Genomic DNA, 57,671 nt, shown 5'->3' with positions numbered 1-57,671 from the left:
AGCAGAAACTTTAAAAGCATAGTGTATATCAGCAAAAAACTGCAAAAAGATCGTTAGAGACCCATAATCCTTACCCCCTGGCTGGGCTACAATACGCCGGGCCACTTCATCTTGGACCATAACCGTCACTGTTTTCCAGAAATCTGGGGCTTCCAGAAACAACTTGGTAAGCAATGGAGTGGTAATATGGTAGGGAAGATTTGCTACTACTCGACCTTTTCCCAAAGTCGTATATTCCTGAAGCTGATCTAACGGGTATTTACAGGCATCGATAATTTCTAAGCGGATAGGGAGCTCTTCTAAAGATGGCGCAAACATCGGGTCTTTTTCAATAGCAATGACCTGAGCTCCTGCAGCTATGAGTTCTTCTGTAAGGGCTCCAAATCCTGGGCCGATCTCCAACACCCAATCTTGAGGAATCACCTCAGAGGTTGCCACAATTTTTTTGACAATATTCTGATCCACTAAGAAATTTTGAGAGAGGCTTTTCTTCGGCTTATTTTGAATTTCAGAAAGAAACCGGGAGAGTTGTGCAGGAGAACTTCTTGTCACTCAATCCCCTATAATAAGGAAAATAGAGGTGGAGCTTCTTCAGAAAGAAGTTTCGCAATCATAGAAGCATCATAGCCGTAGCGCTTGCGTAATCTGTCTTTATATTGTTTCTCTACACTCTCAGCTTCTAAAGCAAAAAGATGCTGTTTGATCTTGGACTCCATAACATCTAAAGGCTCTATAGAACCTGAGGTTTTGTCTAACAACATATAGAGTTTATATCCTGACTTATGTGCCTTAGGCAACCCACAGAGCTCTTTAGGATAGCCAATCAAGTCCAGCTCTTGCTTATGGCTTTGGGAGAGCTCACTATTCTCTCGAGAAAACTCTTCGGAGCAGACGAGTTGCCCTCCCTGAGAGATCACAAGAGCAGTTAAACGATCTTTATCCCAGGTTTTCGCTTCATTTAGACGAGCACGCACTTTATCAGCAATCTGGCTAGCCAAGGATTCTGTGTTGGCTTTAATCGTCAACACACGATACTTCCAGATGACTTTCCTAGAGGCTTCTTCTTCTAGCTTTCGGTAATATTCTCGAATTTTCCCTGGAGTCACCTTCAACATTACCTTAGAGCGCACCATCATACCCATCACCCTTTGTGCTGTCAAAGTGCGATCGATCACATTAAAAATATCGTTGGGACTCATTTCAAAATGCGCATACAAAGGAGAGAGATCTCTTCCGAACATCTCTTCGATTTCTTGATTCACTGCGGTGGGATCTGTAGCGATTCTCTTTGCCTTGGCATCTGCCACCATCAAAAACTCATCAATCACAGATTCAAGAACCACAGGCCACATCGCAGTATAGTACTGGGATCGTGCAGGGAAAGAATCTATAAGATGAGGATACGAATTATAAAATAGTAAGTTTAATTTATGGATCACATCTAAGGCAGTCACTACATTCTCTTCATCTACCTTAAACAAAATGCGATCGTGGATCGCTAGACCTGAAGGATCCTGTTCCTTAGATTCTAAAAGATTCTCATACCCAGATGAAGTCACTGGAACCTCAGCGGCATATCCTCCGTGCATTCCTAAGAATATGCATCCCGTACTTACTAAAACAATACCTCGCAAGGTCTGATATAATTTCATGACTTCCTACCCTATAGATTTTGACCTGCCCAGGGACTTACTATAAGGAATTGTGGTAATTTTGACCACTGAGAGAAGGTGTTTTCTTTCCTAAAAAGAATAAATTTTAATTAGTAAAAAACACTTTATCAATAACTAGTATAGCGTTCTATAGAGAGATTAGATAACGACGAAACAATTCTAAGTCTTTAAATCTTTTGCATTGATCGACTTCTAAAACATAAATTGTCGTAGCTGTGCAATCCCCTTTAGGGATAAGACAGTGCTCATATTCTGGAAGCACAGTCTCTAAATGTTCTTGGTTCTCCTGAGTCATCCAAATTAGAGATAGATAAGGAAGGAATAAACCTGAGAGACATTTCAAAACAGGACTGCGATCTTCTTGATCCCCTAAAGCAATTAAAACTTTTACATGTTTTCTAGAAAAATAGTTCTGTGATGCAATCAGCAATCCTAAGGAAGAGAACTTATGGGTATGAGCATATGCTTGAGCTATCTGCAAGATGTCTTCAGCATAAGTCAGGTAGTGTTTTTTTTCTGTGATTAGGTGCAGTGAGAGCAAGCATTGACAGATTAGAGCGTTTCCTGAGATCGTCTCTCCATCAGAAAGGGGAGATTGCTTGATCAGCAAGGTGCTATCCCGACCATCAACACTATAAAAACCTCCTTCTTCTGAACGGAAGGAAAGGACGACTTCTTGCATCAGCTCTTCAGCAAAGCTTAACCAGAAAGATCCACATCCTGATTCATAAAGAGCTAGCACCCCTAAAATAAGAGCACCATAATCTTCTAAACTCGCTCGATATTTTGCCTCTCCCTCTCTCCATCTCCGGTAAAGTTCATGGTGTTTATAGAGGGAATTTCGGACAAATTCCCCACACTTTTTCCCAATCTCAATATACTCAACCTCTCCAAGAAGTCGGCCTGCGTAGGCAAAAGTATAAATCATCCAGCCATTGTTAAAAGTTAAAGATAGATCATCTTTAGAACGATGGGAACGTTGGGCTCTAATCCCCTTTAAAATATCTCGAGATCTATCTACGATATCTTCAATAGCCTCTATAGAACGATGATATTTTTCTGACAGCTCTTCTATTTCTCTATGTACAGGAATATGGAGTATATTCCTGCCATTGAAGAAGCCCTCCCTAGAAATCCCGTAGTAATCACAGAAAATCTCAGCATCTTCTCCCAAAGCATTGGAGATTTCTTCGACAGACCATGTATAAAAATTTTGTCCTCCCGCTCCCCAATTTTCTGCTTGCTCAGAGCTATAAAAGGCACCCACCTCTGGAGAGTATAATTCACTCAAGATATAGGAAAGTATCTGTTTTCCTATACCACGGTATTCTTCTTTGCCCAGACATGCCCAAGCTTCTAAATAATTTAAAGCCATTAAGGCATTATCAATCAGCCGTTTTTCAAAAGCGGGGATCAACCACTTATCGTCGATAGTGTATGAATAAACTCCCCCGCCAATGTGATCTCGAACTCCTCCCAAAGCCACCATACTCAAAGAGCGATCTACAAAAAATAAGCCTCGGCTCTCCTGATATTCGAGGCTGTATCGGAGGAAAAATTGTAAGAGCAAACCTGGCAATCGTTTAGGAAATGCTTTCACTCCTCCATAATGGGGATCGATATCTTGGTATAACGCGGCTACGGTTCGCTTTAGAGAGCTCTCGTCTAAGATCTCTTTTCTTACACACCCCTCTAAAAACGACGCGATTTCCAGAACTTTCATTGCCTGTTCGACGAGAGCTTCTCTTTCCTCAGCATCCTCCCACATAAAATGAAGCTTATCAATAATTTGTGGGAATGAGGGAAGACCGAGTTTTCCCTCGTTCCCCAAATAGTTTACAGAGAAAAAAGGAACGAGATCGGGAGTAAGAAAGACGTTTAAAGGCCAGGAGACAGTTTCTTGGTGATCTCCGGAAACGGCAAGCATCTGAGCAAGATCACCATACAGCTTGGCTACATAGGGAAGTTCTTCCTTATCTACTTTTACATTCACGAAGTATTCATTGAGCATAGCAGCAATTTCAGGATTCGTGTAGCTCTCCTGCAACATCACCTGACACCATCGAGAATGCTTGCATCCTATAGACAAGAAGACGGGCTTATTCTCGATAGCTGCAATATGAAATGCCTCAGCTCCCCAAGGATACCAATTAACAGGGGTATGAGCATAAAGAAGCAAATATGGAGATTTCTCTGTGATTAGCTTATTCGTATATAGAGGCTCAGGCATAGCAAAATTAAAAAAGTAAAAGTGTATAATTTATTTTAAATAAAATTCTCGTCTTTTAATACACATTTTACAATTCTTATGATGAACAGAAGAGCTAACCATGTTATAAATAAAATAGTTAGTAATAATTAAAACACTTCTATAACGAATACTATGCAAAACAAAAAATTCTAGGATGCAAAAAATACAAAAGTCTTTCTTCCTCTTCGTACTTAGATCACTAGAACTCTGAGAAAAAATCTATAGAATGCAGGGTTGCCTCGAATCACGATTTTAATCGAATGAAAAACGAATATTCTTTCTTCCGTTTCTGTTTCCCTGTCTCTTTAATAGGAGGAGGTTCTAAATCTTTTACCCGCTGCTGAGCTGCCTCTATCTTGTTGAGAATCAAACGCTTCTCCTTACTCTTTCTCTCCTCGCAAAGTAACCAATACTCTTCTTCTCTGGGAGCCTTAGCTTTTTCTAAGGTCTCCTTCAACATCTCTGGGAATGCTTTTCTAACTTTGCTATAAATCTCGGCATTCGCCATCCATTGGGCCCGCAACCTCAATCTATGCAACTCAAAATACTCATAATAAAACTCCATAAAGGGAACATGCACTGTCGACACTAGACAACTGACCATTTTTCGGAATAACACATCACTAACAAAAATAAGCTCTTCTTTGATCAAGTCTAGTCCTTGAGTTTCAAATTGTTTTACCTGCTCTCTAAGATGCTCTCTACATCCACTTACTTCCGATTCCAAACGTGAAGGCTCCTGGAATCTCTTCTGGTACTCTTTGTACGCACGTTCTAAAGTCTGATCCAAACTCTGGAGTCGCTCTTCGCTAGTTATATAGGCAGGGCTCTCTCTAAAGCAAGGTTCTACCTTGGTTAACTTCGCTTTGTAGCTATTATATTGTACAAAAGCCTTCTCCAACGCTTGCTTTATAGGAAGTAGTGGAAGCTCTATGACACGAAGCATCATCTCTATCTCCTCAACTCGAGATAACATATCCTTAATATCTTCTCCTCATCCCTAAGGATCTTCGTCTTCTTATACTCACAAAAGGCCTCTCTATAACTCTCTGTCATACTCTTATATACACACGTTTCCAGAGCTCCAAAAGCCTTTTCAAAGGCCGTCTTCGCCACTCCATAGGCATTCCTATCAAAAGTCATGGCCACCTTCCGCGTATCGCAAATCCTTCTCATAAAGCGATCCACAACCTCACGAGCAGATTTCTTTAACCGCTCCCCTCGAACATCCCCAGAAGGTAAATACCCAAGCCATTCCCATAATTTAAATAAACTAACCTGACTCATAAAAAGTGTGCTTCCTATATCCCGCATCTCCTGAATCAGGCACTTTAGATACCACCCCTCTTGATCCATGATCTGTTGTAGCTCTACAAACTCGGTCATCATGTCTTTCCAGACAAAGTCAAAAACTTGAAGTTTCTCCTTAGCATCTTTTAAAAGACCTTGATCTTCACACCTAAGATCTTTTAGCTTTCCTAAACATGAGACCACTTCCTGAATATACCTATCTAACTGATCCAATTCCTTAGGCAGCTGAGCTAAAGTCTTCTGAGTTGCCTGTAGAGCTGGCTCTTCAGAAGGAGCCACAGAAACCCCTTCAGGAATTTCTTCTGGTCGTACTGTCGGAACCTCTCGTTTTGCTAAAAGACATAGAAGTCCTGAGACAACAAGCACTCCTCCTAACGCAGAGAGACCTATGCCTAATCCAAAAGAAATTGCTGCACTCAATCCTGAAATCCCCAACGTCAGAAAGAGAGCTCCTGAAATCAAGAAAAGCACACCAAGAACTAAAAAAGTGATTGCTAAAACACGAAATTTAGACAGACAAAAAAAAGCCCCTACAGAGTGGTCTGGGGGGGGGGGGGGGTAGCTGTGGTGATAGAGGTACTTGCATTATGAATCTGTGGCGCCATCATGCTCAAACACATAAGTTAAACCCACTAAGCTACTAACATATAGTATTTTATTCAAAGAATTTTTAAAGAAACACAACTCTTGGAGTTATGCTAGGTATGGTCCTCGCGAGTAAATAAAGAACGCGCTTTATCCAGCAAACTCGGTTTCTCCTCTGGGGCCTCAGGAATCTCAGGAACTTCTATGGATTCAAATGCTGCAACTCGCTGCTGCGTTGCTACTATCTTAGTACCAACCAAACGTTTCTCTTTATTCTTTCTCTCCTCTCGATACAACCAATACTCTTCTTCTTTAAGAACCTTATCTTCTTCGCTTAGGCCTGCCTTCAACATCTTGTTGCATGCTTGAACTCCCTCTCTCAATCTCTCAGACATCGTCATCCATCGGGATTGAACTCTAACTCGATAAATCTCATCATAATACTGGGCATAAAACTTCTTACCAGGAGGTGCTTCTTTCTTAACACCAGATACACAATCGCACTCTGTATTTCTTAATCTACTACTCACACAAAGCAACTCTTTTTCCACCAAGTCCAGCCCTTGAGTTTCAAACTCTTGGATCCGCTCTCGCAGTTGCTCTCGACAGGCTCTTACTTCCGACTCCAAACCCGAATCCCCCTGGAATCTCTTCTGACACTCTGTGTAGGCTCGTCGTAAATCTTCATCCAAGCTCACTAAACGCTCTTTGCTAGTCACATAGGCGAGGCTCTCCTTGCAGTAAGGCTTCACCTTCTCCAACATCTCTGCGCAGCTATTATATTGTGAGCAGGCCTTCTCAAACGCCTTCTTCGTAGGAAGTAGGGGCAGCTCCGCCATACGCAGCGTCTTCTCTATCTCCTCAATTCGACAGGGCATCTCCTTGACATCTTCAAATACAATCTCAAGGCGGCTCTCTGCATCTGAAAGTATTTTATTCTCCACCTCTGCTGTGGCTTCTTTCTGAAGTTTTAAGATATGCCCTTCCAATTCCATTAATTTCTCAGAAAAATTTTTCAAACCATGGTCGAATTGCTCCAAAGAACTTTCCAGCTCCTCAGGAGAAAGAATCTTGTTTCCCCTCTCCCTAAACTCCGCTTCCCTTTTCTCTTCTTCTTTCCAGTAGTCCTCTTGCTCTCGGACACAGCAACGATAGTTCTCTTCGATAGCCTCATAGGCTTTCTCTAAATTAGAGCGCGTCTCTTGTATTTTGTTCTCTCTTATAGAGACTGAAACCTCAGGATACAAAGCATGCAGTTTCTCTAATCTCTCCCCTGCTTTCTGAAACTCCTGATCATACCAATCCCTTACATATTTCAACCTACGTGCATTCGCCTCCTCGACTGCCTGCAAATTCTTTTTAGATCTCTTCTTTTCAAAGGTTGTTTTCGCTAACGCACACTTTCTGTGCAGTCTTTTCAAAAACGTAGTTTTTTCATACAACTCATGGAACGTTATCTCGTCCATTCTCTCTTGTCTATAAGGATCAAGCACTGTCCCCCAGTCTCCAAGGAGATTATTGATGTCAAAGCCCCCGTCTTCTTCTACCCAAAAGACTGCTTTCCTAAATTTCTTCCAACGTTCCTCGGCATCCCGAAGCTTCTTTTCAGCACACCCACTCTTCGCATCATCTCTTAACCAGGTTATATGCCCATTCCATGGGATCTTCGCCCTCTCACTCTCCAAAAATTTATCTCTATAACTCTGCGTCAGACTCCGATACACACTCTCTTCTAAAGCTCCCAACGCTTTCGCAAACGCCTTTTCTGCCATCGCATAGGAATTCCTATCAAACGCTACCGCCACCTTGTGAATCTCGCAATGCAAGCTCATCAAACGAGCGACTATCTCCTTCGCAGATTTCTTTAACCCCTCCCCTCGAACATCCCCAGAAGGTAAATACCCTAGCCGCTTCGATACATGAAACAAATCAAGCGATTCAGATTCTGCAGTCATCATGAGGCTTCGTCCCCCATTGATCAAAAAGTTTAAATCCCATCCCTCTTGAGCCACAATCTGCCGCAACTCGAAAATCTCCGAGAGGGTATCCTCAACCACAAAGTCAAAAACTCGAAGCTCCTTCTTAGCATCGTTTAAAAAACTTCGACTTTCATACTTAGAATCTTTCAGCTTTCTTAAACATGCGAACACTTCCTGAATATCTGTATCTAACTGATCCAATTCCTTAGGCAGCTGAGCTAAAGTCTTCTGAGCTGCCTGTAGAGCTGGCTCCTCAGAAGGAGCCAGCGAAACCCCTTCAGGAATTTCTTCTGGTCGTACTGTCGGAATCTCTCGTTTTACTAAAAGACATAGTAGTCCCGAAATCATCAGCACTCCTCCTAATGCGGAGAGACCGATGCCTAATCCAAAAGAAATTGCTGCACTCAATCCTGGAATCCCTAACGTCAGAAAGAGAGCTCCTGAAATCAGTAAGAGCATACCAAAAACTAAAAAAGTAATCGCTAAAACGCGAAGTTTAGATGGAGAAGAAATCGACCCTACAGAGTGTTGGGGGGGGGGGGGGTAGCTGCGGAGATAGAAGTACTTGCATTATGAATCTGTGGTGCCATCGCGATCAAACACATAAATTAAACCCACTAAGCTACTAATATATAGTATTTTATTCAAAGAGATTCATCTTCCTTCTAAAGAAGAATTTTCTTATAAAAACCGAAAAAGATCTTCAAGAAAACTTCCTTTGTCAAGGTTGTGCGAGTATATTGGTGAGTATTTTTATCTTTGTATTTAGAAAACGATATCACTTTTTAAGTAATTTTAATGAAACAAGTTCCTCTTTGGTTCGACCTATTATAAAAAAAGCCATTCCCATTTTTTCAAATAGGAATGGCTTTTTCAAGTCCAAGAGAACAAGAACTATTTTTAGAATGCAGACTTGACGCTTAACTCAAACCCTGTATTGTGGGATAAGTGCCTATACTGTTCTTTTAAATTAGTTTTCGTTACTTTAGTACATTGTGAATAACAATTCTGAATAACTTCGCTAACTTGGAAAGTCATCGCAAGCTTTTCAGAAATCATTAAACTTTCTCTAGCAGTCAAGCTAAAAAATGCATAGTCTTTTGAAGATCCTGGGATCTCTTTAGCCTCTCGTGTTCCATGAGAGAGTACTGCACCTATCTTTGGAGCTACATGCATATCAATATTGAAATCATGACGTCCTGATGGTGAAGTCACTTCGTAACGGAGTCCTATAGGTAAACTTACTATAGAATAATATGTGTCATTTCCTGAAGTTGCAAGTCGAGATGGCTCTCCAGAAATGCATCTAAATTTACTATAAACAAGAACCTCATGAGATGCTTTCTCGCTATAATTAGGTAGACAATCTGTAGAAAGTATAGGACAAGCTACACCAAGATCTCCCAAACATGTAAGGTAGAGATGATTGTGATCAATCTTTGCAAAATTCAAGTCTGAACTTTTTTTTCAAATCTCTTCTTACATCCGATGTTAATCTGAAGAAGAAAAGTAAAGGACGCGCTTTTCCTACGATATACTTCGTACAACTCAACGGTCTTGTAACCATACTACCATGCACGGACAATATTGAAGATGTCGCACGAGTTCTATGGCTATCTGAAACATCTTTAAGGCGTCCCTGTAGCAATCCTGCAGTTACACCTAATTCATAAGAACCTGCTAGTTTAGATCTAAGACCAGCTAGGTATCCACATGCAGTATAACGGAAAGGCTCAGATCCTTCGGCATCACATGTAGATTTAGATCGTGTGAAGATTGTAGATCCCCAGATCTCTTTTGAGAAATTTCTAGATAACATTTGAGAATCTAAGAAATTACTAATTGCACAAAGATTGCCGATGGAACTTTGAGAACTTAAAGACTCAAGAGCTGCTCTTCTTTTAGGGAATGACTCCGCAACTTTTACAGGATCATTTCCTTCCAATGAAGGACGAATCTCATCTTTGATTTTCACTTCTTTAGTTTCTACTTCAGTTTTTTTTCCTCTGAAGAAACAAAAACTTCGGCAGCGCCCAATACTGTTTGGGCCATTGAAAACATAACAAGACAACGAATAGAAAATTTTATCATAACAACTTAAACTGAAATTATTTCGAAAGACAGTGATACAATATGAAGAGCAAATCCGTAAAGCGCTTTTTATTTTTTCTCTTGAATTATATTTCATTTTTTGAATGAAAAATTATTCAAAATAAACTCCTCAGTATAGCTGAAGCACGATTTTGAAAATCTTGAATATGGCGACAAAAATGGAAAAAAAATCAGAAACTATGAAGACAAAATGACCTGATTCTTGGTGATGAAACAAGATTATTTATTTTTTCTTATAATCCGAGGGTCTTCCTTACAGATCCAAGGAAGAGTAATGAAATGCAAGATGCATATCATAGATAAGAACAAGGTAGTCAGAAAAAGAATAAGACCTCGACAGATAAAGGTGGCGATATGAACACAATGGAATCTAATAGAGCGTATACAGTAAAGAAACATCCAAAATAGTTCTAAAAATCTAAGAAGAGACTGTCTAAAGAACGAAGATTTTTTTGTTGTTACAGGAGAAATTTTTCTTACTGGATCAATAGTCTTTATTAAGTGCAATTGTTGAATCGATTTCGGAGTCATAAAAAATCATAAGCGATGTAAAAAGAAGAAAAAAATGCGACGCATCTTGTTAAAAATCCAGAACAAAAGCACTATTCTCTAGAAAAAACCTCTGCAAAAATTTTATTTGTAAAGTAATAAGTTAGAACAAGATAGATGCAGAAGATAAGGTTTTGCTGCATTAAGAATAGGAGAACACAGAGGTACGTAACTTCGGCCAGGCAAGCATACTTTCTACAGCAGGAGATACATTCTCCAAATCAAAATCTTCTATAGACAAGGGCAAGCGCAGCTGAGCGTGAGTAATAGCTTTTTTGTAGGCAAGGATCGCTTTAATTCCAATAGGATTTGTTGTGGTATATACCCACCGACACGTCTCCATCCATAAAGAACGATAGTCTTGTTCTTGAGGGTTCAGCACATACTCTCGGGCTTCTTCAGGCCAAGCATTCGATAAGACAGAGATTAAACCATGGGCTCCACATGCCGCCATCTCGCTCCAAAAAACATCGTCTCCACAATAAAGTTGGATATGAGGAGCGATGCTCTTATAACTCTGGAACTCTTCTACAGAGCCTCCAGAATCTTTGATTCCCAAAAATTGTGGATGATGAGCCAAGGCTTTTACAGTATCTAAATATAAGGGCGTGGCTGCACGAGATGGAATGTTATAAAGAATCGCGGGATGTTTTGCAGCATTGAGTACTGCTTCGAACCATAAGATTTGACCGCATAGTTTAGGCTTCGTATAGATGGGAGTTGTCATTAAGAATCCCGAGATAGGCAAGTCATTGCAAAAATGAATCCAATCTAAGACTTCCTCTAGAAGGGTTCCCGAAGTCCCAACAAAAAGAGGAACTTTAAGCTGTAGATCACAAGCAAAGCAAATCAGTGCTTGTTTTTCCTTTTTTGTTAGCGAAAGGCCTTCTCCAGTGCTCCCTAAAAGAACCACTCCATTCCCAACTGCATCTTGAAAAGATAAAAGACGTTCTAAGCTAGCAAAATCTATAGTGCCATTAGGGAAAAAAGGTGTAACAGTTGCTGTAAGTAAATGCATGATTCTCCCTACGTGGCGACTATAGCTTTTTGTTTTACATAATCATTATGTAATTCTTCTATAATACCCTCTGCCAACTCTGAGGCAACAACAAAGCTTAATGCCATTGAACTTTGGCAAAAACAAAATACAGGTCCTTGAAAACCTCTGAGTTTCTCCGTAATTGTTGAGACAACTTTTGGAGAAGAAAGATTATCTCCGATCATGGTAATCAATGCAACACTATGATGCAAGCGTGTGACACTAGATAGCGATAAAACATCTACAAGGTGCTCTTGAGCTTCTTGAGAAATGATATCATCATCCATTACAAATCCAACGACGTTGTTTTGTGCTATCATCAATTCAGGATCTATCCCATGGGATTCTAAAATGCCTAAAATCTCTTCTAATCCCCCACATCCTAGGACAGTATAGTCTACAGAACAGAAGCTTTGGTATTGACTTAAGGATAAAGCTTTTATTCTTGGTTCATAACTCACAGACTTATCGACAGCATAGACCCATGTTCCTCCTTTTTCAGGGTCAAATGTTGATGTCACAAAAATAGGAATTCCCGCACGCATACAAGGAAAGAGCATAGGAGGATAAAGGACTTTAGCACCAAAACTTGCTAAATTCTGCATCTCTTCGAAACTGAGCTCAGGAATGCGCTGTGCATCGGAAATCACTTTAGGATCCATGGTATAGATCCCATTAACATCGGTATAAATACGCACTTCTGTTGCTCTTGCAAGCTCTGCGATCAAAGTTGCTGAATAATCACTGCCTCCGCGCCCAAGAAGAACTGTTTCTCCCAAACCATTAGATCCGATGAACCCCTGGATAATATACGAAGGCTGATTTAGTTCGAGCTGATGCCAATGTGCTTTCATAAGATCTAGGTTTGGAGAGGCACGTCGGTAGCTATCGTCTGTTAAGATGACACTACGTGCCTCGAGAAATCCTAAATCCCAACCACGGGTGCTACAAACAGCACGAACTAGGGAAGCTGAAATATCTTCTCCTAAAGACAAAATACGAGCAAAATCGAGATCTGAGATCTCCAGATGTTGTAGATAGGGAAGGAGTCGAGACGTCCATGTAGAGACAGGAAAAGGAATCGCTAGGTTTTTTACAATCTCCTCATGTTTTCCCTCTATTTTTCTTAAGACCTCCTCTCGTTCTCTTAAAGAAGACGAGCAGAAGTCTACAAGGAGGTCCGTCACACCGGCGATTGCGCTTACAACAACAAAAGAAGGCTTATCTTTGCAAATGATATCACAAACCAAACAGATATTCTCAGCAGTTGCTAAGCTAGTGCCACCAAATTTATAAACTATCTTAGACACATTTCCCTCTTAAGATAGTCGAAAAAATAATTCTCCATACTTGCGAGTAAAGTCCCTGCAGCACCTCGCACCAAATTATGTATTAAAACATTCATCTTTATGGTGCGAAAATCTCCTCCGTAGGTAATGGGTCCTAGGTGTACGCGCATATCGTCGTGAGAAAGATGCTTTCGAGCCTGAGGAGACCAAGGGTTATCATAGAGTTGGTAGGTATTGGGGAATTCTTTATTTTTTTCTTGGTAAGAGTACAGAATCTCGTCAAGATCTACATCTTTAGAAAAGGTAACATGCAGAGAGAGCGTATGACCGTAGGCTACGGGAACTCGATGGACTGTCACAGAGAGCTTACAAGGTAAAGGTTGCTTAGAACTTCCTAAAATCTTCACAGTCTCTCTAAGAATTTTTTCTTCTTCTCCAACGATATGAGGAACTGTATTGGCAAGAAGATCTAGCGACGGGACTCCTGGATAGCCTGCACCACTTGCTGATTGTAAGGTGACAATGTGTACGTGATCTAAGGAGAACTTTCTTAAGGGTGCTAGAGCCAAAGTAATTCCAGAGACACAACAATTGGGACTTGTGATTATTTTCCCAGGATAAGGTTGCTCTTCTAAAAGTTGAAAATGATCTGAGTTGACTTCAGGGATGATAATAGGAACTGAAGAATGCATGCGATATGTTGAGGCATTAGAAAAGACAACTTTTCCTTGAGAGAGGCAATACGCCTCCATGGACTCAGCACTAGAAGGCAAAAAAGAAACAACGATGTCGGACTGCACTTCCTCGATCTTACGTATAGGCAAATCACGTACCATCTCAGGCATAGGGCCGATTGGCTCTTGCCAAATACAGGCATCTCCATACGATTGCCCATATTTACTATTTGAAGCTACGACTTCAGCAATGACCCAATCACGATACCACTTATGAAGCAAAGCTACGAATTTCTGGCCAACAAGTCCAGTAACGCCTAAAACAGCGATTCGCATTCCTTTCCTTTCTCCATCTCAATTATTTACTTCAGATTGGAATGCACGATAACCCTATCTCTAGTGTTTACAGACATGCAATGATTCCTTTTGAATTGCCTGTCAACACTTCCTAATTTAACCGATGGTCCTATCGATGCTAAAAATCAAAACAGTCCTCGCTTAAAATTTTGTACACGAAGTTGTGTAATTGCGGCACCCTACATTCCTAATTTGAAGATCAGGATTTTACGACGCAAAAGATCTTTATATCTGCATATTAATGATCCGTTGTCTTTTTAAGCAAGCAATGTTCATTTCGTAAGACTAGCTCCAAAGTATCCCCAAGACTATACAAACCAGGTTGGGGATTCAATGTTTTTAGCCAATCTAAAATAGAAAGGATTCCCCGACCAAAAACATTGCGAGAAAATACTGTGTGGCGAACCAAAATTTGCTCTCCAGAACTGATAAAAGCGACCTCATGTTCTCCAGGGATATCTCCAACTCGTGAAGATTGCACTTCTATCGTCTTCTTAGAAGAATCTCGCTGGCCTACCTCATACTCCTCTCCCCAATCCTCTTGTTTTACTTGCTGTATAGTATCAAGTAAATCTTGAGCTGTTCCTGAGAGAGAGTCCTTCTTATATCTATGATGAGTCTCGCGAATGCGAATATCAAACTGTGGGTTACATAATTGCGATAGCAACATTACAAGCCGCTTGTGTATATAAGCTCCTAGACTTGCATTTGGACAAACCACTACAGGAACGATGTGAGTCAGCTCTTCGAGACTGTCATGAGCTTCTTTACACTTCCCAGGGAACCCTGTAGTTCCGATAATGAGGGGTTTAGGAGAGATTAAGAGATGGGCAACGACTTCTTTAGTTAGTAAGGGGTGGGAAAAATCAACAAGAACATCGTTATGTGCAATCACTTGAAAAAGAGTGAGTGCACTACTGCGAGAGAACCCTGGACCCAAAGTATATTCTGAAGATTGCTCTAAAGCTGAGACAATCACTTTCCCTGTTCTTCCAGAACAGCCAATCACTCCAACGTGCATACTCGACCCCATATTCCTACTACCGAATCATTCTACAAAAGGAAAATAAAGAGAAGCAAGCTTTAGCTCGACACAAATGCATTTCTATTTTAGAATTTTTCAAAAACTTACTCTTTGTTCATCTTCTGTCATTATCAAAGAATCAAAGGGAAGGTTGCTCCACTGATATGGCTGTTGTAAGCACTCCCTTTTTTAATCGGAATTTATGGTATCGACTCCTTTCCTCACGGTTTTCTCTATGGAAAAGCTATTGTCCAAGATTTTTTCTTGATTACTTAGACGCTTTCGGTCTCCTTTCTGATTTCTTAGACCATCAAGCAGTCATTAAATTCTTCGAATTAGAAACACATTTTTCCTATTATCCCGTTTCAGGATTTGTAGCTCCCCATCAATACTTGTCTCTGTTGCAGGACCGTTACTTTCCCATTGCCTCTGTAATGCGAACTCTCGATAAAGATAATTTCTCCTTAACTCCTGATCTCATCCATGACCTTTTAGGGCACGTGCCTTGGCTTCTACATCCCTCATTTTCTGAATTTTTCATAAACATGGGAAGACTCTTCACTAAAGTCATAGAAAAAGTACAAGCTCTTCCTAGTAAAAAACAACGCATACAAACCCTACAAAGCAATCTGATCGCTATTGTACGCTGCTTTTGGTTTACTGTTGAAAGCGGACTTATTGAAAACCATGAAGGAAGAAAAGCATATGGAGCCGTTCTTATCAGTTCTCCTCAGGAACTTGGACACGCTTTCATTGATAACGTACGTGTTCTCCCTTTAGAATTGGATCAGATTATTCGTCTTCCCTTCAATACATCAACTCCACAAGAGACTTTATTTTCAATAAGACATTTTGATGAACTGGTAGAACTCACTTCAAAATTAGAATGGATGCTCGACCAAGGTCTGTTAGAATCAATTCCCCTTTACAATCAAGAGAAATATCTTTCTGGTTTTGAGGTACTTTGCCAATGAATACATCCCACAGAAAAACATTAGTATTTTCCTACTTGTCTTCAACCTTTACTTTGCTTCTTGTTCTCTCCAATCTTGTCCTCTCTTCGAAGCTCATTCCAACGACTTTTTTTAACTTCATTATTCCTGGGGGACTCATTCTTTATCCCCTGACGTTTCTCATCTCAGACGTTGTTAACGAAATCTTTGGCCCTAAAAAAGCTCGTGTCATGATATTTTCAGCTTTTATCGCCAACCTCTTAGCTTCTTCAATTGTACAAATTTTTATGTTCTTCCCAGTAGCCTCTCCTGAGATGCAAACTGCCTGGCACTGCTTGTTTGATTTAAGTCCTCTCCGTTTTCTAGCTTCACTACTTGCTTTCATTGTCTCTCAGCAATTAGACATCGTCCTTTACACTTTTTTTAAAAATCGAACTCCCAATTCATCTCTATGGCTACGTAGCAATGGGTCTACATGGATCTCACAAATTCCAGATACTTTCATTGTCGACACCTGTATTTTATATTTCGGCATGGGGCTTTCTTTCCCCCAAACCCTAAATATTATGTTCTACTCTTACATTTATAAAATTACTTTTTGTGTTCTCACGACACCGCTCTTTTATCTCGCTGTGAATACAATCCGCAAGTTTTTAGGGATGCCTTCTACTAAAATTGCAAATACAGTTCCTCTGATAAATCAACCTTAGACAACAAGAAATAATTCATGATTATTTCTAATTTTTTAAAAATAGAGCTGCTTTATTAAAAAACGTAATTTCTCTTATTTTATTAGAATAATTCTCAAATCATACCATAAAAAATAGGAACCAAAAATTGGTTCCTATTGACTTTCTCTAAATTCCATGTAAATATCTTAGGCTCGGTCGTTGAATTTACCCCCTAGGCAAAACACATGCGTGAAGAAACTGTATCCTGGTCATTAGAAGACATCCGCGAAATTTATCACACTCCCGTATTTGAGCTGATTCACAAAGCCAATGCCATATTGCGTAGTAATTTCCTCCATTCAGAACTGCAGACTTGCTATCTGATTTCGATTAAAACTGGTGGATGCGTTGAAGATTGCGCCTACTGTGCCCAATCTTCCCGCTATCATACCCACGTCACACCAGAACCTATGATGAAAATTGTAGACGTTGTGGAAAGGGCAAAACGTGCTGTAGAGCTAGGCGCCACTCGTGTGTGTCTTGGGGCTGCCTGGCGCAATGCTAAGGACGATCGATACTTTGATAGAGTCCTCGCTATGGTGAAAAGTATCACAGATCTCGGAGCCGAGGTTTGTTGTGCTTTAGGCATGCTCTCCGAAGAGCAAGCTAAAAAACTGTATGATGCAGGACTTTATGCCTACAATCATAATTTAGACTCTTCTCCGGAATTCTATGAAACTATAATCACAACACGTTCTTATGAAGATCGCCTCAACACTCTTGATGTAGTAAATAAATCTGGCATTAGTACATGCTGCGGTGGTATTGTAGGTATGGGAGAATCTGAAGAAGACCGTATAAAGCTTCTTCATGTTCTTGCAACAAGAGATCATATCCCAGAATCCGTACCTGTAAATTTACTTTGGCCGATTGACGGCACGCCTTTGCAAGACCAGCCTCCGATTTCTTTCTGGGAAGTCTTGCGAACCATAGCAACGGCACGGGTTGTTTTCCCCAGATCCATGGTACGACTTGCTGCAGGACGCGCTTTCCTCACAGTAGAACAACAAACCTTATGTTTTCTAGCCGGTGCCAACTCCATATTCTATGGAGATAAACTGTTGACTGTAGAAAACAATGATATAGATGAAGATGCTGAAATGATCAAACTTTTAGGCTTAATCCCTCGCCCTTCATTTGGAATAGAAAGAGGTAACCCATGTTATGCCAACAATTCCTAATTGAGGCTTTGGCAAGACGTAAGTCCAAACATACCTACCGCTCGCTAAGCTTAAACTCTCATCTCATTGATTTTACCTCTAATGATTATCTTGGATTTGCCTCTTCTCCAGAATTAAGGAAAGAATACATTACCAAGCTCCATGCGATAGAATCGCTTGGAGCTACAGGGTCTCGGCTTCTCACAGGGCACTCGCAACTCTGTCAGCGTATAGAAGAACAACTAGCCGCTTATCATAATTTTGAAAGCTGTTTGATCTTCAATACAGGTTACACAGCAAACTTAGGCTTGCTCTATGCTCTTGCCACCGACCAGGATCGTATTCTTCACGACCTTTATATCCATGCTTCTATTTATGATGGCATCCGATTAAGCAAAGCTCAAAGCTTTCCCTTTAATCACAATGATCTGAATCACTTAGAAAAACGTTTAGCAAGCTCCCATCTAGGAAGAACCTTTGTTTGCGTGGAATCCGTATACTCGCTTCATGGCTCCGTGGCTCCTTTACAAGCTATCAGTGAACTCTGTGAAAGATATTCCGCTTACCTGATCGTTGACGAAGCCCATGCAGTCGGAGTTTTTGGAGATCAGGGCGAAGGCCTTGTCTCTGCATTAGGTCTTCAAGATAAAGTCCTAGCCACCGTCTATACTTTTGGAAAAGCTCTAGGCACTCATGGCGCTGCTATTGCAGGAAGTTCTATACTCAAAGACTACCTAATTAATTTTTGTAGACCTTTCATATACACCACAGCCCAACCTCCCCATGCGCTCACAGCTATAGAGCTCGCTTATGAGCATAACCAACGTGCTTTTAATCAACGTGAACATCTTTCTGCTCTCATTCATCATTTTCGCGAAAAAGCTCAAAACTTGGGACTTCAGCTAATGAAAGACAATACTACTACACCTATACAATCTATTTGTGTTTCAGGGAGCCATCGTGCTCGGCAAGCCGCATTGCAAATACAAAACTCAGGGTACGATGTTCGCCCTATCGTGAGCCCAACAGTAAAACAAAGAGAAGAACTGTTACGTATTTGCCTTCATGCCTTCAATACAAAAAATGAAATAGATCACCTTTTACATACTTTAGAGCAAATTTTTTTATGCAACGTATCATCATTGTAGGAATCGACACTGGCGTAGGAAAAACCATTGTCAGTGCTATCCTTGCTAGAGCACTTAACGCAGAATACTGGAAACCTATACAAGCAGGGAATCTAGAAAATTCAGATAGCAATATTGTTCATGAGCTATCGGGAGCCTACTGTCATCCCGAAGCTTATCGATTGCATAAGCCCTTGTCTCCACACAAGGCAGCGCAAATCGATAATGTAAGTATCGAAGAGAGTCATATTTGTGCGCCAAAAACAACTTCGAATCTGATTATTGAGACTTCAGGAGGATTTTTATCCCCCTGCACATCAAAAAGACTTCAGGGAGATGTGTTTTCTTCTTGGTCATGTTCTTGGATTTTAGTGAGCCAAGCATATCTCGGAAGTATCAATCACACCTGTTTAACGGTAGAAGCAATGCGCTCACGAAACCTCAATATCTTAGGTATGGTGGTAAATGGGTATCCAGAGGACGAAGAGCACTGGCTAACTCAAGAAATCAAGCTTCCTATAATCGGGACTCTTGCCAAGGAAAAAGAAATCACAAAGACAATCATAAGCTGTTATGCCGAACAATGGAAGGAAGTATGGACAAGCAATCATCAGGGAATTCAGGGTGTATCTGGCACCCCTTCACTCAATCTGCATTAGATTCTACACCCATAAAGATTGTAAGGGGAGAAGGTGCTTACCTCTATGCGGAATCAGGAACAAGATATCTTGATGCGATATCTTCATGGTGGTGCAACCTCCACGGTCATGGGCATCCCTACATTACAAAAAAATTATGTGAGCAAGCACAGAAGTTAGAACATGTGATCTTCGCAAATTTCACCCATGAACCGGCTCTAGAGCTCGTATCGAAACTCGCTCCCCTCCTTCCTGAAGGTCTAGAACGTTTCTTTTTCTCTGACAACGGATCAACGTCTATCGAAATAGCAATGAAAATTGCTGTGCAATATTACTACAATCAAAACAAGGCTAAGAGCCATTTTGTTGGACTCAGCAATGCCTATCACGGAGATACATTTGGAGCTATGTCGATAGCTGGCACGAGCCCTACTACAGTTCCCTTTCATGATCTTTTTCTTCCTTCCAGTACAATTGCTGCTCCCTATTATGGCAAGGAAGAGCTTGCCATTGCCCAAGCAAAAACAGTCTTTTCTGAAAGCAATATCGCAGCGTTTATCTATGAGCCGCTATTGCAAGGTGCTGGAGGGATGTTAATGTATAATCCCGAAGGCCTAAAGGAGATTCTCAAGCTTGCCAAGCATTACGGGGTTCTCTGTATTGCTGATGAAATTCTTACTGGCTTTGGCCGTACGGGTCCACTGTTTGCTTCTGAATTTACAGACATTCCTCCTGACATTATCTGTCTTTCTAAAGGTCTTACAGGAGGCTATCTCCCTCTAGCCTTGACAGTAACCACTAAAGAAATTCATGATGCCTTTGTCTCCCAAGATCGGATGAAGGCACTGCTTCATGGCCATACCTTCACAGGAAATCCTTTAGGCTGTAGTGCTGCCCTCGCTTCTTTGGATCTCACCCTATCTCCAGAATGCCTACAACAAAGGCAAATGATAGAACGGTGTCATCAAGAGTTTCAAGAAGCTCATGGTTCCCTATGGCAACGGTGTGAGGTTCTGGGCACGGTACTCGCTCTAGATTACCCTGCAGAAGCTACAGGATATTTTTCACAATATAGAGACCATCTCAATCGCTTTTTCTTAGAACGTGGAGTCCTTCTTCGTCCTTTAGGGAACACACTGTATGTGCTGCCCCCCTACTGTATCCAAGAAGAAGATCTCCGGATTATTTATTCTCACCTACAGGATGCCCTATGTCTACAACCACAGTAAAACACTTTATCCACACAGCCTCTCGTTGGGAGCCCGTTCTCAAAGAGATCGTAGCTTCCAACTATTGGCATGCACAATGGATAAATACCCTGTCCTTTTTAGAAAATAGTGGAGCAAAAAAAATCTCCGCAAGTGAACATCCTACGGAGGTAAAGGAAGAAGTTTTAAAACATGCTGCTGAAGAATTTCGTCATGGTCACTATCTAAAAACTCAGATTTCTAGAATCTCAGAGACTTCTCTCCCTGACTATACATCTAAAAATCTTCTGGGAGGCTTACTTACAAAATATTACCTCCATCTTCTAGATTTAAGGACGTGCCGAGTACTGGAAAATGAATACTCCCTATCGGGACAAACGTTAAAAACTGCAGCGTATATTTTAGTTACCTACGCAATCGAACTTCGTGCTTCTGAACTTTATCCTCTGTATCACGATATTCTGAAAGAAGCTCAAAGTAAAATAACGGTAAAATCCATTATCTTAGAAGAGCAAGGCCATCTGCAAGAGATGGAACGTGAACTTAAAGATCTCCCCCACGGGGAGGAACTCTTAGGCTATGCTTGCCAATTCGAAGGGGAGCTTTGCTTGCAGTTTGTAGAGAGATTAGAACAAATGATCTTCGATCCTTCCTCGACTTTTACAAAGTTCTAGAATTTTTCTTAGACGACAAATCAGAAGTCAGGCAAATTACCTAAAAAAAAAGAGATAAGTTTGCTTTACAATGCTTACTTATAAAGTTTCACCTTCTTCTGTGTATGGGAACGCCTTCATTCCTTCCTCAAAGTCCCATACTCTAAGAGCCATTCTATGGGCTTCTGTTGCCGAGGGAAAATCTATAATTTATAATTATTTAGATTCTCCTGATACTGAGGCTATGATTTGTGCTTGCAAGCAGATGGGAGCTTCTATAAAGAAATTCCCTCAAATTTTGGAAATTGTGGGCAATCCCTTGGCTATATTTCCAAAATATACTCTCATAGACGCTGGAAATTCTGGTATCGTGTTGCGTTTTATGACTGCCCTTGCCTGTGTCTTCTCTAAAGAAATCACCGTCACAGGATCGTCACAGTTGCAACGGCGTCCTATGGCCCCTCTACTTCAAGCCTTGAGAAACTTTGGAGCTTCGTTTCATTTCTCTTCAGATAAAAGCGTTCTACCTTTCACAATGTCAGGACCGTTACGCTCTGCTTATAGCGATGTTGAAGGTAGTGATTCTCAATTTGCCTCAGCACTAGCCGTAGCATGTTCGTTAGCCGAAGGTCCCTGTTCCTTTACTATCATAGAACCGAAAGAGCGTCCATGGTTTGATCTTAGTCTCTGGTGGTTAGAGAAACTCCATCTTCCCTATTCTTGTTCTGATACTACCTATTCTTTCCCGGGAAGTTCACATCCTCAAGGTTTCTCTTACCACGTAACTGGTGATTTCAGCAGCGCAGCTTTCATTGCTGCAGCTGCTCTACTTTCAAAATCACTCCAACCGATACGTCTTCGTAACTTGGACATCTTAGATATCCAAGGAGACAAAATCTTTTTTTCTCTCATGCAAAACTTAGGAGCCTCTATACAGTACGACAACGAAGAGATCTTAGTATTCCCTTCGTCGTTCTCTGGTGGCTCTATAGATATGGATGGTTGTATCGATGCTCTTCCCATTCTCACAGTCCTTTGTTGTTTTGCAGATTCCCCTTCGCACCTCTACAATGCACGCAGTGCTAAAGACAAGGAAAGCGATCGCATTCTTGCAATCACCGAAGAACTACAGAAAATGGGAGCATGCATACAGCCAACTCATGATGGCTTACTGGTGAATCCCAGTCCCCTCTACGGTGCTGTTTTGGACTCTCACGATGATCATAGAATTGCCATGGCCTTGACCATAGCAGCTCTATATGCTTCTGGCGATAGTCGTATTCACAACACTGCGTGCGTTAGGAAAACCTTTCCTAACTTCGTTCAGACTCTAAATATAATGGAAGCTCGAATTGAGGAATGTCATGACAATTATTCTATGTGGTCTACCCACAAGCGGAAAGTCTTCGCTCGGGAAAGCTTTGGCTAAATTTCTAAACCTTCCTTTTTATGATCTTGATGATTTAATTGTAAGCAACTACAGCAGTGCACTATACTCCTCATCTGCAGAGATCTATAAAGCTTATGGGGATCAGAAATTCAGTGAATGTGAAGCTCGTATTCTTGAAACTTTACCTCCAGAAGATGCCTTGATCTCCCTTGGTGGAGGGACCTTGATGTATGAAGCCTCTTACCGAGCGATTCAAACTAGGGGAGCTCTTGTATTTCTCTCTGTAGAACTACCTTTAATTTATGAAAGACTCGAGAAACGAGGGTTACCAGAACGGCTGAAAGAAGCCATGAAAACAAAACCTCTAAGCGAGATTTTAACTGAGCGCATCGACAGAATGAAAGAAATTGCTGATTACATTTTTCCCGTGGATCACGTAGATCATTCCTCGAAGAGCTCCTTAGAACAAGCGTCTCAAGATCTCATTACCTTGTTAAAGTCATGAAAAATAGCTTTGGCTCTTTGTTTTCTTTTACAACATGGGGAGAATCCCACGGTCCCTCAATCGGAGTTGTAATCGATGGTTGTCCCGCAGGACTCGAGCTCCATGAATCAGATTTTGTTCCTGCCATGAAGCGCCGTCGTCCAGGAAATCCAGGAACCTCATCGCGCAAAGAAAACGATATCGTGCAAATCCTCTCTGGAGTTTATAAAGGAAAGACCACAGGCACTCCCCTATCCCTGCAAATCCTCAATACTGACGTAGATAGCTCCCCTTATGAAAACAGTGAAAGGCTCTACCGTCCTGGCCACTCCCAATATACCTATGAAAAGAAATTCGGAATTGTAGATCCTAACGGAGGAGGTCGCTCCTCAGCTCGAGAGACGGCATGTCGCGTCGCTGCTGGCGTAGTTGCAGAGAAATTCCTCGCGAATCAAAACATTTTTACTTTAGCCTACCTCTCCTCGTTAGGATCTCTAACCCTCCCTCACTACCTGAAGATCTCCCCCGAGCTCATCCACAAGATTCACACCTCGCCATTCTATTCACCGTTACCTAATGAGAAAATCCAAGAGATCCTTACTTCTCTACACGACGACTCTGATTCTCTAGGTGGGGTGATTTCTTTCATAACGTCTCCAATCCACGACTTTCTAGGGGAACCCCTCTTTGGGAAAGTGCACGCCCTCTTAGCAAGTGCTTTAATGAGCATCCCCGCCGCTAAAGGATTCGAAATAGGAAAAGGGTTTGCCTCTGCTCAAATGAGAGGTTCACAATATACTGATCCCTTCGTCATGGAAGGAGAAAACATTACCTTGAAGTCTAACAACTGTGGAGGCACACTAGGAGGCATAACTATAGGAGTTCCTATAGAAGGGCGCATAGCATTTAAACCTACCTCTTCGATAAAGCGACCCTGTGCTACAGTGACAAAGACAAAAAAAGAAACTACCTATAGGACACCTCAAACAGGACGTCATGATCCTTGTGTCGCCATACGCGCTGTCCCTGTTGTTGAGGCTATGATAAACCTTGTTCTTGCAGATCTTGTATTATACCAACGATGCTCCAAACTATGATGTCAGAGACAATAATTACGACTCCCCATGTAGTGAAACTCATATCCAACTTCTTCCAGAAGAAGTTGTTCTCTTCTATATCCACAGCGTATCCCTTAGTCATTATTACAGACGTTTCAGTACAACAGCATCTCCTAGGTCCTATCTTAGACCATATTAAAATGTTAGGATATCAAGTCATTGTCCTAACCTTTCCTCCTGGAGAACCTAACAAAACCTGGGAAACATTCATATCTCTACAATATCAGCTTGTAGATCAGAATATCTCTCCGAAATCTTCAATTATTGGAATTGGAGGGGGGACTGTTTTAGATATGACAGGATTTTTAGCTGCTACATATTGTCGAGGGCTCCCTCTATATCTAATTCCCACGACGATCACCGCAATGGTAGATACGAGTATCGGGGGGAAAAATGGAATCAACTTACGAGGAATCAAAAATCGACTGGGGACATTCTACTTACCCAAGGAAGTATGGATGTGTCCTCAGTTCCTCTCTACACTCCCAAGAGAAGAATGGTATCATGGAATTGCAGAAGCAATAAAACATGGATTCATCGCGGATGCTTATCTCTGGGAATTTCTAAATAGCCATAGTAAAATGCTATTTTCTTCATCGCAGATCCTCCACGAGTTCATCAAAAGAAACTGCCAAATCAAAGCGGCGATTGTCGCTGAAGATCCCTATGACCGAAGTCTGAGAAAAATCCTAAACTTCGGTCACTCCATAGCCCACGCTATAGAAACCCTGGCAAAAGGAACGGTAAATCATGGCCAAGCCGTAAGTGTCGGTATGATGATAGAAACAAGAATATCTCTTGCTGAAGGAGTTATGAAAACCCCACAACTCATAGACCAACTTGAAAGACTCCTAAAACGATTTAATCTCCCTTCTACTTTGAAAGATTTACAATCTATTGTTCCGGAACATCTCCACAACAGCTTGTATAGTCCTGAAAATATCATCTACACTTTAGGATACGATAAAAAAAATCTTTCTCAACACGAACTAAAAATGATCATGATAGAGCATCTAGGTCGTGCAGCTCCCTTTAATGGTACCTATTGTGCATCTCCAAATATGGAGATTCTCTATGATATACTATGGAGTGAGTGTCATGTTATGCGCCACTGTTAGCGGTCCCTCATTTTGTGAAGCAAAACAACAAATTCTAAAGTCTCTACACCTTGTAGATATTATAGAACTACGACTCGATCTCATAAACGAACTTGATGATCAAGAACTGCATACCCTCATTACCACAGCCCAAAACCCCATCCTCACCTTTAGACAACACAAAGAGATGTCGACAGCGCTATGGATTCAAAAACTATATTCCCTAGCAAAACTTGAACCCAAGTGGATGGATATCGATGTGAGTCTTCCTAAGACCGCCCTTCAAACCATCCGCAAGAGCCATCCTAAAATAAAGCTCATCCTTTCCTATCATACAGACAAAAATGAAGACCTCGATGCAATCTATAATGAGATGCTTGCAACTCCCGCTGAGATCTACAAAATCGTACTCTCCCCAGAGAACTCCAGTGAAGCTCTGAATTATATAAAAAAAGCTCGCCTGTTACCAAAACCATCTACAGTCCTTTGTATGGGAACCCATGGGCTCCCCTCTAGAGTTCTCTCCCCACTGATCAGCAACGCTATGAATTACGCTGCTGGAATCAGTGCGCCTCAAGTAGCCCCGGGACAACCTAAACTTGAGGAGCTGCTCTCCTATAACTACTCGAAGCTATCTGAAAAATCACACATTTACGGACTCATCGGAGATCCTGTAGACCGTAGCATCAGTCACCTCTCCCACAACTTCTTACTCTCTAAGCTTTCTCTCAATGCAACATATATCAAATTCCCTGTTACTATAGGGGAAGTCGTCACCTTTTTCTCTGCGATCCGAGATCTTCCTTTTTCAGGACTTAGTGTCACTATGCCACTAAAAACCGCAATCTTCGACCATGTCGATGCTCTTGATGCATCGGCGCAACTCTGCGAGTCTATAAACACCCTGGTCTTCCGAAATCAGAAAATTCTAGGTTACAATACAGACGGTGAGGGAGTAGCCAAACTCCTAAAACAAAAGAATATCTCTGTTAACAACAAACACATTGCCATTGTAGGTGCTGGAGGTGCTGCTAAAGCAATCGCTGCAACACTGGCGATGCAAGGTGCTAATCTCCACATCTTCAATAGAACTCTTTCTTCAGCAGCTGCTTTAGCTACTTGCTGTAAAGGCAAAGCCTATCCCTTAGGCTCCTTAGAGAATTTTAAAACTATAGACATAATCATCAACTGTCTCCCTCCGGAAGTGACCTTCCCTTGGAGATTCCCTCCTATAGTCATGGACATCAATACCAAACCGCATCCCTCTCCCTACCTTGAACGTGCTCAAAAACATGGCTCTCTCATTATCCATGGCTACGAAATGTTCATAGAACAAGCCCTGCTACAATTTGCTCTTTGGTTCCCAGATTTCCTAACTCCAGAGTCTTGTGACTCTTTCCGAAACTATGTAAAAAACTTCATGGCAAAAGTATAAAAAATACTTGTCTTACTCTATCCTTGTCCAAAAGATTGCAAGGTACGTTATGAAAACCTGGTTGTTCTTCACTTTCTTATTCTCCTGCTCGTCGTTCTATGCTTCTTGTCGTTATGCCGAGGTCAGGTCCATTCATGAAGTTGCTGGTGATATCCTCTATGATGAAGAGAACTTCTGGCTGATCTTAGATCTTGATGATACGCTTCTTCAAGGAGGAGAGGCTCTCTCTCATTCTATATGGAAAAGCAAAGCAATCCAGGGGTTACAGAAACAGGGAACCCCAGAACAAGAAGCTTGGGAGGCTGTAGTTCCTTTCTGGATTGAAATTCAAGAAATGGGAACCGTTCAGCCTATAGAATCTGCTATTTTTCTACTCATTGAGAAAATCCAGAAGCAAGGAAAGACAACCTTTGTCTACACGGAACGTCCTAAAACAGCTAAAGATCTTACCCTAAAGCAACTTCATATGCTCAACGTCTCCTTAGAAGATACTGCTCCACAACCTCAAGCTCCCCTACCCAAGAACCTTCTCTACACATCGGGAATTCTTTTTTCTGGAGACTACCACAAAGGACCGGGACTCGATCTCTTCTTGGAAATATGCACCCCCTTACCCGCTAAGATTATCTATATTGATAACCAAAAAGAAAATGTCCTTCGCATCGGTGATCTATGCCAAAAATATGGAATTGCTTATTTCGGAATCACCTATAAAGCTCAGGAACTTCACCCCCCGATCTATTTTGATAACATTGCACAAGTACAGTACAACTACTCTAAAAAATTACTCAGCAATGAAGCGGCGGCTCTTCTTCTGCGCCACCAAATGCACGAATAATCCTTCTTAAAGATAAGCACTCCCTGACGTTTACTTTTGTGGGTTCTCGATCTCAATAAAAAATAATTTTAGAATAATAAGAAAAAAGACTACTCAGGAGAATTCTTAACGACTGATACTGTGGATTCCATAGCATTCCTCCCCTCAGAAGAAAATTTTTGCTACATAAAAACAATTCTTTTTTTTAGAGTCAAAAAAAAACACTATGCCTTCTTCTACGGGGAATTCATGATATCCTTTCGTTTTCTTTTACTTTCAGGACTCTGCGCTCTTGGAATTTCCTCTTATGCCGAAACTCCTAAAGAAACGACGGGCCACTACCATCGTTATAAAGCAAGAATTCAAAAAAAACATCCCGAGTCCATAAAAGAAAGCGCCCCTTCGGAAACTCCACATCATAACAGCCTTCTCTCTCCAGTTACTAATATCTTCTGTTCACATCCTTGGAAGGATGGCGTTTCCGTATCCAACCTATTAACATCTGTAGAAAAAGCGACAAATACTCAGATATCCTTGGACTTCAGTATTCTTCCCCAGTGGTTTTACCCTCACAAAGCTCTTGGCCAAACGCAAGCCCTAGAGATTCCTTCGTGGCAGTTCTACTTCAGTCCTAGCACTACCTGGACTCTTTATGATTCTCCAACAGCAGGTCAAGGAATCGTAGACTTTAGCTATACGTTGATACATTACTGGCAAACTAACGGTGTTGACGCCAATCAAGCCGCGGGAACCGCTTCCAGTATGAATGATTACTCTAATAGAGAAAATAACCTAGCACAGCTTACCTTCTCTCAGACTTTCCCTGGAGACTTTTTGACCCTAGCTATAGGACAATACAGCCTCTATGCTATAGACGGCACGCTTTACGATAATGATCAGTACTCTGGGTTTATTAGCTACGCCTTATCACAAAACGCAAGTGCTACCTACTCATTGGGAAGTACAGGTGCTTATCTGCAGTTCACTCCAAATTCTGAAATCAAGGTTCAACTAGGTTTTCAAGATTCCTATAATATTGATGGAACCAACTTTTCGATTTATAATCTGACAAAAAGCAAATACAACTTTTACGGCTACGCCTCCTGGACTCCAAAACCTTCGTGTGGAGATGGACAGTACTCTGTATTGCTCTATAGCACACGCAAAGTTCCTGAGCAAAACTCCCAGGTCACAGGATGGTCCCTGAATGCTGCTCAACATATTCATGAAAAGCTCTATCTATTCGGAAGAATCAACGGAGCTACGGGAACAGCACTCCCCATAAACCGTTCGTATGTTTTAGGTCTTGTCTCTGAGAATCCCTTAAACCGCCACTCTCAAGATCTTCTTGGCATAGGATTTGCTACAAATAAGGTAAATGCTAAAGCGATTTCCAATGTGAACAAGCTACGACGTTATGAGTCTGTTATGGAAGCTTTCGCTACTATTGGCTTTGGACCTTATATATCTCTAACTCCAGATTTCCAACTCTATATCCACCCAGCGTTACGCCCAGAGAGGAGAACCTCTCAAGTGTATGGCCTGCGTGCAAATCTTTCCTTATAACAAAACCACACCAATATTATTTAGGAGTAACTTATGGCTTACGGAACTCGTTATCCCACGCTAGCATTCCATACAGGGGGCATTGGTGAATCTGATGACGGTATGCCCCCACAACCCTTTGAAACTTTCTGCTACGATTCTGCTCTTCTACAAGCAAAAATCGAAAATTTTAATATCGTCCCTTATACATCTGTACTTCCTAAAGAGCTCTTTGGGAATATCGTTCCTGTAGATACCTGTGTAAAATCTTTCAAACACGGCGCTGTCCTTGAAGTAATCATGGCGGGTCGTGGTGCTGCTCTCTCTGACGGAACCCATGCGATCGCCACCGGAATCGGCATTTGCTGGGGTAAAGATAAAAATGGAGAGCTTATTGGCGGATGGGCAGCAGAATATGTTGAATTCTTCCCTACATGGATAAATGACGAAATTGCAGAAACCCATGCTAAAATGTGGTTGAAAAAATCCCTACAACACGAACTTGACCTACGCTCTATAGCAAAGCATAGCGAATTCCAATTCTTCCATAATTACATCAACATCAAACAAAAATTCGGTTTTTGCTTAACTGCATTAGGATTCCTAAATTTCGAAAATGCTGAACCAGCTAAGGTAAATTAAGGAGACTTTCATGACCTCAAGGACTAAATCCTCAAAAAATTTAGGGACCATAGCCCTTGCGGGTATGGTAGTCAGTTCCATAATTGGGGGAGGGATTTTCAGCCTCCCCCAAAACATGGCAGCGACAGCAGGAGCTGGTGCCGTAATCCTATCTTGGATACTCACTGGCTTCGGCATGTTCTTTATCGCAAATACGTTTAGGATCCTCTCTACAATACGTCCCGACCTTAAGGAAGGGATCTACATGTACAGTAGAGAAGGTTTCGGCCCCTACATAGGATTCACCATCGGCTGGGGATATTGGCTTTGTCAAATCTTCGGTAATGTGGGATATGCCGTAATTACTATGGATGCTCTAAACTACTTCTTCCCTCCCTACTTCCAAGGAGGAAATACCCTACCTGCTATTTTAGGAGGCTCCATTCTTATCTGGGTGTTCAACTTCATAGTTCTGAAAGGAATCCGTCAAGCATCGATAATCAACGTCATCGGAACTATATTTAAAATCATCCCTCTAATCATCTTCATTATCCTGACTGCGTTCTTCTTCAAGCTCGCTGTTTTCAAAACAGATTTTTGGGGACATGCCGTAACAAAAGCCCAACCGAGTTTAGGATCCGTAAGTTCACAACTTAAAGGGACTATGTTGGTCACCCTATGGGCATTTATAGGAATCGAAGGTGCCGTGGTGATGTCTGGACGAGCAAAAAATCCTCTCTCTGTAGGGCAAGCTACAGTCTTAGGATTTTTAGGTTGCCTAACAATCTACATCTTATTTTCTTTATTACCTTTTGGCTCGCTCTTCCAACATCAACTAGCGAACATCCCCAATCCCTCTACAGCTGGTGTCCTCGACATCCTCGTAGGGAAATGGGGAGAAGTGCTCATGAATGTCGGCCTGATTATTGCTGTTTTATCTAGCTGGTTATCCTGGACGATCATCGTTGCAGAAATCCCCTTCTCAGCAGCTAAAAATGGCACCTTCCCTGAGATCTTCACTATAGAAAATAAAGAGAAATCTCCCAGCGTCTCCCTATACATTACGAGCTCTGTGATGCAGCTCGCCATGCTCCTTGTTTACTTTTCTTCGAATGCTTGGAATACTATGCTCAGCATCACGGGGGTCATGGTTCTCCCTGCGTATCTAGCGAGTGCTGCCTTTCTCTTTAAACTTAGCAAAAGCAAAACATATCCTAAAAAAGGGTCTATTAAAGCCCCTTTGGCAATGATAACTGGTATCCTGGGAGTGGTTTACTCTCTATGGCTTATCTATGCAGGAGGTCTAAAATACCTCTTTATGGCCTTAGTTCTTTTAGCTCTTGGCATCCCCTTCTATATAGACGCAGGGAAAAAGAAGAAAAATGCTAAGACATTCTTTGCTAAAAAAGAAATTGTAGGAATGACTTTCATAGGCCTTCTTGCGCTGACAGCGATCTTCCTATTCTCAACAGGAAGAATCAAAATTTAATTAAACTTTCATCCTTCCCCACGGCTTATGCCGTGGGGGTCTCCCTAATTCTCTTCTCTATAGTAAAAAATTCACCCTTAAGAATCAGGTTTTCATCTTCTACATTTTTATCTCCCAATCAGAGAGATTCCCCCCTGTTCTTTTATCCCTTATTCTCTTATTCTCAAGACAAGGTCTATGTAACGATACTTGATTTAAGGTACACTTTATGCGTATAGCCGTTTTAGGAGCAGGATATGCAGGACTCTCTGTAACTTGGCATCTGCTTCTCCACTCCCAGGGGACTGCAACTATCGATCTCTTTGATCCTATTCCCTTAGGAGAAGGAGCCTCTGGAATGTCTTCAGGACTCCTCCATGCTTTCACGGGGAAAAAAGCTCTCAAGCCTCCCCTGGCAGATCAAGGAATCAATGCTACACACGCGTTAATCACAGAAGCTAGTAAAGCCCTCAACGTACCTATTGTGATTTCTCAAGGGATCTTAAGACCGGCAATTGACGAGGATCAAGCTCAGCTATTCACGGAGCGTGTTGAAGAATTCCCCAAAGAAGTCGAATGGTGGGAGAAGGCTCGTTGCGAAATCTCCATTCCCAGTATGGTCATCCCCCCAAATCTCGGAGCACTATTCATAAAGAGTGGGGTAACTCTAAATAATGATCTCTATATTCAGGGATTGGCTGACGCCTGCATGAAATTAGGGACACAATTCTATGATGAGCTCATTGAGGACCTTGCCGATATTGAAGAGTTCTATGATCATATCATAGTGACTCCAGGAGCCAACGCCTCGATTCTTCCTGAACTTAAAGACATGCCGGTAAATAAAGTAAAAGGACAGTTGCTGGAGATCAGTTGGCCTAAAGATCTTGCCATGCTCTCATTCAGTATCAATGCTCATAAATATATGGTCGCCAATACACAAAAGAATACCTGCATTTTAGGGGCGACTTTCGAACACAACCAACCCGAAGAGACTCCTGATCCCGCTATTGCCTATCAGGAAATCATGCCTCCTGTGCTCTCGCTATTTCCAGGACTTAAAGATGCTCAAGTCCTGCACTGTTATGCTGGCATGCGCTCTTCTAGCAAATCACGTCTTCCTGTCATCTCTAGGATTAGGGAAAAACTCTGGTTCTTAGGAGGACTCGGGTCGAAAGGACTCCTGTATCACGGGATTACAGGAGACATGCTCGCTCAGGCAGTTCTACGAAAATCTACAGCTTATATTGCTAAAGAATTTCTATTTACTATTTAACAAGGGCTTTCTCTTCTTCTTGCTTTGCAAGGTAAAAGCTAAAAGAAAAGTTAAAGAAGAAGGAAACCGCAGGAGTTAAAATCAAAGCAATAGGAACAATAAGCACAAACATCTGAGCTAGAAATGACCAGGTATGTATATCTGCAATTTCAACAAGATGTGTCATCAAATAAAAAGAATCTAAAGCTAACCAACTGCATAGGGCTAAAGGAACCAAAGCAATCACCACCCCTATAAACTGCCGAAGGATATTCCCACGAAAACACTCTAGCAATTTCCTATAGTCTATAGACTCTTGATTATGGAGAACCGGAATGCAGAAAAACAAACAGCTAAAAGAACCTAAAAAAAGTAAAATCAGTGCCGTTGCCGATAGATAAGGAATGAAAATCAACACTGTATGGAATAACTTACCCACCCAAGGAAGAGATCCTAAAAAAGAAGAGAGCATAGCTACAGTGACTACGGCGACCATAGCAATGAAGAACGGCATCGATACAAGAAGAGAAAGCCATAAGGAAGACCAGGTGTTCTTAATAGCACAGCAGAGCTTACTCGTTTCTCCTTGAGACTCCTTATGCAATAAAAATTGCACGATAATCGCTGAAGCGCAAATCACACTAAAGGCACAGAAAAAAGCTCCCAAACCTAATGTCGACAAAGAAATTTCAGGAGCCAGCCGTGAGCAGAGCTTCAGAAACAATGCAAACACAAAACCAAAGCAACAGAGACTGCAGAAAATAAAGCAGAACCTCTGTTTATTAAAAATATTTTTAAATGCATTTTGACTTAATTCATCGAATGATTGTCTCATACTTACTCCCCACAACATTGTGCTTATAACGAAGACACGCTAGCTTTTTCCTGAGCAATTTCATCCAGGGAAATTTGAATCTTATTTCTGATAAAAGGCTCCCAAGGCAATCCAGGAATGATTTCATAATCTCCAGAAGGCAACATACGACATGGAAAACCAAAAATCAAGTCTTCAGGAATACCATAAGGATTATGATCCGAACACACTCCAGAAGAAAACCACTCGTCACTTTTAGGACAAAAAATAGATCGCGCGGCCTCGGCAAGTGCTCGAGATGCGGATGCTGCCGAAGATTTCCCTCTTGCTTCAATTACAGCGCTTCCACGATTCTGCACGGAGTGTACTAAAATGTTTTCCAACCAATCTCGATCTCCGATAACCTCGGCTGCGGGTTTCCCTGAGATACGTGCTTGTGTGAAGTCAGGAACCTGCTTTGCAGAATGATTTCCCCAGATGACAACACGGGAGACCTCCTCTAGAGGAACCTCAGCACGATGAGCGAGCATGCTATGCATGCGATTCTGATCCAAGCGTAACATCGCATGGAAATTTTTCCGATGCAATCTGGGAGCATGTTTCATAGCAATCCAGCAATTCGTATTGACAGGGTTCCCTACAACAAAAATCTTAGCATCTCTTTTTGCTGCTGTATTTAAAGCGGCCCCCTGTAACGAAAAGATCTGACCATTTTGCTTTAAAAGATCTCCTCGCTCCATACCGGGTCCACGAGGCACAGCACCTATCAGAAACGCCGCATCGATACCATCAAAAGCGTCGTTTAACGATGTCGTCACACGCAGACGATGTAAAAGAGGATATGCACCGTCATCGAGCTCCATACGCACCCCTGAGAGAGCTCTCTCTGTACCCGGCACATCATAGATCCGTAAATCTACACCACGATCCACTCCAAAAACATCTCCATGGGCTAATGCAAATAAAAAATTATACGCAATCTGCCCTTTGCCTCCTGTGACAGCAACACGAACGACCTCTTTGAATGCCATACGCACCCCCTTCAAAAAAAATCACTATAGTCTTTAAGTAGAAACAAAACAAGAAATTGAAAAAAAAGTCGTTTCGAGACTCCAATTCATCAAACCCTAAATTTTTGGGTTTCTAAACACTAGGATATCTTCTTATCAAGATTTTAAACCCACAACAAGCTCTCCAAAAAGATCCTAAAACCTCTAGAACTCATTTAAGACCTTATATCTTAGGAAAATTACTACTATGAAGATTCTGAAAATAGAACTCTAGGTGATTAAAGAGGTCCCTTAGGGACCGGCGGATGCCAGACCCACATAGAGTCTACATCTAGATCTGGGCGCTCAAGAACCGAAACCTCTTCTTCAGAGCAAGGAGGAAGGAATTCTTCGCCCTCTCCTTCTTCAGAGAGAGGGGAAGGAGGGAATTCTTCGGAATGCCTCGTTTCATAGTCTTCAGCAAAACGAATCCTTCCTTCGGAGATCTCCTTACACATCTCGTTATAAGAAAACATCATCTCGAAAGAGCCCGTCCATTCTGAGTTTCTCACGAAGGTATCTTTGAGATACCTTGTAGCCAGCACCTCAATTTGACTCCAAAGAAGGTTTTCTTGTTTTGGTAGCAATACAAATACAGACCCCCCTGTCTCAGGCGGGGGCAAACCAAATGAGGCCAAGACTGCGGGAATATGATTCCTATAGTAAGAGAAAAGGCGAACCAAAGCTTGGTCTTCTGGAGATCCCGTTGTAAAAAGCTTTAGGCAGAGTTCCTCAAAAAGTTGTACAAATAACCTCTTACAGTAATCCACAGAAAGATAGGGACGAAGGTAGGGATAGGAATAGAAGCACCATTCTTTCCATAAACTCTCAGCAGTAAGAAGATTTGGGAACTCCTGAACTAGGGTATCATAGACAGCTTCAGGCAATGGCAACGTCTCTTTAAGTGCTACTGCTCTTTCACAAATGCCCCCTAGTTCTTCGTAACTACAGGCTCCTAAAACAGCACTGAAGAATTCTTTTTTCAAACGGGCGCACACTGCGGCTACCTTTCCGTCCTCATTTTCATTCCTACTGTTATATTCATACTTTGGAGTCTGGAAAAAGCGAGACCGCGGAGCAAATCGATTAACTAAAGACTGAAATCCTTTTGGATATAAAAACAGCCGTTGCGTCTCTAATGGAAGAGACTTAACCATCGCGATACATTCCGGTTTTAAAAAGAGATTTTGTTCCATGATACATGCAATATCTTCTTTCCAGGGTTCTAATGCCCCAAGAGGAAATTTTTGCTTATATGCGCGGAAATCTCTAGATAGGCTTGCATTCCAGTCTTTGAGAAGAATGTTCTCAGCTACGAGAGCTTGATTCTCTATTTCTAAGCTCGCAATGAGCCTTTCAGTCATTCCATGTAGATATTCGGGATCCCTAAGGTCCTTGTTCTCTTCGGATAAATGGGCACACTGATCTTCGACAGCACGATTTCTATCTCTAATCTCTCTATTTTCAGACTCTAATTCTCTGATACGTGACAAATACTGCTCTTCTTTGACCGCAGCATCATAACCCATGGCATCTACTTTTCTGATCGTAGAGAGAATCAGCCGTGTCACAAGAATCCCTAAACCAATCAGGCCTACAGCTATTGCAATACAACCAGAAACCGTCAAAACTAAACTAGGAAGAGCTCCTAAAGCACTAGACACTACAAGAACAATTCCTAAAATTGTCACAAGCGCAAAAATTAGGATGGAGATCTTTAAAACAGCATGAGGCTGTATGAGGTCGGATCCTGAAGAGGATGGGACCCTTTCACGGACAATTACAGGAGACAAAGGAGGTGATGACACAGAACCTGGCATATTTCAACAAAGATACGGAATATTTTATTTAAAATTACGAAACCAGGCTGTAGAATACGGCGCCACGAGACCCTATCCATGCGCCCGCAGTAGATTTCACTACTTGCTTACCCTTACGAGCGGCTAAAATACCATGAATATCTAAAAATCCACGAGAGCGTACTGCAATGAAAAACATCCTATCCTCACAAATTTTTCCAAATCCAAAGGAGCATTATATCACAGACGGACAATAAAGAACCTTAAGAAAAACCTCTCTCTGAGGTAGACTTATGAAAGGATAGTGTAATTTTTACCTAAACTTGATGTTAAAAAGCGTTAACAACGATGCAGCTTCAGGGAAATTGGAAGCATCCGCCCCCTCAAGCAACTCTAAAACACGGTTTGCCAATGCCTTACCCAAGGAGACCCCTTCCTGATCAAAAGAATTAATCCCCCAACAGAACCCTTGAAATACGATTTTATTCTCATAGTAAGAAAGTAATTCCCCAAGAGAATACGGATTCAGCTGGCTAGACACTAAAACCGAAGAAGGACGGTTTCCATCAAAATTCTTATTCGGATTTGTATTTTCAGAGCCACATGCTAAGGCAATCGCCTGAGCAATCATATTGGCAAAAAGCTTTTGTGAAGATGTAGTTCCTTGAAATGAGATATCCTCACCCTTTTGGCTCTTTTCAAAACCTATAAACTCTACAGGAATAATGTCTGTACCCTGATGAAGGCATTGGAAAAAAGAATGCTGTCCGTTGGTTCCCGGCTCACCCCAAATGACAGGGCTCGTAGAAAATCCTACCCTTCTACCATCTTGGGCAATGCTTTTCCCGTTAGATTCCATGCAACACTGCTGCAAATGCGCTGGGAAAAACTCCAAACCTGAAGAATAAGGAATGACAGCTTCTGTGGGATAGCCTAAGAAATTTCGATTCCAAATGCTAATCAAAGCTGAAAGCATAGGGAGATTCTCCCTAGCGTTCGGTTGCAAAGCAATTTGATCCATAGCTGAGGCTCCTTGAAGTAATTGCAAAAAAACCTCAAAGCCATAAGCAAAACCTAAAACAACACCTCCAACCATAGAGGTAGAGGAAAATCTTCCTCCGATGCTCTCCCAAAGGTGAAAGACCTCTAGATACTTACCCGTATCATCCATAGGACTGCCTTCACAAGTGACTGCTATAAAATGATCCTTAAATGACAAGCCCTTCTTCGCGAAATAATCTGCAAAAAAGGCCTCATTCACTGCAGTCTCTATTGTAGTCCCTGACTTCGATACTACAACTACCAAAGCCTTAGCACAATCTATGGTATCTAACACCTCGGCGCCATTGTCAGGATCTATATTGGATATGAAATGTACGTGCTTATCTGTAGGGCAGTACGCACGAAGGGCCCGATAGAGTGCCTTAGGGCCTAGCTCCGACCCTCCGATTCCTATCTGCACTATGGTCGTGAACTGGCTGCGCACTTTGGTTAAAAAATCCTTAAGCCGTTGCGCCTCCACCCGAGATCTTACGGCGATATCTTCAGCTTCTCCTGTAAATGAACTGTCGGTTACCCATGCCCGAGTTGCAGTGTGCAGAGCAGGTCGCATTTCACTTGGAAACCCTTCAATATAGTTCACGACCTGCCCCTGCTGCATCGCTAACATAGACTCATGCAATCCCCTTTCTTCTGCTAATGAGATCAATGCAGCTAAAATAGCATCGTCCAAACGCTCGGTAGCAAAGCTAAAGGTAAATCCCCCTCCTAGCAAAGAAAACTTCTTGATCCTCTCTGCAGATAAAACCCCGGGAGCTGTTAGGTCTAGGGGATTTAAAGCAAGCTCTTGGAGTATCTTTGTTGAATCGCAATCTATAAATCTTTTTCTTTCCATGGTTTTCTCTCTGTAGCTTGAAAATTGCTCCGCTCCCTATACTAAAGTTACATTCGTTAGCGAGTATGACTATGCCCTCGACTCAGTTTCACACAACGATTCTAGAACAATTCTCATTGTTTTTATCTGTAGATCGCGGCCTTTGCCAACAATCTATAGCGGCTTACCGCCAAGACATCTCTTCCTTCCTTACCATAAGTGCCATTAGCTCCCCCCAAGATATTTCACAAAACAGCGTATATATCTTTGCTGAAGAACTATATAGACGTAAAGAAGCAGAGACTACGTTAGCGCGTAGGCTCATTGCTTTAAAAGTATTTTTTCTCTTCTTAAAAGATCAGCAACTTCTTCCCTATCCCCCAATAATAGAGCACCCAAAAATATGGAAACGCCTTCCTTCAGTACTGACTCCTCAAGAAGTCGATGCTCTACTTGCGGTTCCTCTCCAAATGGAGAAAAACCCCCGACACCTAGCCTTTCGTGATACAGCCATTCTCCACACACTATATTCAACTGGTGTCCGGGTTTCTGAACTTTGTGACCTACGTTTAGGCCATGTCTCTGATGATTGCATCCGCGTCACCGGGAAAGGTTCTAAAACCCGACTGGTGCCTCTGGGATCTCGAGCAAGAGAAGCTATCGATGCGTACCTTTGTCCTTTCCGAGACCAATACCAGAAAAAGAATCCTCACGAAGATCATCTTTTCCTCTCTACCCGGGGACACAAGCTCGAACGCTCTTGTGTGTGGCGCCGTATTCACAATTACGCAAAGCAAGTGACCTCAAAGCCCGTATCTCCCCACTCCTTACGACACGCCTTTGCTACACATCTATTAGACAATAAGGCAGACCTACGCGTCATTCAAGAGATGTTAGGTCACGCACGCATCGCCTCTACAGAAGTGTATACTCACGTAGCCGCGGATTCTCTAATCGAGAAGTTTCTTGCCCATCACCCCAGGAATCTCTAATCGCATTCATAAAAAATTGTGCCATCTTCAAATCGGGTATAACATTCGCGACTTTCTTGACCTGTATTTTTAGTATAGCCATAAGTCTCTGGATAGTAATACCCATAGTCATAAGGATAATAAAAACTATAGGGCACAGAACCCTGTTCTTCTTGAAATTGCAGACCAACGACGGGACGAACTTGAATCTTCCCTGGAGCCTCTGATAAAGGCACAGCCACTACAGTTACAGCACTAAGCTCTGATGCACAATACGTTGCGAAAAATATAATGGATAGTGTTACGACTTTCTTCATAATAAAGATCTCTAAAAAATCTAACCCTTAGATTTTATTTTACTACGAATAGCAAATTTTAGGTGGATTTAAAGAGATTAGAAAAGGAGATGCCCAGGATAGGACTTGAACCTACATGCCCGAAAGCACTGGATCCTAAATCCAGCGTGTCTACCAATTTCACCACCTGGGCAGAGCATCTTTGTCAAAGACATGAAACTGACCCATTTATTCTCTATAGTTAGAGTGTTTTTTGCAAACAAAAACCCTTGGATTTTTGTTTTATTTTCTCTTTCCCTCTAAACCGCTTACAATCAAACTTGCAGGAAAATGATGTTTTAGCTAATTTTCCTTTTTTTTCTACGCACTCAAATTACAAATCATGAATATGCCTGTTCCTTCTGCAGTTCCCTCTGCAAATATAACTCTAAAAGAAGACAGCTCAACAGTTTCCACAGCCTCTGGAATATTAAAGACTGCAACAGGTGAAGTCTTAGTCTCTTGTACAGCGCTAGAAGGAAGCTCTTCTACAGATGCTTTAATTAGCTTAGCTTTAGGACAAATCATTCTTGCGACCCAACAAGAACTGCTCTTACAAAGCACAAATGTTCATCAACTCCTCTTCCTCCCTCCTGAAGTTGTAGAATTAGAAATCCAAGTTGTTGACTTGCTAGTGCAATTGGAACATGCAGAGACAATCACAAGTGAACCACAAGAAACACAAACGCAAAGTAGGAGTGAGCAGACCCTCCCTCAACAAAGCAGCAGTAAACAATCTGCTCTCTCCCCACGCTCCTTAAAACCTGAAATTTCTGATTCTAAACAACAGCAAGCTCTTCAAACACCAAAAGACTCTGCTGTAAGAAAACACAGCGAAGCACCGTCACCTGAGACACAAGCTCGCGCTTCCTTATCTCAGGCAAGCTCAAGTTCTCAGAGATCCTTACCTCCGCAAGAAAGTGCGCCAGAAAGAACACTATTAGAACAACAAAAAGCAAGCTCCTTCTCTCCTCTATCCCAGTTCTCTGCAGAGAAACAAAAAGAGGCCCTGACGACCTCAAAATCTCATGAACTCTATAAAGAACGCGATCAAGATCGCCAACAAAGAGAGCAGCACGACAGAAAGCACGATCAGGAAGAAGACGCTGAATCTAAAAAGAAAAAGAAGAAACGTGGTCTCGGTGTAGAGGCAGTCGCTGAGGAACCCGGAGAAAATCTAGATATTGCCGCTTTAATCTTCTCAGATCAAATGCGACCTCCTGCTGAAGAAACTTCTAAAAAAGAAACGACATTCAAAAAGAAGCTACCTTCTCCAATGTCTGTGTTTAGCAGATTCATCCCTAGTAAGAATCCGTTATCTGTAGGCTCTTCAATACACGGGCCTATACAAACTCCAAAAGTAGAAAATGTGTTCTTAAGGTTCATGAAGCTCATGGCAAGAATCTTAGGCCAAGCCGAAGCCGAAGCTAATGAACTCTACATGCGAGTCAAACAACGTACCGATGATGTAGACACACTCACAGTCCTTATCTCTAAGATCAATAATGAAAAGAAAGACATTGATTGGAGTGAAAATGAAGAGATGAAAGCTCTTTTAAATCGAGCTAAAGAGATTGGAGTCACTATAGACAAAGAAAAATATACTTGGACAGAAGAGGAAAAAAGACTTCTAAAAGAGAATGTCCAAATGCGCAAAGAGAATATGGAGAAAATCACTCAAATGGAAAGGACGGACATGCAAAGGCACCTCCAAGAGATTTCTCAATGTCATCAAGCGCGCTCTAATGTATTGAAGTTATTGAAAGAACTTATGGACACCTTCATTTACAACCTACGCCCCTAATGTCACATTTAAATTATTTACTAGAAAAAATCGCTGCATCTTCCAAGGAAGACTTCCCTTTCCCAGATGATTTGGAAAGCTATTTGGAAGGATATGTCCCGGATAAAAATATAGCTTTAGATACCTACCAAAAGATCTTCAAGATATCCTCCGAGGATCTTGAAAAAGTATATAAAGAGGGTTATCACGCCTATCTCGACAAAGACTATGCTAAAAGCATCACCGTTTTTCGCTGGTTAGTTTTCTTCAATCCTTTTGTCTCTAAGTTTTGGTTTTCTTTAGGTGCCTCTCTACATATGTCCGAACAATATTCACAAGCTTTGCATGCCTATGGAGTCACTGCAGTCCTTCGAGATAAAGATCCCTATCCTCATTACTATGCCTACATATGCTATACTCTTACAAATGAACATGAAGAAGCTGAAAAAGCTTTAGAAATGGCGTGGGTACGTGCACAACACAAGCCCCTCTATAATGAATTGAAAGAAGAAATTCTAGATATTCGAAAACATAAATAATGTGGAAACTCAACTATGTCCTCTTGGTTATCTCAAGCAAGTGAGGTTCTTCTCAATCAAGATCCTTATATCCCTGATGCTCCTAGGTCACAAGAATCTTCGGTTCCTAAGATTAGCTATTCTATCACTGTAGCGCCTCAAGAAGCTCAAAAGTCTCTTCCCAAGTTTTTCACTCAGAAATTTCAGTCACAATGTAAGTCTGAGCCTCCTATCACCCATCATAAAACATTCATTATTGCAACACCAAGAGAGAGAATCTTGCGTTTCGGCAGCTCTTTCGAATCTCAACTTCACAACACATCGCAAGCTCAAACTTCATCTCCTTGGAATCTTTTTTCTCAAAAAAATAGCACAGAAGCAAGTAAAGCTCTGATGCAAGAACTGACTATGCCAAAATCTCCGGAGAAAACTTCAGAGAAGGCTCTAGATAAAAACCTGAGTTCTAAACAAGAAGGCTCTTGCAAAAATTTTGATACGCTGCACCTACAACAACATCTCAAGTTGTTTGGAACCGTTGACTCGCTATATTCTCAAAGCCTAGATAGTGAACAGCAAGAACTCCTCCAATCACGAAGAGAAGAGCGCAGTGAAACCTATGCAAACCAGCAGAGTTCTGAGAAAAAAATAGAAACCAAAGTTCAGATAAAAGATCTCTGTAAAGACCTCTTTTCTCAGGATCAGGATTCCAATCAAAAACAAAAGAAATCCCCTTTCCAACAAGATACATCACGTAAAAATAGAATAGCCAAAGCAGCACAAGCTGTTCCTGTAATTCCTCCTCCAAGCATAGGAGTGTTTACATTGAGCTATCTACTCACAAAACAAGGGATTCTTTCAGACTTTTCTTCGTATGGATGCCACAAAGATTCCGTGGAGTCGACACAACGAGAGCTCGATGCTCTACATGAAAAGAGAATCGAGACTATCAAGGTCAGCATCGAGAAAGAAAAACGAGAAAGATTATGGGGATCTCTTTCTGACATTATCGGTTGGCTAGCTCCGTTTGTTTCTATAGGGATCGGCATTGTTGCTATCTTGAGTGGAGGCGGTATCTTTGCTTTTGCAGGTTTTTTTGCAGGGCTAATTTCTCTTGTTATCAAGTGTTTAGAGAAACTAAAGTTCTGGGATTGGCTAGAAAAACATCTGCCTATAAAAAATGAAGAACTAAGACGAAAAATTATAACCATAATCCAGTGGGTCGTCTATTTAACCCCTGTCATTCTCTCCATATGCACATTAAAAGTAGAAAATTTAGGTTTTTCCCCTATTATAGAAGGAGCTATTAAAGGAATCCAACCCGCGATAGAATCTACGATGGCTGCTTTAAGATGCGCTATACTGTTTTCTCAAGCAGAAATCTATAAACTCAAAGGAAAACTCACTAAAATCCAACTCGACATTGAATTGAAAAGTTTTGATAGGGACGATCATTACGAACGTTCTCAAGAACTTTTAGATAACATGGAGAGTTCTTTCGAAGCCCTTTCAAGAATCTTAAATTACATGCGTGAACTAGATCAAGTGTATCTCCACTCCTTAAGAGGATAAATCCACAGAAGAAATATTATGACTGTATCTTACCAATCCATATCGACTCCTCCTCCTGAAGGAGAGTTTGATATTTTTGTAGATGGAAATGCCACTGAAGAAGCTGTTGTTGCTGCAGAAGTACAAGTAGCTCTCCCTGCAGGAGAGCAATATGCGATGCTGAGAGCAACTTCCGAGCTATGTTTTGGGATTTTAACACAATCGGAATGTGCTTTGACACAAGCACTGCCTCCCAAGGAAAAACCATTACAAGAAGAGCAATTTCTAGTAAAAAATGGCATATTAATGCGATCAACATCTCTGCCGAACCTAAAACCAGGACAATCGCAGCAGACTAGCTTAGCTTCACATAGAAATCCCTTAGCGCAGCAATCCACATCTTCGAATTCCACAGGGAAAGCATCAACAGAAACAACCTCGTCTTCCTTTCCGTTTTTCTCATGCAAAGCTCCTGAAGGAGACTCCAGTGTGGACAAAACGTTCACAGTGTCTGTCCAAACACCAAAAGCACAAGAGCAACAAGAAGCAAGCGCTTCTCAAAGCCAAGCACAATTTCATGTAAGGTCCTATTCTAGCAGCACCATAAAAGAACATAGTGCTAAAGAAAAAGTCTCACAAAGCACCAAGTCGGCAGAGACACAAAAACACACACAAACTAAGTCTGATGCGACTCTTAGTCCGATGTCACTCTATAGCACCTTACATAAGGAAGTACCTCAAGCACTATCCTCTACAAAAAGCCAACAAAAAGATGAAGAACATCGAGATCAAAGGCAACAAGAAGGATACGAGCAAGAACAAGAGCAAGAAGAAGGCAAGAAAAAGACACCATGGTGCACTGTGGAATCTCTACAACAGACTTCAAGTTCGAACCAGGTGTACGAGTCTTATACTCCTATTATTCCTGATCCTATTGTGGAGTTTGCTTTGTCTGAATCACAGCTAAGCGTGCTTGCAGGAAAGCGTGTGACCAACCTTGATGTCCTTAGAATATGTACAGAGCTAATGAAGTTGATGCTCAAAAGTAGAGCTAACGACACAATGACACGTCTTGAAGAAAGAGAGCTCATGGAAAGGGAAGCTCATGAATTGGCGGCGAGTTATTCACGTCAAGCTAAATACGCCCGCTGGCTAGGGATCGCGACAGCAACGTTAGGTATTTTAGGAGCGATTGCTCCTATGGTTGGAGAAATTTCCGGAGATAGCATTTTAGGGTTTGTCCAAAGGATTTCTGGAAGATTCAAAGATGCGACTGCGAAAACCTTCTTTAAAGGAATAGGAAAAGTTTTCACCTCTCTATCACAACTTACTGAAGCCGCTTCTAAAGTACATGAGTTATCAGAGAGTGCTGTACGAGCTGTTGCTGAGTACAGAAAAGAAGTCTTCAGAATGAGACAGGATGAAGTCACACGTACCATTGAGGAAGTCAAAGACAACTGGAAAAGTATGGACAATTTCCTTCTGAACATTCTCCAAACAGAACATGACGCTGCTCGCAGTCTGTATCAGTAGAATTAAGAGCCTTTTCGAATATTTTTATATGCTATTGTCTTTCCCCAAGGGAAGCGCACCGAGCAGCTCTTTTCAGTAAAGAAACATTCCTTCCCCCTTGAGAAAGAGTCTAAAGGGAAGGAAATACTAATGACTACACTTCCTGGAGCCATCTCCGATAATTTAAGAATGATCTCATTTAACAGGCGTCGTGAAAACGAAGAACCATAAAAATAGACATAAGAAGCTTGTGAGAGAACTACGTTCTTAAACTCTTCAGTATCGAATAACGCGAATCCTGAAGAGAGCTTGCGGTGCATGTTTGAAGAAAAACGAATGAAGTGGGGTTGATTATCAATCCCTATAACTTGGCACCGCACAACATGAGAGAACCAAAAACATACCTTTCCTAGGCCGCATCCCAAATCATAGAGAACGTCTTGAGAAGTAATATCAAAAGCCTGACAGATCTTTGCAAGAACAGACCATGGAGTCTCTCCGTAGACGTTTCCTTCTTTCAATAAAGAGGCTCCTGGCAAGCGACCGAGCTTTGCATAAGGGCAATGCCTTAAAGAATAGACATACTTACCAAGATCATAAAAAAATAATCTAGGATATTTCAAATACAGAGAACTAAAAAGGTAAATACCCTCTCTGAACGAGAAGAAGACTCTATAAAGCAATCTCGAGAAAAACTTGGCAAGTAAGCCTAAAGACCTAAGAACAACGGAGTTCTTTTGGTAATTGAAATACGACATCCTCTACAGCAAATATATCATTTTCCACTTGTAAACCAGGGATAAGTGATGATAGCTTTCGAATGCAAGCTTGAACTACGTCTTCGGGAGTTGAGGCTCCTGCAGTCATTGCTATATCTCCAGAATGATTTACGATGTTCGTATCAATATCCTCGGGATTGTTGATCAAATCAGCGGGAACTCCCCTTCTCAAAGCCACTTCGCGAAGACGATTGGAATTCGAGCTGTTGACATCTCCAACCACATAGACGTAATTCACGCGAGATAAAACAGAACGCAATGCTTTTTGACGGTTCGTGGTTGCATAACAAATCGAAGAACTAGGCAGAGTAATGATAGAGGGATATCGCTTTAGCAAAGCCGATGAGATCTCCTGAACATCATCCAAACTCAACGTCGTTTGAGTAATATAAAATAAAGGTGTATCAGAACTAAAAGGTAAGGCCTCGACGTCAGCAACCTTCTCGACAACAGTAATGTGTTCAGGAACTTCTCCAACAATACCAATCACCTCAACGTGCTTCTTATGGCCGATCAGTATGATTTTGTATCCTTTACTTGCGTATAACTTCGCAGCAGAATGCACCTTAGTAACCAAACCACAGGTAGCATCAATATCAATAAGCTTACGGGCTTTTGCTTCAGCTCTAACTGAAGGAGGAATTCCATGAGCTGAATAAATGACTCTCTCACCTTCAGGAACATCAACAAGTTCTTCAACAAAGATCGCTCCCTTGGCTCGTAAAGCATTAACAACATGGCGATTGTGAACAATCTCATGTTTTACATAGATAGGAGCTCCCCACTTTTCTAAAGCAACCTCTACAACTTGAATAGCGCGCACAACTCCAGAGCAAAATCCTCTAGGATTGCATAAAATAAGTTTTCTCATAATAATTACCTAAAGATAAAAGACATATGAAACGCGCTTCACAATGCTTATATTGGAAGCGCGCATATTAAAGCAATAATAAAAATTATTCTATTACGTCCCGTTTACGAAGCAGAAGTCGTTGTGGGATAAGAGACTCGAATAACTTCAGGCGTCTCTTGCGGAGAAGTCTGCTCTTCACTCTTCTTAGCGTTCTCAGACAAAGAAGTTAAAACTATAGTTTTCACTGCCTCAACGTAATCAGTAAACCTGGAAGTTTGCAAATCCCTGGAGGTAAATCCTAAATCAATATGAGGAGCCACTCCTAAGTTTTCAATAAACTCACCATCTTTCCTAACAGCTAAAGATCCTGTTAAAGAAAGACCTTTAATTCCAGAACGGTTAGGGAAAGTGACTTGGAATACAAAACCTCCAGCTCCTGCTGTTGGCTTTCCAATGAGAGTAGCGCGGCCATTATCCTTCAAAATTGCAGGCGCTAAATCTCCACAAGAGAAGTCATCCTCGTCTATCAACATAAACAAAGGTTTAGTATATTGATGTTTAGGATGAGGTCGAACCTGTGCAAATCCTAGCAAAGGCATAGGTTTTGAAAGGTTAATATCACCTGAAACCCAGGAAGAAAGGACACTCTGAGAGAAGTTTTGAAGAGAGGCTACAGCATGCATATCCATGCAATATCCTTCCATAGTTTCCCCTAGCACGGCAACTGCCTGCTCATCTGTGAAGACATCTTCTAGTAGATCTTGCCAGTGCAAAGCCGAGCTGACTTCATCCTGAGTGAAAATCATTCTATGTTTAGGAGTATCTAAAGGATGATCTGTTAACATAGATAGTAACGAATAGAGATAGAAAACACTGCCTCCAGGATTATGGGTCTGATCAATAATCAAAGCATCAGTCTCTTTTTCCAAATGATCGATGATCTCTCCAAAGAGCTCCCAAGGACTATCCTTATGATCCTCTTCAAGTCCTTCTAAATCAGTCCAAACATAAGAAGAAATTCTTAAAAATCCTATGCGATGGGGATTGCCCTGAGAATCTTTTGCTTTAAAGATATAGGAACGATAGGGCCCCTTGTCTTGTTCCCAAAGAATAGGACCAAACGTAGGTAAAAATCCATTACGGCTCCCTATATGGTGATTACTGTCAAAACGCTGCTTATTTTGAACCCGCAATTCTTCCCAGAAATAAGGCACCATGTAGGAACTGAATAAAGAGCTACTAGAAGACTGTGAATTTACCCCGGAACGGAATAGCACACAACTTTGTGTAGGTAATTGAGGTTTATGTTCAGGAATCAAAGGAGCAACTAAAGAAAAATCTCCGATATGCTCTGGAGTATAACGCCAACGGACCGGTGTCGAACGGATCAAACCACTGGGTCGGCGAAGTTTCAACATGGCAATTCCTGAAGGAACCGCATCTCCAAAAGCGGCGGAACGCGATGTCAAGGAACGAACTGCAGCAGAATAGTCTGTGGCACTCCCTCGTCCAAAGCGAAGGCTTTCGATAGCCTCACGAATCCCCATTCCATCTACTTCAAGGATTTCATCCCCTAAGTAAATATCCCCTTGGCTAGTCTGTACGTCGACTACAAAGACATGACCATCTTCACTTAACTTCAATACGTAAGGGATATACGCACTTTCAGTACGATAAAACGTAATCCCTGCATGATAATCGTTTAATGATCTCACGTAGTTAGAGAGTACCTTCTGGCAGTAGTTGGTTGTTGGTTTTTCTTCTAAGACCAGTTGCAAGCGAGCTTGCTGTGTTTGCTGAGATAAATCCCAACCAAATAATAGTTCCTTCCATGGTAAAGGAGCATATTTTAACGATATTAAATGCTCTATGACATTTAAATCTTGATAAGCGTTGTCTTTAGTCAAATCCTTAGAAAAACCAGCAACACTACTTGTAAATAGAAGGCCAAAAACTATGGCTCCTAATTTCCCTTTTTTCATAAATACCTCTCTTTTCTACCGAGAATGGTTACAAGGAGGTAGGATTTTAGGGTTTTAAAACATTTTTTTAAAAACATTATCTGAAAAAATACACAAAATCATAGAAAAACCGAACGCACAGTCTCTGTTGTTTCCCTATAAAAAATTAAATGAAAAAATTGAGGCTCTCTAAAACAAAATAAGAAAACAATCCGCCGAAATAACTGGCTAAAGCAATCCAAGAAATCCTTTTGAAGTACCATAAAAAGTCTACTTTCTCGAGCCCCATAAAGGCAACACCAGCTGCAGAACCAATGATCAGAATGCTTCCTCCCGTTCCTGCAGCATAAGCAATCAATTTCCACAAAGTATCATCAAGAGGAAGAGTGTACATCCCCATGGTAGCAGCTACTAAAGGTACGTTATCTAATACGCTAGAGAGCAATCCGATAACGATTGCAACCACGTTCCTAGAAAAGATCTTATCCATCCATAGAGAAAAATCTGTAAGCAAATTGGCAAAAGATAGCGCGTTAACAGCAAGCAAAATTCCAATAAAGAACGTAATCGAAGAGATATCGATTTTAGTCAAAATATGAGGAACTCGCAAATGGTAACGATCCTCACCATGAGGAGAGTGAATCCAGTCACTGGTTAACCAGACAAGACCTAAACCTAACAACGCTCCCATAAAAGGAGGCAATCCTAAACATGCCTTCCACACAGGAACCATGAGTAAGGAACCTAAACCTATAAAAATAATCCAAAGACTCTTAGGAGGCGCAGATTGTAACTCTACATCCTTGGCAATGAGAGTACTCCCTCGTTTACGAAGGAAAAATTGACCACAAAAACCAGCGACCAACACACAGACCAAACTCGGCACAAATAAAGCACGTATAATGCCCCAAGAAGTAATCTTGTTGTTAATCCATAACATTGTTGTAGTTACATCACCTAGAGGAGTCCATGCACCACCTGCATTTACTGCAATGACACAAATAGCTCCTAATAACAAGCGATCTTCCCTAGCCTTCACTAAACGCTTCAAAATCGAGATAATGATAATGATAGATGTAAGATTGTCTAAGGCCGCGGATAAGAAGAAAGAAAGCCCGATAAGAGCCCAGAGAAGCAGGGTTCGCGACTGAATACGACAGAACTTAACGATCACAGAAAATCCTTTATGCGCATCAATAAGCTCGACAATAGCCATTGCTGAGAACAAGAAGAAGATGACTTGGGACATGTCCGCAATTTCTTCGACTAAAATCATATGATCCGCCATGGGAATGTGGGAGAAGCATACTAACCACATCAGTCCTCCCATAGCTAAGGCAATTGCAGATTTATTCACTCTAACAATATGTTCAAAGACAATTGCGAGATATCCGAATAAAAATAGCGCACACAATTGTAGTTTCAGCATGGTCACCTCTAAAATGATTTCGTGATCTACTTTACTCCTAACTCTTACAGAGGTAAAGAAGGAAAAATTTTTGTAATTATTCTTTTACGGATCCCTAGACAGAGAATATGAAGAAAAAAGATTAAAAAATTGCACGAACCATTTGACAAAGATTCAAAGGAATCGAAAAAATGGTAAGCACTGGCTTCTACTTTAGGTTATTGCATCGTGAAAGTCCCTTGGGCATTTAAAAACTTCATCCCTAAACTCTACACAAGTATCAAAGAAGGCTATTCGTTTAATACTTTTAAAAAGGATTTCCAAGCAGGAATTACTGTAGGAATCCTAGCCTTTCCTTTTGCTATTGCCATAGCCATTGGTGTCGGAGTCTCCCCAATTCAGGGACTGTTAGCTTCTATTATCGGAGGCCTTCTCGCTTCGGCTATGGGAGGAAGTAACGTTCTGATTTCAGGGCCATCCAGTGCCTTTATTTCTATTTTATACTGCTTATCTGCAAAATACGGGGCTGAGGCGCTTTTTACCGTCACATTGCTGGCCGGCGTCTTTCTTATCGCCTTCGGACTCACTGGCTTAGGCACGTTCATTAAATACATGCCCTATCCCGTTGTCACAGGACTCACCACAGGACTTGCGATCATTATATTCTCCTCGCAAATTAAAGATTTCCTGGGTCTGCAAATGGGAGCTAATATTCCTGCAGATTTCCTCCCTAAATGGATAGCTTACTGGGATCATTTATGGACTTGGGACAGTAAGTCCTTCGCGGTGGGTCTCTTTACCCTATTGATCATGATCTACTTCCGAAACTACAAGCCTCGCTATCCTGGAGTCATGATTGCAATTGTAACGGCGACCACCCTCGTTTGGTTACTTAAAATCGATATTCCTACCATCGGCAGTCGTTACGGAACTCTACCTACCGCGATTCCTTTACCTAAAATCCCACAACTGAGCATCACCAAAATTCTTCAACTGATGCCAGACGCTCTGACCATTGCAGTCTTATCGGGATTGGAGACTTTACTATCTGCCGTGGTCGCGGACGGAATGACAGGATGGCGTCACCAATCCAACTGTCAGCTTGTCGCCCAAGGGGTAGCAAACATCGGAACCTCATTATTTTCAGGAATCCCCGTCACAGGGTCGCTATCTCGCACAGCAGCCAGCATCAAGTCTGAAGCAACAACTCCCATAGCAGGAATCGTTCACTCCATCTTTATTTGCTTTATTTTACTTCTTCTGGCCCCACTCACTGTCAAAATTCCTCTCACCTGCCTCGCTGCCGTTTTGATTTTGATTGCATGGAATATGAGCGAAATCCACCACTTTATCCATCTCTTTACCGCTCCTAAAAAAGATATTGTGGTTCTCCTCACTGTCTTCATCCTCACGGTAATGACAACGATTACAGCAGCTGTACAAGTAGGAATGATGCTAGCGGCATTCTTATTTATGAAACAAATGAGTGATCTTTCCGATGTGATCTCCACAGCCAAATACTTCGATAAGGATTCAGACTTTTTAAGCAAAGCTGAAGTTCCTCAAAACACAGAGATCTACGAAATTAATGGTCCTTTCTTCTTCGGAATTGCAGATAGATTAAAGAATCTTCTTAATGATATAGAAAAACCCCCTAAAATCTTTATTCTATGCATGACGCGAGTCCCCACAATAGATGCCTCAGCTATGCATGCTCTCGAAGAATTTTTCTTGGAATGTGATCGTCAAGGGACCCTACTTCTCCTCGCTGGAGTTAAGAAAACTCCCCTTGCTGACCTGAAACGTTATCATCTAGATGAACTGATTGGGGTGGACCATATCTTCTCAAATATTAAAAGTGCTCTCCTATTTGCCCAAGCTCTAACAAATCTAGAGAGCAAAACTTCAACTCGTCATTTAGTCTAAATCCTAGAAAAGCAACCTTAAAGATTTTCATAACAAGGGAAGAGAAAACGTACGCTACGGTACTTTACAATACACTCAGCGTTCGCTCTCTTTAAAAAATTCTAATGGTTTCCCACCATATTCTCAGGAACCACTAAACGATCAAATTCCTTCTCAGAAAGATATCCCAAAGCTAGACACGCCTCCTTCAAAGATATAGATTCATGAAATGCTTTCAGTGCTGCTTTCGAACACTTGTCGTAACCTAATACAGGAGCTAAAGCTGTAACCAACATCAAAGAATTATTGATATTATCTTGTAAACGAGCTTTATTTACTTTTAATCCTTTCACAAAGAATTCAGAGAAAGCCCTCATCCCCTCAGAAAGGAGATCCACAGACTGCAGGAAATTATAGATGATCACAGGCTTCATCACATTAAGCTCAAAATTTCCTCGACTTCCTCCAATAATCACTGTTTGATTATTCCCAAGAACTTGAGCACAAACCATTTGGAGAGCTTCACACTGCGTAGGATTGACTTTACCAGGCATGATAGAAGATCCTGGTTCATTTTCAGGGAAAAATAACTCACCCAACCCACACCTGGGTCCTGAACCTAAAAAGCTCAAATCCGTAGCTATCTTAGTTAAAGCACATGCTAAAGTTGCTAAAGACCCATGGGCATCTACTAAAGCATCGTGACAAGACAGTGCTGAAAAATAATTGGAAGCTGGAATAAACGGTTCATCTGTTTCCTTCCTTAAATAATGGATGATCTTTTCCACGAACCCTTCAGGAACATTCAACCCAGTCCCTACAGCAGTAGCTCCAATCGCAAGTTCATATAAATGAGCTAAAGAAAATGCTATACTCTCTAAGCAGTGACGCAATTGACTGCTATAACCAGAAAATTCCTGACCCAACGTCATAGGCACCGCATCCATAAGATGGGTCCGTCCTATCTTTACATCATGACGAAATTCTTCCACTTTAGCATCTAACACCCGAATCATATGATCTAAAGCTGGAATTAACTTATTTTTTAAACTAATCACAGCAGCGATATGCATTGCTGTAGGGAAAACATCATTGGACGATTGGGACTTATTCACATGATCATTAGGATGGATAGGATCCTTACTGCCTAACACCCCTCCGTGATGACGAATGGCAAGATTCGCAATCACCTCATTCACATTCATATTAGATTGTGTGCCGCTCCCTGTCTGCCAAACTTTTAAAGGGAAATGCTCTTCAAAACCTCCCTCTAAAATCTCATCGGCAGCAGCAACAATCATATCGCAATGCTTGGAATCCAAAAATCCTAAATCTTGATTCGCCTGAGCAGCACATTTTTTAATCCATACGAGAGCTCGTATTACCTCATAAGGCATCAACTCAGGTCCCCAAGAAAAAAAATTCCTAGAACGCATAGTTTGAGCTCCATATAACTTATCCTCAGGAACTTCTACGATTCCTAAACTATCCTTTTCTTGTCGCATATCTATATTTCCCCTATGATTTAGGCTATTTTCTCGTTAATTACTTCAAAAATGAAAAAAAAATTTATTTTCTACTTTGTTATCGTTTTTTCCCTGCTATTTCTTTGGGAGATGACGTCACGCCACCGACCCACGTTTTCCTTTTTCTGCCCTCCCCCCTCGAGCATTGCCTCTAGTACTCTCCAATCCCTTCCACTCTTGTTAACATCTGCTTGGCACACCTTAAAAGCGATTCTAGGAGGGTTCTTCCTTGCGATTACTCTCTCCATTGTTCTAGCAACAATTATGTTGTCTTATAAATCAGCTAAAGATCTCCTACAACCTCTTTTCATCCTGCTACAGTGCACTCCTATGTTTGCTCTGGCTCCACTGATTGTACTTTGGTTTGGCTGGGGAATCGGTGCTGTAATCGTCCCTACAGCACTCACCATATTCTTTCCGCTCACCCTGACTATCTATCAGGGCATCTTATCAACACCAGAAGAACTTATAGAGCAATTCGTCCTTTGCGGAGCTACAAAATTCCAACTCCTGATCAAACTCCGGATTCCCCACGCTCTCCCCCACATATTCTCGGGATTAAAAATTGCTATAGGATCTGCAGGATTTGCTGCCATTGCAGGAGAATGGGTAGCCTCCCAATCGGGTCTCGGCATCCTTATGCTCGAAAGCCGCAGAAATTATGAAATGGAATTAGCATTCGCAGGACTCGCGACTCTCTCAATTCTCACCCTCAGCCTCTTCCAAATCACCTTGTTAATTGAAAAATTGATTTTTTCACTATTCCGAGTAAAACGGATGAGCCTTAAGCACAAATCCGTAGCTAAAAAAGCTTTATCCGTACTCGCCTTAATTCCTATAATGCTTATTCCCTGGAAAGGAAACTCTAAATCTCCTCCTGACAAAAAAAATCTTACTTCACTAACACTTTTACTCGATTGGACCCCCAATCCTAACCATATTCCCCTCTATGCAGGAGTAGCCAAAGGATACTTCAAACAACACGGTTTGGATCTACAACTTCAAAAAAATACAGACTCAAGTTCTGCTGTTCCCCACGTTCTATTTGAACAAGTAGATATGGCCCTTTACCATGCTCTCGGCATCATGAAGACCTCCATAAAAGGCATGCCAATACAAATCGTAGGGAGATTGATAGACAGTTCCCTGCAAGGATTTCTCTACAGAAGTCAGGACCCCATCTACAAATTTGAAGACCTAAATGGCAAAGTCTTAGGTTTCTGCTTAAACAACTCCAGAGATCTAAATCGTCTACTTGAAACCTTAAATCGTAACGGTGTGGTTCCCTCTGAAGTCAAAAATGTAAGTTCTGATCTCATCTCTCCGATGTTATTAAACAAAATTGATTTCCTCTACGGCGCTTTCTACAATATTGAAGGAGTAAAATTACAAACTTTAGGCATGCCCGTGAAATGCTTTCTCTCCGATACCTGTGATCTTCCCACAGGCCCCCAGTTGATTGTCTTTACTAAAAAGGGAACGAAAGCTAGCGAACCCGAAATTGTTGAAGCTTTCCAAAAAGCTCTTCAAGAAAGCATCATATTCTCAAAAGACCACCCCGAAGATGCTTTTAAACTCTACGCTAAAGAAACTAAAAGCATACCTAAAAATCTCTATCAGGAGTATCTCCAATGGGAGGAAACTTTCCCCCTCCTAGCTCAGTCCCAAGATCCCTTAAGCAAAGACCTTGTAGACAAACTCCTCGAAACAATCATTAAACAGTATCCCGAACTTGCTTCAGAAGTCGCGAAGTTTTCTCTAAACGACCTCTACAATCCGTCACTACCAGAAGAACAGAGTGTGTAACTCACACCCTGTTCTAAAAAATATTACCTATAAATAAAATTTATACAAACCTCGATAAACTCTCCCAATTCCGAAGTATCCTCTAGAGGATTCCCTTGAAAATAATAGGAAATGAGGTTAAAAAATTACCCCATGATACAGTTTTCTTTTTTCTTGCCCCAAACATGCATTCTGCTGCTAGCCTCAGACTCTTTAACTAATATCCTAGCGCTACACCATCTCCTCGCGAATTATTCAGTAAAACAGCGAATGCTTGTTCTACTGAGAGAAAGCTTCTTCGCATTCATCGCTATGTTTGCTCTTTACGGACTCGCTCTCGGAGGCCTGAAAGTATTGAATACCCCCGTATGCGCTATAGAAGTTGTCGGAGGAATTGCGGTAACACTAGCAGGAGTCCGAGCTGTTTTGCGATTGGGAAAAGAAGAATCCTGGATCCCTTATAAATTCAATATGTCCCCCTCATATTCTCCGTGCATTTCTCCAATAGCTCTCCCTTTAATGTTTGGACCCTCTGGTTAGCAGCTTGCTGTACACTCATAGCGAGAAATCACAATACTCTGATCAATTTCCAAATCCTAATTCTCAGCTGGCTACTCATTACCCTAGCCACCTTTTCTCTTCAGATCTTCTGCAAAGGGAACAAAGTACTCCTAGCTACACAAACCGTTTTAGGACTTTTTGTAACAATTGTGGGTACCCAACTCCTAGTCTCAGGATTACAACAAGCATTTTTATAGAATAAGTTATGCTCATCTTACTCAATCTTAGCCTACTATTTTATGTCCTGTTCGATTCTCCAGGCTCCATTCCTGTCTTTGTTGCTTTGCTCAAAAACTTTTCTAGAAAGAAACAACAACGGGTGATCCTAAGAGAATGCCTTTTTGCTCTCGGAGCCCTCATCCTCTTCGTTACTTTTGGAAGAAGCTTCTTCCAATTCTTGGATATTTCTCTCTACGCTTTTCAGATCATAGGCGGCTTTCTCCTCTTTACAGTCTCTATAAAAATGATGCTGGCACCCATGCCAGAAAAAGCTAAAGATGATACTTCCAAAACAGAACCTATATTTTTCCCCTTAGCTTTCCCAGTAATCACAGGCCCTGCTGTGATTACAGCACTCCTTAGCTACATGGAAGAGGGAATCTACTCTAGGGAAATTATTTTTACTGCTATGATTATCGCCTGGGCATTTTCTTTATTTACTCTGCTATGCTCTAGCTTCTTTGACCGCCTTTTTGGAAATTTCGGACTCCTCGCACTCGAGAGACTCTTCGGTATTGCTTTACTACTTATGTCGGTAAACCTTATGTTGAAAGGGATCTCAATAGCGTTTAATATAGGCTTTTACATCGGGTGATCCTTATGAAAAGAAACGACCCTTGCTGGTGCGGCAGTGGACGTAAATGGAAACAGTGCCACTACCCTCAACCCCCAAAAATGTCTCCAGAAGCCTTAAAACAACACTACGCCTCGCAATATAATATCCTACTCAAAACCCCAGAACAGAAAGCAAAAATCTATAACGCCTGCCAAATTACAGCAAGAATTCTAGATGAGCTATGCAAAGCATCTCAAAAGGGCGTCACTACAAATGAGTTGGATGAGCTCTCCCAAGAGCTCCATAAGAAATATGACGCGATTGCCGCTCCATTCCATTACGGCTCACCACCATTTCCAAAAACAATCTGCACATCATTAAACGAAGTGATCTGTCACGGGATTCCTAACGATATCCCACTAAAAGACGGTGATATCATGAATATAGATGTGTCCTGCATTGTGGATGGCTACTATGGAGACTGTAGCCGCATGGTCATGATCGGAGAGGTGCCAGAAATTAAAAAGAAGATATGCCAAGCAGCTTTGGAATGTCTTAACGATTCTATAGCCATTTTAAAACCTGGTATTCCCCTCTGTGAAATTGGAGAAGCTATAGAAGCACGTGCAGACACCTATGGATTTTCTGTAGTAGACCAATTTGTAGGACATGGCGTTGGAATTGAGTTTCACGAAAACCCCTACGTGCCACATTATAGAAACCGCTCCATGATTCCTCTAGCACCAGGGATGATCTTCACTATAGAGCCTATGATTAATGTAGGAAAAAAAGAAGGCGTTGTAGACCCCAAAAATCAATGGGAAGCACGCACATGCGATAATCAACCCAGCGCACAATGGGAACACACTATAGCAATTACAGAGACAGGCTACGAGATACTAACTCTTCTAAATGACTGACTTCTTCTTCCAAAATCTCTATGCGCTCTAAGAGCCCTTGAATCATAGAGATATCATCAAAAGATATGTCTTGCTTTGTGAGTTCTTCCTTCTTCTTCAAAGTCAAATACTTCTCCTGAACCGCAAAAAGCTTCTTTCTTACTAAAGAAAGAGTCTCACTCTTTTCTAGAAACTGCTCCTGAAGCTGAGAATACAACCCTTTATACTGTTTTTCTTCCACACAACTCGTTTCAGCATGTGCAGAAGGTTCCACAGAGACCTTCTCTTCAGATTTACAGACCAATTGGTGGAGCTCATTTATCTGCGTTTCTTTCTGATTTAAAAGGTTTTGAAGCTCCTCACATCTCCTTTCAAGAGCAGTGAAATTTTGCAACAAAAGGCCCAACTCTTGACAACGGTGTTCATAATCAGAACAACGCTGCTTCTCTACTAAAATCTCATTTCGTAGACGCT

50 protein-coding genes, 1 tRNA gene and 1 pseudogene (2 of these 52 running past the window's edge) are annotated in these 57,671 nt (G+C 41.5%); 27 read left to right on the top strand and 25 right to left on the bottom strand.

All coding sequences use genetic code 11. The annotated features are described in order from the left end of the window. The 12 genes from rsmA to dapB form a co-directional block, all read right to left on the bottom strand. Positions 1–552, bottom strand: the 5' portion of a protein-coding gene (rsmA, locus tag CPB_RS05470; protein ID WP_011126292.1) for a 16S rRNA (adenine(1518)-N(6)/adenine(1519)-N(6))-dimethyltransferase RsmA. It extends 282 nt beyond the left edge of the window; the window shows 552 of its 834 coding nt (coding positions 1–552); its start codon is at positions 550–552; its stop codon lies beyond the left edge, outside the window. Between the two features lie 8 nt (positions 553–560). Beyond that, positions 561–1,652 (bottom strand): hypothetical protein, encoded by a 1,092-nt coding sequence (locus CPB_RS05465; protein ID WP_010883691.1) that lies wholly within the window; start codon positions 1,650–1,652, stop codon positions 561–563. Positions 1,653–1,800: 148 nt separating this feature from the next. Further along, positions 1,801–3,903 (bottom strand): thioredoxin domain-containing protein, encoded by a 2,103-nt coding sequence (locus CPB_RS05460; RefSeq protein ID WP_011126291.1) that lies wholly within the window; start codon positions 3,901–3,903, stop codon positions 1,801–1,803. 265 nt (positions 3,904–4,168) lie between these two features. After that, the gene (locus tag CPB_RS05455; protein WP_010883689.1) at positions 4,169–4,873 is read right to left on the bottom strand and encodes a hypothetical protein; all 705 of its coding nucleotides are present in this window, start codon (positions 4,871–4,873) and stop codon (positions 4,169–4,171) included. Between the two features lie 2 nt (positions 4,874–4,875). Then, positions 4,876–5,706: an IncA family protein gene (locus tag CPB_RS05450; RefSeq protein ID WP_010883688.1), complete on the bottom strand. Its 831-nt coding sequence runs from the start codon at positions 5,704–5,706 to the stop codon at positions 4,876–4,878. A gap of 227 nt (positions 5,707–5,933) precedes the next feature. Then, positions 5,934–8,258 carry a DUF1978 domain-containing protein gene (locus tag CPB_RS05445; RefSeq protein WP_041466974.1) on the bottom strand — a complete coding sequence of 775 codons (2,325 nt, stop codon included), beginning with the start codon at positions 8,256–8,258 and terminating at the stop codon, positions 5,934–5,936. A gap of 441 nt (positions 8,259–8,699) precedes the next feature. Next, entirely contained in the window at positions 8,700–9,251 is a 552-nt protein-coding gene (locus tag CPB_RS05440) for a hypothetical protein (RefSeq protein ID WP_010883686.1), read from the bottom strand. Continuing rightward, entirely contained in the window at positions 9,232–9,774 is a 543-nt protein-coding gene (locus tag CPB_RS05435) for a hypothetical protein (protein ID WP_226989983.1), read from the bottom strand. Before CPB_RS05435 ends, CPB_RS05440 begins: the two co-directional genes overlap by 20 nt. An 828-nt stretch (positions 9,775–10,602) precedes the next feature. Continuing rightward, complete coding sequence (gene dapA / locus CPB_RS05425; protein ID WP_010883683.1) at positions 10,603–11,478, bottom strand: 4-hydroxy-tetrahydrodipicolinate synthase; 876 nt, start codon at positions 11,476–11,478, stop codon at positions 10,603–10,605. 8 nt (positions 11,479–11,486) lie between these two features. Next, positions 11,487–12,809: an aspartate kinase gene (locus tag CPB_RS05420; protein WP_010883682.1), complete on the bottom strand. Its 1,323-nt coding sequence runs from the start codon at positions 12,807–12,809 to the stop codon at positions 11,487–11,489. Beyond that, positions 12,797–13,798 (bottom strand): aspartate-semialdehyde dehydrogenase, encoded by a 1,002-nt coding sequence (gene asd, locus CPB_RS05415; RefSeq protein ID WP_010883681.1) that lies wholly within the window; start codon positions 13,796–13,798, stop codon positions 12,797–12,799. The genes CPB_RS05420 and asd overlap by 13 nt, the downstream gene beginning before the upstream one ends. 259 nt (positions 13,799–14,057) lie before the next feature. Then, on the bottom strand, positions 14,058–14,840 hold the full coding sequence (gene dapB / locus CPB_RS05410) for a 4-hydroxy-tetrahydrodipicolinate reductase (protein ID WP_011126288.1): 783 nt from the start codon (positions 14,838–14,840) through the stop codon (positions 14,058–14,060). On the opposite strand from dapB, the gene CPB_RS05405 reads away from it, so the two are divergent. The 17 genes from CPB_RS05405 to CPB_RS05325 all read left to right on the top strand — a co-directional run bounded on the left by CPB_RS05405 (position 14,729) and on the right by CPB_RS05325 (position 32,564). Continuing rightward, positions 14,729–15,817 (top strand): aromatic amino acid hydroxylase, encoded by a 1,089-nt coding sequence (locus CPB_RS05405; RefSeq protein ID WP_011126287.1) that lies wholly within the window; start codon positions 14,729–14,731, stop codon positions 15,815–15,817. The two genes, dapB and CPB_RS05405, sit on opposite strands and share 112 nt — an antisense overlap. After that, positions 15,814–16,506, top strand: coding sequence for a queuosine precursor transporter (locus CPB_RS05400; RefSeq protein WP_010883678.1), 693 nt, complete (start codon positions 15,814–15,816; stop codon positions 16,504–16,506). The genes CPB_RS05405 and CPB_RS05400 overlap by 4 nt, the downstream gene beginning before the upstream one ends. Positions 16,507–16,712: 206 nt before the next feature. Beyond that, positions 16,713–17,708 (top strand): biotin synthase BioB, encoded by a 996-nt coding sequence (bioB, locus tag CPB_RS05395; protein WP_010883677.1) that lies wholly within the window; start codon positions 16,713–16,715, stop codon positions 17,706–17,708. After that, complete coding sequence (locus tag CPB_RS05390) at positions 17,687–18,835, top strand: aminotransferase class I/II-fold pyridoxal phosphate-dependent enzyme (protein ID WP_010883676.1); 1,149 nt, start codon at positions 17,687–17,689, stop codon at positions 18,833–18,835. The genes bioB and CPB_RS05390 overlap by 22 nt, the downstream gene beginning before the upstream one ends. Beyond that, positions 18,814–19,473: a dethiobiotin synthase gene (gene bioD, locus CPB_RS05385; RefSeq protein WP_010883675.1), complete on the top strand. Its 660-nt coding sequence runs from the start codon at positions 18,814–18,816 to the stop codon at positions 19,471–19,473. The genes CPB_RS05390 and bioD overlap by 22 nt, the downstream gene beginning before the upstream one ends. Further along, a complete protein-coding gene (bioA, locus tag CPB_RS05380; protein ID WP_010883674.1) occupies positions 19,410–20,681 on the top strand; it encodes an adenosylmethionine--8-amino-7-oxononanoate transaminase in 1,272 nt (423 codons plus the stop codon). The genes bioD and bioA overlap by 64 nt, the downstream gene beginning before the upstream one ends. Further along, the gene (locus tag CPB_RS05375; RefSeq protein ID WP_010883673.1) at positions 20,663–21,334 is read left to right on the top strand and encodes a hypothetical protein; all 672 of its coding nucleotides are present in this window, start codon (positions 20,663–20,665) and stop codon (positions 21,332–21,334) included. Before bioA ends, CPB_RS05375 begins: the two co-directional genes overlap by 19 nt. A 70-nt stretch (positions 21,335–21,404) precedes the next feature. Further along, entirely contained in the window at positions 21,405–22,742 is a 1,338-nt protein-coding gene (aroA, locus tag CPB_RS05370) for a 3-phosphoshikimate 1-carboxyvinyltransferase (RefSeq protein WP_010883672.1), read from the top strand. Next, on the top strand, positions 22,678–23,208 hold the full coding sequence (locus CPB_RS05365) for a shikimate kinase (protein WP_010883671.1): 531 nt from the start codon (positions 22,678–22,680) through the stop codon (positions 23,206–23,208). The genes aroA and CPB_RS05365 overlap by 65 nt, the downstream gene beginning before the upstream one ends. Further along, positions 23,205–24,284: a chorismate synthase gene (gene aroC, locus CPB_RS05360; protein WP_010883670.1), complete on the top strand. Its 1,080-nt coding sequence runs from the start codon at positions 23,205–23,207 to the stop codon at positions 24,282–24,284. The genes CPB_RS05365 and aroC overlap by 4 nt, the downstream gene beginning before the upstream one ends. Further along, positions 24,269–25,423, top strand: coding sequence for a 3-dehydroquinate synthase (gene aroB / locus CPB_RS05355; protein ID WP_010883669.1), 1,155 nt, complete (start codon positions 24,269–24,271; stop codon positions 25,421–25,423). The genes aroC and aroB overlap by 16 nt, the downstream gene beginning before the upstream one ends. Beyond that, positions 25,404–26,837 (top strand): bifunctional 3-dehydroquinate dehydratase/shikimate dehydrogenase, encoded by a 1,434-nt coding sequence (locus CPB_RS05350; protein ID WP_010883668.1) that lies wholly within the window; start codon positions 25,404–25,406, stop codon positions 26,835–26,837. The genes aroB and CPB_RS05350 overlap by 20 nt, the downstream gene beginning before the upstream one ends. Positions 26,838–26,886: 49 nt before the next feature. Then, complete coding sequence (locus CPB_RS05345) at positions 26,887–27,675, top strand: DUF2608 domain-containing protein (protein ID WP_010883667.1); 789 nt, start codon at positions 26,887–26,889, stop codon at positions 27,673–27,675. Positions 27,676–27,903: 228 nt separating this feature from the next. After that, positions 27,904–29,220 (top strand): porin AaxA, encoded by a 1,317-nt coding sequence (gene aaxA / locus CPB_RS05340; protein ID WP_041466984.1) that lies wholly within the window; start codon positions 27,904–27,906, stop codon positions 29,218–29,220. Between the two features lie 33 nt (positions 29,221–29,253). Beyond that, a complete protein-coding gene (gene aaxB / locus CPB_RS05335; protein ID WP_010883665.1) occupies positions 29,254–29,841 on the top strand; it encodes a pyruvoyl-dependent arginine decarboxylase AaxB in 588 nt (195 codons plus the stop codon). Between the two features lie 10 nt (positions 29,842–29,851). Continuing rightward, complete coding sequence (gene aaxC, locus CPB_RS05330; RefSeq protein WP_010892188.1) at positions 29,852–31,309, top strand: arginine/agmatine antiporter AaxC; 1,458 nt, start codon at positions 29,852–29,854, stop codon at positions 31,307–31,309. Between the two features lie 208 nt (positions 31,310–31,517). Next, on the top strand, positions 31,518–32,564 hold the full coding sequence (locus CPB_RS05325; protein ID WP_010883663.1) for an NAD(P)/FAD-dependent oxidoreductase: 1,047 nt from the start codon (positions 31,518–31,520) through the stop codon (positions 32,562–32,564). On the opposite strand, the gene CPB_RS05320 is transcribed toward CPB_RS05325, so the two are convergent. The 5 genes from CPB_RS05320 to CPB_RS05300 all read right to left on the bottom strand — a co-directional run bounded on the left by CPB_RS05320 (position 32,557) and on the right by CPB_RS05300 (position 38,099). After that, the gene (locus tag CPB_RS05320) at positions 32,557–33,378 is read right to left on the bottom strand and encodes a hypothetical protein (RefSeq protein WP_010892189.1); all 822 of its coding nucleotides are present in this window, start codon (positions 33,376–33,378) and stop codon (positions 32,557–32,559) included. The genes CPB_RS05325 and CPB_RS05320 overlap by 8 nt on opposite strands. A 23-nt stretch (positions 33,379–33,401) precedes the next feature. Continuing rightward, the gene (locus tag CPB_RS05315) at positions 33,402–34,388 is read right to left on the bottom strand and encodes a malate dehydrogenase (protein WP_010883661.1); all 987 of its coding nucleotides are present in this window, start codon (positions 34,386–34,388) and stop codon (positions 33,402–33,404) included. Positions 34,389–34,645: 257 nt separating this feature from the next. Continuing rightward, the gene (locus CPB_RS05310; RefSeq protein WP_010892190.1) at positions 34,646–36,226 is read right to left on the bottom strand and encodes a hypothetical protein; all 1,581 of its coding nucleotides are present in this window, start codon (positions 36,224–36,226) and stop codon (positions 34,646–34,648) included. Between the two features lie 34 nt (positions 36,227–36,260). Continuing rightward, positions 36,261–36,404: a late transcription unit protein LtuA gene (gene ltuA, locus CPB_RS05305; protein ID WP_010883659.1), complete on the bottom strand. Its 144-nt coding sequence runs from the start codon at positions 36,402–36,404 to the stop codon at positions 36,261–36,263. A gap of 114 nt (positions 36,405–36,518) precedes the next feature. Next, positions 36,519–38,099 (bottom strand): glucose-6-phosphate isomerase, encoded by a 1,581-nt coding sequence (locus CPB_RS05300; protein WP_011126282.1) that lies wholly within the window; start codon positions 38,097–38,099, stop codon positions 36,519–36,521. 65 nt (positions 38,100–38,164) lie between these two features. On the opposite strand from CPB_RS05300, the gene CPB_RS05295 reads away from it, so the two are divergent. Beyond that, positions 38,165–39,070, top strand: a complete 906-nt coding sequence (locus CPB_RS05295; protein WP_010883657.1) for a site-specific tyrosine recombinase — start codon at positions 38,165–38,167, stop codon at positions 39,068–39,070. Here CPB_RS05295 and CPB_RS05290 read toward each other — a convergent pair. Then, entirely contained in the window at positions 39,067–39,366 is a 300-nt protein-coding gene (locus CPB_RS05290; RefSeq protein ID WP_010883656.1) for a hypothetical protein, read from the bottom strand. The genes CPB_RS05295 and CPB_RS05290 overlap by 4 nt on opposite strands. Positions 39,367–39,456: 90 nt before the next feature. Then, positions 39,457–39,538: transfer RNA gene (locus CPB_RS05285), tRNA-Leu, on the bottom strand. Between the two features lie 189 nt (positions 39,539–39,727). Between CPB_RS05285 and CPB_RS05280 the strand changes: the two genes are divergently transcribed. The 4 genes from CPB_RS05280 to CPB_RS05265 are packed head-to-tail and all read left to right on the top strand — an operon-like array spanning position 39,728 to position 44,766. Continuing rightward, complete coding sequence (locus tag CPB_RS05280) at positions 39,728–41,188, top strand: hypothetical protein (RefSeq protein WP_010883655.1); 1,461 nt, start codon at positions 39,728–39,730, stop codon at positions 41,186–41,188. Next, a complete protein-coding gene (locus tag CPB_RS05275) occupies positions 41,188–41,706 on the top strand; it encodes a SycD/LcrH family type III secretion system chaperone (protein WP_010883654.1) in 519 nt (172 codons plus the stop codon). Before CPB_RS05280 ends, CPB_RS05275 begins: the two co-directional genes overlap by 1 nt. A 15-nt stretch (positions 41,707–41,721) precedes the next feature. Then, on the top strand, positions 41,722–43,254 hold the full coding sequence (locus tag CPB_RS05270; RefSeq protein WP_010883653.1) for a type III secretion system translocon subunit CopB2: 1,533 nt from the start codon (positions 41,722–41,724) through the stop codon (positions 43,252–43,254). An 18-nt stretch (positions 43,255–43,272) separates the two neighbouring features. Next, positions 43,273–44,766, top strand: coding sequence for a type III secretion system translocon subunit CopD2 (locus CPB_RS05265; RefSeq protein WP_010883652.1), 1,494 nt, complete (start codon positions 43,273–43,275; stop codon positions 44,764–44,766). Positions 44,767–44,768: 2 nt separating this feature from the next. Here the strand turns inward: CPB_RS05265 and CPB_RS05260 are convergent, their stop codons facing one another. The 4 genes from CPB_RS05260 to CPB_RS05245 form a co-directional block, all read right to left on the bottom strand. Beyond that, positions 44,769–45,503, bottom strand: coding sequence for a class I SAM-dependent methyltransferase (locus tag CPB_RS05260; protein ID WP_011126278.1), 735 nt, complete (start codon positions 45,501–45,503; stop codon positions 44,769–44,771). Continuing rightward, positions 45,463–46,395, bottom strand: a complete 933-nt coding sequence (gene ispH, locus CPB_RS05255) for a 4-hydroxy-3-methylbut-2-enyl diphosphate reductase (RefSeq protein WP_010883650.1) — start codon at positions 46,393–46,395, stop codon at positions 45,463–45,465. Before ispH ends, CPB_RS05260 begins: the two co-directional genes overlap by 41 nt. A 104-nt stretch (positions 46,396–46,499) precedes the next feature. Continuing rightward, positions 46,500–48,359, bottom strand: coding sequence for a protease-like activity factor CPAF (locus CPB_RS05250; RefSeq protein WP_010883649.1), 1,860 nt, complete (start codon positions 48,357–48,359; stop codon positions 46,500–46,502). 145 nt (positions 48,360–48,504) lie between these two features. Then, positions 48,505–49,767, bottom strand: coding sequence for an NhaD family Na+:H+ antiporter (locus CPB_RS05245; RefSeq protein ID WP_010883648.1), 1,263 nt, complete (start codon positions 49,765–49,767; stop codon positions 48,505–48,507). Between the two features lie 204 nt (positions 49,768–49,971). Here CPB_RS05245 and CPB_RS05240 point away from each other — a divergent pair, with 204 nt between their 5' ends. Continuing rightward, positions 49,972–51,672: a solute carrier family 26 protein gene (locus tag CPB_RS05240; protein WP_165438711.1), complete on the top strand. Its 1,701-nt coding sequence runs from the start codon at positions 49,972–49,974 to the stop codon at positions 51,670–51,672. A gap of 101 nt (positions 51,673–51,773) precedes the next feature. Here CPB_RS05240 and fumC read toward each other — a convergent pair whose 3' ends face one another. Then, complete coding sequence (gene fumC / locus CPB_RS05235) at positions 51,774–53,156, bottom strand: class II fumarate hydratase (RefSeq protein ID WP_010883646.1); 1,383 nt, start codon at positions 53,154–53,156, stop codon at positions 51,774–51,776. A gap of 51 nt (positions 53,157–53,207) precedes the next feature. Between fumC and CPB_RS05230 the strand changes: the two genes are divergently transcribed. The 4 genes and pseudogenes from CPB_RS05230 (at position 53,208) to CPB_RS05215 (ending at position 57,218) form a co-directional block, all read left to right on the top strand. Further along, the gene (locus tag CPB_RS05230) at positions 53,208–54,983 is read left to right on the top strand and encodes an ABC transporter substrate-binding protein (protein ID WP_011126277.1); all 1,776 of its coding nucleotides are present in this window, start codon (positions 53,208–53,210) and stop codon (positions 54,981–54,983) included. 132 nt (positions 54,984–55,115) lie between these two features. Next, positions 55,116–55,720 (top strand): annotated as a pseudogene (locus CPB_RS05225) (MarC family protein). Between the two features lie 8 nt (positions 55,721–55,728). Further along, a complete protein-coding gene (locus CPB_RS05220; protein ID WP_010883643.1) occupies positions 55,729–56,337 on the top strand; it encodes a MarC family protein in 609 nt (202 codons plus the stop codon). A 5-nt stretch (positions 56,338–56,342) separates the two neighbouring features. Further along, positions 56,343–57,218 carry a methionyl aminopeptidase gene (locus CPB_RS05215; protein WP_010883642.1) on the top strand — a complete coding sequence of 292 codons (876 nt, stop codon included), beginning with the start codon at positions 56,343–56,345 and terminating at the stop codon, positions 57,216–57,218. Here CPB_RS05215 and CPB_RS05210 read toward each other — a convergent pair. Beyond that, positions 57,175–57,671, bottom strand: partial view of a hypothetical protein gene (locus CPB_RS05210; RefSeq protein WP_010883641.1) — the end only. 802 nt of this gene lie beyond the right edge of the window; only the last 497 of its 1,299 coding nucleotides appear in the window; the start codon falls outside the window, past its right edge; its stop codon occupies positions 57,175–57,177. The genes CPB_RS05215 and CPB_RS05210 overlap by 44 nt on opposite strands.

Source organism: Chlamydia pneumoniae TW-183, assembly GCF_000007205.1.
GTDB lineage: Bacteria > Chlamydiota > Chlamydiia > Chlamydiales > Chlamydiaceae > Chlamydia > Chlamydia pneumoniae.
This window is presented reverse-complemented; position numbering and strand designations above follow the sequence as displayed.

Coding starts and splice junctions, on each gene's coding strand:
- CPB_RS05465 (WP_010883691.1), bottom strand. CDS start 1,652: ATGAAATTATATCAGACCTTGCGAGGTATTGTTTTAGTAAGTACGGGA.
- CPB_RS05460 (WP_011126291.1), bottom strand. CDS start 3,903: ATGCCTGAGCCTCTATATACGAATAAGCTAATCACAGAGAAATCTCCA.
- CPB_RS05455 (WP_010883689.1), bottom strand. CDS start 4,873: ATGATGCTTCGTGTCATAGAGCTTCCACTACTTCCTATAAAGCAAGCG.
- CPB_RS05445 (WP_041466974.1), bottom strand. CDS start 8,258: ATGCTCTTACTGATTTCAGGAGCTCTCTTTCTGACGTTAGGGATTCCA.
- dapA (WP_010883683.1), bottom strand. CDS start 11,478: ATGCATTTACTTACAGCAACTGTTACACCTTTTTTCCCTAATGGCACT.
- asd (WP_010883681.1), bottom strand. CDS start 13,798: ATGCGAATCGCTGTTTTAGGCGTTACTGGACTTGTTGGCCAGAAATTC.
- dapB (WP_011126288.1), bottom strand. CDS start 14,840: ATGCACGTTGGAGTGATTGGCTGTTCTGGAAGAACAGGGAAAGTGATT.
- CPB_RS05400 (WP_010883678.1), top strand. CDS start 15,814: ATGAATACATCCCACAGAAAAACATTAGTATTTTCCTACTTGTCTTCA.
- bioB (WP_010883677.1), top strand. CDS start 16,713: ATGCGTGAAGAAACTGTATCCTGGTCATTAGAAGACATCCGCGAAATT.
- CPB_RS05390 (WP_010883676.1), top strand. CDS start 17,687: ATGTTATGCCAACAATTCCTAATTGAGGCTTTGGCAAGACGTAAGTCC.
- bioD (WP_010883675.1), top strand. CDS start 18,814: ATGCAACGTATCATCATTGTAGGAATCGACACTGGCGTAGGAAAAACC.
- bioA (WP_010883674.1), top strand. CDS start 19,410: ATGGACAAGCAATCATCAGGGAATTCAGGGTGTATCTGGCACCCCTTC.
- CPB_RS05375 (WP_010883673.1), top strand. CDS start 20,663: ATGTCTACAACCACAGTAAAACACTTTATCCACACAGCCTCTCGTTGG.
- aroA (WP_010883672.1), top strand. CDS start 21,405: ATGCTTACTTATAAAGTTTCACCTTCTTCTGTGTATGGGAACGCCTTC.
- CPB_RS05365 (WP_010883671.1), top strand. CDS start 22,678: ATGACAATTATTCTATGTGGTCTACCCACAAGCGGAAAGTCTTCGCTC.
- aroC (WP_010883670.1), top strand. CDS start 23,205: ATGAAAAATAGCTTTGGCTCTTTGTTTTCTTTTACAACATGGGGAGAA.
- aroB (WP_010883669.1), top strand. CDS start 24,269: ATGCTCCAAACTATGATGTCAGAGACAATAATTACGACTCCCCATGTA.
- CPB_RS05350 (WP_010883668.1), top strand. CDS start 25,404: ATGTTATGCGCCACTGTTAGCGGTCCCTCATTTTGTGAAGCAAAACAA.
- CPB_RS05345 (WP_010883667.1), top strand. CDS start 26,887: ATGAAAACCTGGTTGTTCTTCACTTTCTTATTCTCCTGCTCGTCGTTC.
- aaxA (WP_041466984.1), top strand. CDS start 27,904: ATGATATCCTTTCGTTTTCTTTTACTTTCAGGACTCTGCGCTCTTGGA.
- aaxB (WP_010883665.1), top strand. CDS start 29,254: ATGGCTTACGGAACTCGTTATCCCACGCTAGCATTCCATACAGGGGGC.
- aaxC (WP_010892188.1), top strand. CDS start 29,852: ATGACCTCAAGGACTAAATCCTCAAAAAATTTAGGGACCATAGCCCTT.
- CPB_RS05325 (WP_010883663.1), top strand. CDS start 31,518: ATGCGTATAGCCGTTTTAGGAGCAGGATATGCAGGACTCTCTGTAACT.
- CPB_RS05320 (WP_010892189.1), bottom strand. CDS start 33,378: ATGAGACAATCATTCGATGAATTAAGTCAAAATGCATTTAAAAATATT.
- CPB_RS05315 (WP_010883661.1), bottom strand. CDS start 34,388: ATGGCATTCAAAGAGGTCGTTCGTGTTGCTGTCACAGGAGGCAAAGGG.
- CPB_RS05310 (WP_010892190.1), bottom strand. CDS start 36,226: ATGCCAGGTTCTGTGTCATCACCTCCTTTGTCTCCTGTAATTGTCCGT.
- ltuA (WP_010883659.1), bottom strand. CDS start 36,404: ATGTTTTTCATTGCAGTACGCTCTCGTGGATTTTTAGATATTCATGGT.
- CPB_RS05300 (WP_011126282.1), bottom strand. CDS start 38,099: ATGGAAAGAAAAAGATTTATAGATTGCGATTCAACAAAGATACTCCAA.
- CPB_RS05295 (WP_010883657.1), top strand. CDS start 38,165: ATGACTATGCCCTCGACTCAGTTTCACACAACGATTCTAGAACAATTC.
- CPB_RS05290 (WP_010883656.1), bottom strand. CDS start 39,366: ATGAAGAAAGTCGTAACACTATCCATTATATTTTTCGCAACGTATTGT.
- CPB_RS05280 (WP_010883655.1), top strand. CDS start 39,728: ATGAATATGCCTGTTCCTTCTGCAGTTCCCTCTGCAAATATAACTCTA.
- CPB_RS05275 (WP_010883654.1), top strand. CDS start 41,188: ATGTCACATTTAAATTATTTACTAGAAAAAATCGCTGCATCTTCCAAG.
- CPB_RS05270 (WP_010883653.1), top strand. CDS start 41,722: ATGTCCTCTTGGTTATCTCAAGCAAGTGAGGTTCTTCTCAATCAAGAT.
- CPB_RS05265 (WP_010883652.1), top strand. CDS start 43,273: ATGACTGTATCTTACCAATCCATATCGACTCCTCCTCCTGAAGGAGAG.
- CPB_RS05260 (WP_011126278.1), bottom strand. CDS start 45,503: ATGTCGTATTTCAATTACCAAAAGAACTCCGTTGTTCTTAGGTCTTTA.
- ispH (WP_010883650.1), bottom strand. CDS start 46,395: ATGAGAAAACTTATTTTATGCAATCCTAGAGGATTTTGCTCTGGAGTT.
- CPB_RS05250 (WP_010883649.1), bottom strand. CDS start 48,359: ATGAAAAAAGGGAAATTAGGAGCCATAGTTTTTGGCCTTCTATTTACA.
- CPB_RS05245 (WP_010883648.1), bottom strand. CDS start 49,767: ATGCTGAAACTACAATTGTGTGCGCTATTTTTATTCGGATATCTCGCA.
- fumC (WP_010883646.1), bottom strand. CDS start 53,156: ATGCGACAAGAAAAGGATAGTTTAGGAATCGTAGAAGTTCCTGAGGAT.
- CPB_RS05230 (WP_011126277.1), top strand. CDS start 53,208: ATGAAAAAAAAATTTATTTTCTACTTTGTTATCGTTTTTTCCCTGCTA.
- CPB_RS05220 (WP_010883643.1), top strand. CDS start 55,729: ATGCTCATCTTACTCAATCTTAGCCTACTATTTTATGTCCTGTTCGAT.
- CPB_RS05215 (WP_010883642.1), top strand. CDS start 56,343: ATGAAAAGAAACGACCCTTGCTGGTGCGGCAGTGGACGTAAATGGAAA.